Source organism: Microbacterium sp. EG9 (assembly GCF_059759475.1).
The window spans coordinates 2929274-2985041 of sequence record NZ_CM186217.1; the positions used below are offsets into that span (position 1 = coordinate 2929274).

53 protein-coding genes (2 of these 53 cut by a window edge) are annotated in these 55768 nt (G+C 72.2%); 23 read left to right on the forward strand and 30 right to left on the reverse strand.

Annotated features, from left to right (window positions below):
* Window positions 1-298, reverse strand: the 5' portion of a protein-coding gene (locus AC6CQV_RS13790; RefSeq protein WP_498259759.1) for an adenine phosphoribosyltransferase. It extends 221 nt beyond the left edge of the window; 298 of the gene's 519 nt are visible here — the first part of the coding sequence; the start codon lies at window positions 296-298; its stop codon lies off the left edge, out of view.
* Window positions 299-948: 650 nt separating this feature from the next.
* Between AC6CQV_RS13790 and AC6CQV_RS13795 the strand changes: the two genes are divergently transcribed.
* The 4 genes from AC6CQV_RS13795 (at window position 949) to AC6CQV_RS13810 (ending at window position 5946) form a co-directional block, all read left to right on the forward strand.
* Complete coding sequence (locus AC6CQV_RS13795) at window positions 949-2631, forward strand: glycoside hydrolase family 13 protein (protein WP_498259760.1); 1683 nt, start codon at window positions 949-951, stop codon at window positions 2629-2631.
* Window position 2632: 1 nt separating this feature from the next.
* The gene (locus AC6CQV_RS13800; RefSeq protein ID WP_498259761.1) at window positions 2633-3637 is read left to right on the forward strand and encodes a LacI family DNA-binding transcriptional regulator; all 1005 of its coding nucleotides are present in this window, start codon (window positions 2633-2635) and stop codon (window positions 3635-3637) included.
* Between the two features lie 168 nt (window positions 3638-3805).
* On the forward strand, window positions 3806-5029 hold the full coding sequence (locus tag AC6CQV_RS13805) for an amidohydrolase (protein WP_498259762.1): 1224 nt from the start codon (window positions 3806-3808) through the stop codon (window positions 5027-5029).
* Between the two features lie 233 nt (window positions 5030-5262).
* The gene (locus AC6CQV_RS13810; protein ID WP_498259763.1) at window positions 5263-5946 is read left to right on the forward strand and encodes a hypothetical protein; all 684 of its coding nucleotides are present in this window, start codon (window positions 5263-5265) and stop codon (window positions 5944-5946) included.
* A gap of 46 nt (window positions 5947-5992) precedes the next feature.
* Here AC6CQV_RS13810 and AC6CQV_RS13815 read toward each other — a convergent pair whose 3' ends face one another.
* The gene (locus tag AC6CQV_RS13815) at window positions 5993-7108 is read right to left on the reverse strand and encodes a VanZ family protein (protein WP_101305278.1); all 1116 of its coding nucleotides are present in this window, start codon (window positions 7106-7108) and stop codon (window positions 5993-5995) included.
* A 72-nt stretch (window positions 7109-7180) separates the two neighbouring features.
* Here AC6CQV_RS13815 and AC6CQV_RS13820 point away from each other — a divergent pair, with 72 nt between their 5' ends.
* From AC6CQV_RS13820 to sufU, 3 genes are read left to right on the forward strand one after another with little or no spacing between them, the layout of a single operon-like run.
* The gene (locus AC6CQV_RS13820; protein WP_060960512.1) at window positions 7181-9232 is read left to right on the forward strand and encodes an APC family permease; all 2052 of its coding nucleotides are present in this window, start codon (window positions 7181-7183) and stop codon (window positions 9230-9232) included.
* A 60-nt stretch (window positions 9233-9292) separates the two neighbouring features.
* The gene (locus AC6CQV_RS13825) at window positions 9293-10564 is read left to right on the forward strand and encodes a SufS family cysteine desulfurase (protein ID WP_498259764.1); all 1272 of its coding nucleotides are present in this window, start codon (window positions 9293-9295) and stop codon (window positions 10562-10564) included.
* A gap of 1 nt (window position 10565) precedes the next feature.
* A complete protein-coding gene (sufU, locus tag AC6CQV_RS13830; RefSeq protein WP_060960514.1) occupies window positions 10566-11027 on the forward strand; it encodes a Fe-S cluster assembly sulfur transfer protein SufU in 462 nt (153 codons plus the stop codon).
* A gap of 112 nt (window positions 11028-11139) precedes the next feature.
* On the opposite strand, the gene AC6CQV_RS13835 is transcribed toward sufU, so the two are convergent.
* Genes AC6CQV_RS13835 through AC6CQV_RS13845 form a run of 3 tightly spaced genes read right to left on the reverse strand, consistent with a single transcriptional unit; the run spans window position 11140 to window position 13802 of the window.
* Entirely contained in the window at window positions 11140-11946 is an 807-nt protein-coding gene (locus AC6CQV_RS13835; RefSeq protein ID WP_060960515.1) for an alpha/beta fold hydrolase, read from the reverse strand.
* Window positions 11947-11985: 39 nt separating this feature from the next.
* A complete protein-coding gene (locus tag AC6CQV_RS13840; protein ID WP_060960516.1) occupies window positions 11986-12288 on the reverse strand; it encodes a DUF427 domain-containing protein in 303 nt (100 codons plus the stop codon).
* Window positions 12285-13802, reverse strand: a complete 1518-nt coding sequence (locus AC6CQV_RS13845) for an MATE family efflux transporter (protein ID WP_060960517.1) — start codon at window positions 13800-13802, stop codon at window positions 12285-12287. Before AC6CQV_RS13845 ends, AC6CQV_RS13840 begins: the two co-directional genes overlap by 4 nt.
* A 142-nt stretch (window positions 13803-13944) precedes the next feature.
* On the opposite strand from AC6CQV_RS13845, the gene AC6CQV_RS13850 reads away from it, so the two are divergent.
* Window positions 13945-14865, forward strand: a complete 921-nt coding sequence (locus AC6CQV_RS13850) for a DUF808 domain-containing protein (protein WP_061782508.1) — start codon at window positions 13945-13947, stop codon at window positions 14863-14865.
* 144 nt (window positions 14866-15009) lie between these two features.
* Here AC6CQV_RS13850 and AC6CQV_RS13855 read toward each other — a convergent pair whose 3' ends face one another.
* Complete coding sequence (locus AC6CQV_RS13855; protein ID WP_498259765.1) at window positions 15010-17115, reverse strand: HAD-IA family hydrolase; 2106 nt, start codon at window positions 17113-17115, stop codon at window positions 15010-15012.
* 69 nt (window positions 17116-17184) lie between these two features.
* Here AC6CQV_RS13855 and AC6CQV_RS13860 point away from each other — a divergent pair, with 69 nt between their 5' ends.
* Window positions 17185-18141, forward strand: a complete 957-nt coding sequence (locus tag AC6CQV_RS13860) for a ribokinase (RefSeq protein ID WP_498259766.1) — start codon at window positions 17185-17187, stop codon at window positions 18139-18141.
* Between the two features lie 6 nt (window positions 18142-18147).
* Here the strand turns inward: AC6CQV_RS13860 and AC6CQV_RS13865 are convergent, their stop codons facing one another.
* A complete protein-coding gene (locus tag AC6CQV_RS13865) occupies window positions 18148-21045 on the reverse strand; it encodes an aminotransferase (RefSeq protein WP_498259767.1) in 2898 nt (965 codons plus the stop codon).
* Between the two features lie 167 nt (window positions 21046-21212).
* Window positions 21213-22088 carry a LysR family transcriptional regulator gene (locus AC6CQV_RS13870; protein WP_101305272.1) on the reverse strand — a complete coding sequence of 292 codons (876 nt, stop codon included), beginning with the start codon at window positions 22086-22088 and terminating at the stop codon, window positions 21213-21215.
* Window positions 22089-22170: 82 nt separating this feature from the next.
* On the opposite strand from AC6CQV_RS13870, the gene AC6CQV_RS13875 reads away from it, so the two are divergent.
* Entirely contained in the window at window positions 22171-23397 is a 1227-nt protein-coding gene (locus tag AC6CQV_RS13875) for an MFS transporter (RefSeq protein ID WP_498259768.1), read from the forward strand.
* A gap of 30 nt (window positions 23398-23427) precedes the next feature.
* On the opposite strand, the gene helR is transcribed toward AC6CQV_RS13875, so the two are convergent.
* Window positions 23428-25635, reverse strand: a complete 2208-nt coding sequence (helR, locus tag AC6CQV_RS13880; protein WP_498259769.1) for an RNA polymerase recycling motor ATPase HelR — start codon at window positions 25633-25635, stop codon at window positions 23428-23430.
* Window positions 25636-25791: 156 nt separating this feature from the next.
* On the opposite strand from helR, the gene AC6CQV_RS13885 reads away from it, so the two are divergent.
* Window positions 25792-26841, forward strand: a complete 1050-nt coding sequence (locus AC6CQV_RS13885) for a zinc-binding dehydrogenase (RefSeq protein ID WP_498259770.1) — start codon at window positions 25792-25794, stop codon at window positions 26839-26841.
* Here the strand turns inward: AC6CQV_RS13885 and AC6CQV_RS13890 are convergent.
* A complete protein-coding gene (locus AC6CQV_RS13890; protein ID WP_498259771.1) occupies window positions 26831-27505 on the reverse strand; it encodes a Type 1 glutamine amidotransferase-like domain-containing protein in 675 nt (224 codons plus the stop codon). The genes AC6CQV_RS13885 and AC6CQV_RS13890 overlap by 11 nt on opposite strands.
* A gap of 117 nt (window positions 27506-27622) precedes the next feature.
* Here AC6CQV_RS13890 and AC6CQV_RS13895 point away from each other — a divergent pair, with 117 nt between their 5' ends.
* The gene (locus AC6CQV_RS13895) at window positions 27623-28054 is read left to right on the forward strand and encodes an NUDIX hydrolase (protein WP_060960134.1); all 432 of its coding nucleotides are present in this window, start codon (window positions 27623-27625) and stop codon (window positions 28052-28054) included.
* A 24-nt stretch (window positions 28055-28078) separates the two neighbouring features.
* On the opposite strand, the gene AC6CQV_RS13900 is transcribed toward AC6CQV_RS13895, so the two are convergent.
* Together AC6CQV_RS13900 and AC6CQV_RS13905 are read right to left on the reverse strand one after the other, a co-directional pair.
* Window positions 28079-29599 (reverse strand): SDR family NAD(P)-dependent oxidoreductase, encoded by a 1521-nt coding sequence (locus AC6CQV_RS13900; protein WP_082734205.1) that lies wholly within the window; start codon window positions 29597-29599, stop codon window positions 28079-28081.
* 73 nt (window positions 29600-29672) lie between these two features.
* Window positions 29673-30347 (reverse strand): hypothetical protein, encoded by a 675-nt coding sequence (locus AC6CQV_RS13905; RefSeq protein ID WP_498259772.1) that lies wholly within the window; start codon window positions 30345-30347, stop codon window positions 29673-29675.
* Window positions 30348-30498: 151 nt separating this feature from the next.
* On the opposite strand from AC6CQV_RS13905, the gene AC6CQV_RS13910 reads away from it, so the two are divergent.
* Window positions 30499-30903, forward strand: coding sequence for a DUF6855 family protein (locus AC6CQV_RS13910; RefSeq protein ID WP_498259773.1), 405 nt, complete (start codon window positions 30499-30501; stop codon window positions 30901-30903).
* A gap of 140 nt (window positions 30904-31043) precedes the next feature.
* Here AC6CQV_RS13910 and AC6CQV_RS13915 read toward each other — a convergent pair whose 3' ends face one another.
* Genes AC6CQV_RS13915 through AC6CQV_RS13930 form a run of 4 tightly spaced genes read right to left on the reverse strand, consistent with a single transcriptional unit; the run spans window position 31044 to window position 35896 of the window.
* On the reverse strand, window positions 31044-32738 hold the full coding sequence (locus AC6CQV_RS13915) for a glycoside hydrolase family 13 protein (RefSeq protein ID WP_498259774.1): 1695 nt from the start codon (window positions 32736-32738) through the stop codon (window positions 31044-31046).
* Window positions 32739-32778: 40 nt separating this feature from the next.
* The gene (locus tag AC6CQV_RS13920) at window positions 32779-33687 is read right to left on the reverse strand and encodes a carbohydrate ABC transporter permease (RefSeq protein ID WP_498259775.1); all 909 of its coding nucleotides are present in this window, start codon (window positions 33685-33687) and stop codon (window positions 32779-32781) included.
* A complete protein-coding gene (locus AC6CQV_RS13925) occupies window positions 33687-34595 on the reverse strand; it encodes a carbohydrate ABC transporter permease (RefSeq protein WP_060960129.1) in 909 nt (302 codons plus the stop codon). Before AC6CQV_RS13925 ends, AC6CQV_RS13920 begins: the two co-directional genes overlap by 1 nt.
* Window positions 34592-35896 (reverse strand): ABC transporter substrate-binding protein, encoded by a 1305-nt coding sequence (locus tag AC6CQV_RS13930; protein WP_498259776.1) that lies wholly within the window; start codon window positions 35894-35896, stop codon window positions 34592-34594. The genes AC6CQV_RS13925 and AC6CQV_RS13930 overlap by 4 nt, the downstream gene beginning before the upstream one ends.
* Window positions 35897-36015: 119 nt before the next feature.
* Here AC6CQV_RS13930 and AC6CQV_RS13935 point away from each other — a divergent pair, with 119 nt between their 5' ends.
* Window positions 36016-37263: an ROK family protein gene (locus AC6CQV_RS13935; RefSeq protein WP_498259777.1), complete on the forward strand. Its 1248-nt coding sequence runs from the start codon at window positions 36016-36018 to the stop codon at window positions 37261-37263.
* Between the two features lie 193 nt (window positions 37264-37456).
* Here AC6CQV_RS13935 and AC6CQV_RS13940 read toward each other — a convergent pair whose 3' ends face one another.
* Window positions 37457-37792 (reverse strand): DUF6804 family protein, encoded by a 336-nt coding sequence (locus AC6CQV_RS13940; protein WP_205281956.1) that lies wholly within the window; start codon window positions 37790-37792, stop codon window positions 37457-37459.
* Window positions 37789-38850: a zinc-binding dehydrogenase gene (locus AC6CQV_RS13945; RefSeq protein ID WP_498259778.1), complete on the reverse strand. Its 1062-nt coding sequence runs from the start codon at window positions 38848-38850 to the stop codon at window positions 37789-37791. Before AC6CQV_RS13945 ends, AC6CQV_RS13940 begins: the two co-directional genes overlap by 4 nt.
* A gap of 180 nt (window positions 38851-39030) precedes the next feature.
* Here AC6CQV_RS13945 and AC6CQV_RS13950 point away from each other — a divergent pair, with 180 nt between their 5' ends.
* Complete coding sequence (locus AC6CQV_RS13950) at window positions 39031-40236, forward strand: ice-binding family protein (RefSeq protein ID WP_498259779.1); 1206 nt, start codon at window positions 39031-39033, stop codon at window positions 40234-40236.
* Window positions 40237-40270: 34 nt separating this feature from the next.
* Window positions 40271-40438 (forward strand): hypothetical protein, encoded by a 168-nt coding sequence (locus AC6CQV_RS13955; RefSeq protein WP_167626536.1) that lies wholly within the window; start codon window positions 40271-40273, stop codon window positions 40436-40438.
* A 60-nt stretch (window positions 40439-40498) separates the two neighbouring features.
* On the opposite strand, the gene AC6CQV_RS13960 is transcribed toward AC6CQV_RS13955, so the two are convergent.
* From AC6CQV_RS13960 to AC6CQV_RS13970, 3 genes are all read right to left on the reverse strand, one after another.
* A complete protein-coding gene (locus AC6CQV_RS13960) occupies window positions 40499-41650 on the reverse strand; it encodes a DUF998 domain-containing protein (RefSeq protein WP_498259780.1) in 1152 nt (383 codons plus the stop codon).
* A 391-nt stretch (window positions 41651-42041) separates the two neighbouring features.
* Window positions 42042-42617: a dihydrofolate reductase family protein gene (locus AC6CQV_RS13965; RefSeq protein ID WP_498259781.1), complete on the reverse strand. Its 576-nt coding sequence runs from the start codon at window positions 42615-42617 to the stop codon at window positions 42042-42044.
* A gap of 98 nt (window positions 42618-42715) precedes the next feature.
* Window positions 42716-43987: an alpha-hydroxy acid oxidase gene (locus AC6CQV_RS13970; RefSeq protein ID WP_101305258.1), complete on the reverse strand. Its 1272-nt coding sequence runs from the start codon at window positions 43985-43987 to the stop codon at window positions 42716-42718.
* Between the two features lie 112 nt (window positions 43988-44099).
* Here AC6CQV_RS13970 and AC6CQV_RS13975 point away from each other — a divergent pair, with 112 nt between their 5' ends.
* A complete protein-coding gene (locus tag AC6CQV_RS13975) occupies window positions 44100-44906 on the forward strand; it encodes a FadR/GntR family transcriptional regulator (RefSeq protein WP_498259782.1) in 807 nt (268 codons plus the stop codon).
* A 10-nt stretch (window positions 44907-44916) separates the two neighbouring features.
* Window positions 44917-45453 carry a GNAT family N-acetyltransferase gene (locus AC6CQV_RS13980; RefSeq protein ID WP_498259783.1) on the forward strand — a complete coding sequence of 179 codons (537 nt, stop codon included), beginning with the start codon at window positions 44917-44919 and terminating at the stop codon, window positions 45451-45453.
* A gap of 12 nt (window positions 45454-45465) precedes the next feature.
* Here the strand turns inward: AC6CQV_RS13980 and AC6CQV_RS13985 are convergent, their stop codons facing one another.
* The 6 genes from AC6CQV_RS13985 to AC6CQV_RS14010 form a co-directional block, all read right to left on the reverse strand.
* Window positions 45466-46341 (reverse strand): GNAT family N-acetyltransferase, encoded by an 876-nt coding sequence (locus AC6CQV_RS13985; protein ID WP_498259784.1) that lies wholly within the window; start codon window positions 46339-46341, stop codon window positions 45466-45468.
* Between the two features lie 240 nt (window positions 46342-46581).
* Window positions 46582-47475 carry a lipase family alpha/beta hydrolase gene (locus tag AC6CQV_RS13990; protein ID WP_498259785.1) on the reverse strand — a complete coding sequence of 298 codons (894 nt, stop codon included), beginning with the start codon at window positions 47473-47475 and terminating at the stop codon, window positions 46582-46584.
* 82 nt (window positions 47476-47557) lie between these two features.
* Window positions 47558-48550 (reverse strand): TerC/Alx family metal homeostasis membrane protein, encoded by a 993-nt coding sequence (locus AC6CQV_RS13995; protein ID WP_060961159.1) that lies wholly within the window; start codon window positions 48548-48550, stop codon window positions 47558-47560.
* Window positions 48551-48764: 214 nt separating this feature from the next.
* Window positions 48765-49058: a DUF2277 domain-containing protein gene (locus AC6CQV_RS14000; RefSeq protein WP_101305254.1), complete on the reverse strand. Its 294-nt coding sequence runs from the start codon at window positions 49056-49058 to the stop codon at window positions 48765-48767.
* Between the two features lie 44 nt (window positions 49059-49102).
* Window positions 49103-49972, reverse strand: coding sequence for an NAD-dependent epimerase/dehydratase family protein (locus AC6CQV_RS14005; protein ID WP_498259786.1), 870 nt, complete (start codon window positions 49970-49972; stop codon window positions 49103-49105).
* Window positions 49973-50031: 59 nt separating this feature from the next.
* Window positions 50032-51282, reverse strand: a complete 1251-nt coding sequence (locus tag AC6CQV_RS14010; RefSeq protein WP_498259787.1) for a multidrug effflux MFS transporter — start codon at window positions 51280-51282, stop codon at window positions 50032-50034.
* A gap of 47 nt (window positions 51283-51329) precedes the next feature.
* Between AC6CQV_RS14010 and AC6CQV_RS14015 the strand changes: the two genes are divergently transcribed.
* A complete protein-coding gene (locus AC6CQV_RS14015) occupies window positions 51330-51785 on the forward strand; it encodes a MarR family winged helix-turn-helix transcriptional regulator (RefSeq protein ID WP_231735224.1) in 456 nt (151 codons plus the stop codon).
* Between the two features lie 19 nt (window positions 51786-51804).
* Here AC6CQV_RS14015 and AC6CQV_RS14020 read toward each other — a convergent pair whose 3' ends face one another.
* Window positions 51805-52476, reverse strand: coding sequence for a TetR/AcrR family transcriptional regulator (locus tag AC6CQV_RS14020; RefSeq protein WP_498259788.1), 672 nt, complete (start codon window positions 52474-52476; stop codon window positions 51805-51807).
* Window positions 52477-52590: 114 nt separating this feature from the next.
* Here AC6CQV_RS14020 and AC6CQV_RS14025 point away from each other — a divergent pair, with 114 nt between their 5' ends.
* The 4 genes from AC6CQV_RS14025 (at window position 52591) to AC6CQV_RS14040 (ending at window position 54889) form a co-directional block, all read left to right on the forward strand.
* Complete coding sequence (locus AC6CQV_RS14025) at window positions 52591-53613, forward strand: NAD(P)-dependent alcohol dehydrogenase (RefSeq protein ID WP_498259789.1); 1023 nt, start codon at window positions 52591-52593, stop codon at window positions 53611-53613.
* Between the two features lie 43 nt (window positions 53614-53656).
* Window positions 53657-54121, forward strand: coding sequence for a DUF6326 family protein (locus tag AC6CQV_RS14030; protein ID WP_060961153.1), 465 nt, complete (start codon window positions 53657-53659; stop codon window positions 54119-54121).
* A gap of 159 nt (window positions 54122-54280) precedes the next feature.
* A complete protein-coding gene (locus tag AC6CQV_RS14035) occupies window positions 54281-54406 on the forward strand; it encodes a hypothetical protein (protein ID WP_258186352.1) in 126 nt (41 codons plus the stop codon).
* 81 nt (window positions 54407-54487) lie between these two features.
* A complete protein-coding gene (locus AC6CQV_RS14040; RefSeq protein WP_498259790.1) occupies window positions 54488-54889 on the forward strand; it encodes a DoxX family protein in 402 nt (133 codons plus the stop codon).
* Here the strand turns inward: AC6CQV_RS14040 and AC6CQV_RS14045 are convergent.
* Both AC6CQV_RS14045 and AC6CQV_RS14050 read right to left on the reverse strand, forming a co-directional pair.
* The gene (locus AC6CQV_RS14045) at window positions 54881-55036 is read right to left on the reverse strand and encodes a hypothetical protein (protein ID WP_498259791.1); all 156 of its coding nucleotides are present in this window, start codon (window positions 55034-55036) and stop codon (window positions 54881-54883) included. The two genes, AC6CQV_RS14040 and AC6CQV_RS14045, sit on opposite strands and share 9 nt — an antisense overlap.
* A gap of 137 nt (window positions 55037-55173) precedes the next feature.
* Window positions 55174-55768, reverse strand: partial view of an MFS transporter gene (locus AC6CQV_RS14050; protein WP_498259792.1) — the 3' end only. The gene runs 701 nt beyond the window's last position; the window shows 595 of its 1296 coding nt (coding positions 702-1296); its start codon lies off the right edge, out of view; it ends in the stop codon at window positions 55174-55176.

The following is a 55768-nucleotide window of genomic DNA, read 5'->3' on the forward strand; positions in this document are numbered from 1 at the left end:
CGAGCGCGTAGGCGACCGACGCCGCGGGACGCGGCAGCTTGCCCGCCTTCCGGATCGGCGCCATACCGACGCCGGCCGCGATCGCGACGGTTCCCGCGAGCATGAAACCGCGGGCCTCGATGCCCGCGACGACGTCGAAGCGCCCCGCGAACGGCTCCACGACGGCATCCACCACCGTGCGCAAGGCGACGGCGTCGGCCAGCAGAGGCGAGATGTCGCGGAACAGCACCCCGGGTTCGGGGAAGTCGGGGATGCCGGCGATGAGCGATTCGGCGTGGGCGAGAGCCTCGGAAGTCACCGGTCAAGGCTAGCCGCCGGTACGCGCGGCCCCGCGCGCGTAGCCGCGGCCCGGGTTTCTCGGGGGGCGCGGCGGGGGTTTGTCGGGGGCCGCGGGGCGGGGCGCGTGACGAACGTCGGAGTTCCGGTCGACCCCGGGCCGGGTGGCGCCGTGTCGGCGGCGGCCGGCGGCGTATCTCCGACGCTCGTCACGGGGCCGGGCGGCGCGGCCCGGGTTTGTCGGGGGCGCGGCGGGGCGCGCCGGGCGCGGCGGGCGCGGGGTTAGTCGGGGGCCGCGGCGCGGCGCGTGACGAACGTCGGAGTTTCGGTCGGGCCCGGGCCGGGTGGCGCCGTGTGGGCGGCGGCCGGCGGCGGATCTCCGACGCTCGTCACGGGGCCGGGCGGCGCGGCCCGGGTTTGTCGGGGGCGCGGCGGGGCGCCGGGTTAGTCGGGGGCCGCGGCGGGGCGCGTGACGAACGTCGGAGTTCCGGTCGGGCCCGGGCCGGGTGGCGCCGTGCCGACGGCGACCGGCGGCGGATCTCCGACGCTCGTCACGGTGGGGTGGCGCGGCCGCCGGGCAATCGACCCGGCAGTTGGCCGACCCGCGACCCGTGTCCCACGACGCGTGGACCCGTGACCCCGTGCGCAAGCGCTTGCGCTATCCTGGTGCGCATGACGTCGCAGCTGACCTCCTCCCTTCCCGACATCGGCGAGAGCCGCCCGGGCGCCGAATGGTGGCGCACCGCGGTGATCTACCAGATCTACCCGCGGTCGTTCGCCGACGCGTCCGGCGACGGCATCGGCGACCTTCCCGGCGTGACCGCGCACCTCGACGACCTGCGCGCGCTCGGCGTGGACGCCGTGTGGCTGAGCCCCTTCTACCGTTCGCCGCAGAAGGATGCCGGCTACGACGTCGCCGACTACTGCGACGTCGACCCGCTGTTCGGCACGCTCGCCGACTTCGACGCCATGCTGGCCGCCGCGCACGACCGCGGCATCCGCGTGATCGTCGACCTCGTGCCCAACCACAGCTCCGACCGGCACGTCTGGTTCCAGGAGGCGCTCGCCGCGGCCCCCGGCAGTGCCGCGCGCGCCCGCTATCTCTTCCGCGACGGCAAGGGCGAGAACGGGGAGCTGCCCCCGAACAACTGGGAGTCGGTCTTCGGCGGCCCGGCCTGGACCCGCGTCACCGAGGCCGACGGCACGCCGGGCCAGTGGTACCTGCACCTGTTCGACACGAGCCAGCCCGACTTCGACTGGTCCAACCCCGAGGTGCAGGAGGAGTTCCGCGGCATCCTGCGGTTCTGGCTCGACCGCGGCGTCGACGGCTTCCGCGTCGACGTGGCGCACGGTCTGGTCAAGTCCGACGGCCTGCCCGACCACCTGCCCGCCGTGGATGCCGACAGCATGGGCGGCTCCGACGAGGACGTGCCCTACTGGGGGCAGGACGGCGTGCACGAGATCTACCGCGACTGGCATCGCGTGCTCGCAGCCTACGACGGCGACCGCGCCCTCTGCGCCGAGGCATGGCTGCCGACCGTCGACCGCACGGCGGAGTGGGTGCGCTCCGACGAGATGCACCAGGCGTTCAACTTCCCCTACCTGATGACCGAGTGGGATGCCGCGGCCATCCGCGAGGTCATCTCCGAGTCGCTGCGCGCGTTCCCCGCGGTCGGCGCCCCGGCGACCTGGGTGCTCTCCAACCACGACGTCGTGCGCCACGCGTCGCGGCTCGCGCTGACCGCCGAGAACCCGCAGGGCCACGGCATCGGTCCCGACTCCCCCGGTCAGCCGATCCCCGAGGTGGGGCTGCGCCGTGCCCGCGCGGCGACGGCGGTCATGCTGGCGCTTCCGGGCTCCGCGTACCTCTACCAGGGCGAGGAGCTGGGTCTTCCCGAGGTCATCGCGCTGCCGCCGGAGTCGCGGCAGGACCCGACGTGGTTCCGCACCGACGGCGAGCGCTACGGCCGCGACGGATGCCGCGTGCCGATCCCGTGGACGGCGGATGCCCCGGCCTACGGCTTCAGCCCCGACGTACAGTCGTGGCTGCCGCAGCCCGCCGAGTGGGCCACGCTCGCCCGCGATGTCCAGGAGGGCGACCCCGATTCGACGCTGTGGCTGTACCGCACGCTGCTCGCGACGCGACGCGCGGAGGGCCTCGGCGGGGCGAGCCTCGAGTGGCTGGACGGCTACGGCGACGACGTGATCGCGTTCCGCTCGGGCGCGGTCACCGTCATCGCCAACGCCGGCACCTCCCCGGTCGCCCTGCCGTCGGGCACGGTGCTGGTCGCCAGCGAGCCGTTCGACGGCGCGGAGCTTCCCGCCGATGTCGCGGTGTGGATGCTCGCGGACTGACATGACCGGCATCGAGGAGGTCGCGCGCGCCGCCGGCGTCTCCACGGCGACGGTGTCGCGCGCCCTCAGCGGCCGGGGCCGGCTGTCCGAGGCGACCCGCGCACGCGTGCGGGCCGCGGCCGCCGATCTCGGGTATGTCGTGTCGGCCGCGGCATCCACGCTCGCCTCGGGGCGCGCCGAGAACATCGGCGTGATCGTGCCGTTGCTGGATCGCTGGTTCTTCGCGACGGTGCTCGACGGCATCGCCGCGCAGCTCGCGCCCCGCGGCTACGACATGACGCTCTACAACCTCACCGACGACCCCGCCCAGCGGCGCAACCTGTTCGAGACGTCGCTGCGGCGGCGGCGCGTCGACGGCCTGATCGTGCTGTCGGTGGAGCTGAGCGCCGACGAGCTGCGTCAGCTCGACGATCTGCCCGTGCCGGTCGTGGGGCTCGGCGTGCCGCACGCCGAGCTGAACGGGCTGCGGGTCGACGACACGGCGGTGGGCCGGCTCGCGACGGCGCACCTGCTCGCGCTCGGGCACCGCGACATCGTGCACCTCGGCTGGAGCCTGCCCGACGATGCGGGCGAGACGCTCGACATCCCCACCCGGCGGCGTCGCGGGTTCGCGCAGGCGATGACGGATGCCGGGGTCACGGCGCCCCGTTTCGTCGCGGCCGACTTCACCGTCGACGGCGCGCGGCGCGTCGCGCGCGATCTTCTCGCGGGCCCCGACGCGCCCACGGCGATCTTCGCCGCGTCCGACGAGATGGCGTACGGCGTCCTCTCCGCGGCCCGCGAGCTGGGCATCGAGGTGCCCGGCCGGCTCTCGGTCATCGGCGTCGACGGGCACGAGCTGGGGAGCCTGTTCGACCTGACCACGATCGCGCAGTTCCCGCATGCCCAGGGCGAGCGGGCCGGTCAGGCGGTTCTCGCGGCCCTCGGCGTCGACGGGGTGCCGATACCCTCGGCATCCCTGCCCTTCGAGCTCGTCGCCCGGGGTTCCACCGCGCCGCCGCGCTGACCGGCCCGGCCGGCGGGCGCGCCGTGCTCCCTGTTCCGTATTCCGTCTCCGCCGCGGCCGCTCGGCGCCCGTGCCGCGGAACGACGCGCGCCGTGCCGGATGCCGCGTCCGCCCAGACTGAATACGGCATGGGCATGCCGTAGCGCGACGCCGCGTACTCTCGATGGCATGAGCATCGACCTCGAAGCCCTCTACATCGACCTGCACCGCCACCCGGAACTGTCCTTCCAGGAGACCCGCACCGCGGGCGTCATCACGCGCGAGCTGACGGCGCTCGGGCTCGACTACGTCGAGGGCCTGGGCACGACCGGCGTCGCGACGAGCATCACCGGCACCGGCGCGGGCGAGGGACCGGTCGTGTGGCTGCGCGCCGACATGGACGGCCTGCCCGTCGCCGAGCAGACCGGACTCGCGTACGCGAGCACGGCCCGCGGCATCGACCCGGCGGGCACCGAGGTGCCGGTCATGCACGCGTGCGGACACGACATGCACGTGACCGCACTGCTGGGCGCGCTGGAGCGGCTCGCCGCGACGCGCGACGAGTGGTCGGGAACCGTCGTCGCTGTGTTCCAGCCCGCGGAGGAGTACGGCGCCGGGGCGCAGGCGATGATCGCCGACGGCGTGCTCGACCGCTTCCCGAAGCCCGACATCGTGCTCGGCCAACACCTCACGCCGCTGCCCGCGGGCACCATCGGCGTGCGCCCGGGAACGCAGATGGCCGCCTCCGACGGCCTGACGGTGCGCCTCCTCGGACGCGGCGGGCACGGATCGCGCCCCCACGCCACGATCGACCCGGTCGTGATGGCGGCGGCGACCGTCATGCGCCTGCAGACCATCGTGTCGCGCGAGATCGATCCGCGGGAGATGGCCGTCGTCACCGTCGGCTCGATCCACGCCGGCCTGAAGAACAACATCATCCCTGCCGAGGCGAAGCTCGAGCTGAGCCTGCGCTACCCCGACGATGAGGCGCGCGCCGACGTGCTGGCACGGGTGGAGCGCATCGTGCGGGCGGAGGCCGCGGCATCCGGAGCGGAGCAGGAGCCGGTCATCACGACCGACCACTCGCTCCCGCCGACGATCAACGACCACGAGGCCACCGCGCGCCTGACCGCCGCCTGGGACCGCGCCTTCGGCGAGGGCACGGTCGTTGACCCCGGCATGTTCACCGGCAGCGAGGACGTCTCGTGGTTCGCCCGCGAAGCGGACGTGCCGCTCGTGTACTGGTTCTGGGGCGGGCTCGACCCCCAGCAGTTCGCGGATGCCGTGGCCCGCGGCACCGTCAACGAAGACATCCCCACCAACCACTCGCCGTTCTTCGCGCCGCTGCTGCACCCCACCATCGAGCGCGGGGTGGACGCGCTCGTCGTCGCCGCCCGGGAGTTCCTCGGATGAGCCTCGAAGACCTCTTCGGCCCTCAGCCGGACGAGCCGGAACGACCGTCACCGGCGGGGCGCGAACCGAAACCCCCGCGCGAGCCGAAACCCCCGCGCGAGCCCCGCCCGCCGCGCGAGCCGAAACCGCCTCGCGAACCGCGCCCGCCGCGCGAGCCGAAACCGCCGCGCGAACCGCGCGATCCGAGTGACGGCCGATCGCGCGGCACGCTCGTCCTCGGCATCGTCGCGGGCGTGCTGGCCGTCGCCGTGGTGGCGGTGCTCGGCTTCGCCCTCACCCGCCCGTCCGAATCGGCGGAGCCCGCGGGTCCCGCGCCCGCCGATTCGTCCGCGGCGGCGTCGGTCCCGGCATCCACCCCGACGCCGACACCCAGCCCGACCGACGCGACCGCCCTGGGGCTCACGCTGTCGGCCACCGGCTTCACGCTGCAGACGAGCTCCGGGGCCCCGCTCACCTACCGGTGGGCGGACGATCCCACGGCCGCGATCGCCGCGCTGACGACGGCCTTCGGAGCCGCCCCCACCCAGCGGACGCAGGCCGGCGACGGCTCGACCCTGCCGGACTACACGGTGTACTCGTGGAGCGGCTTCTCGCTGTTCGAGATGGTGCCGACCGCGGCGCTCACGCGCGAGAGCTTCTCGCAGCCCGCCTACGCGCTGTTCACCGCGAACGAGGTCAACGGGGTCGCGATCACGGCGGAGTTCGGCCTGAAGATCGGCATGACCGCGGACCAGGTGCGGGCGCTGACGCCGCCGCCGGCGAGCGAGACGGCGCGCGCGTCCGGCAGCATCCGTTTCGGGTTCGACCCGCAGCGGTCCTCGTTCAAGAACGGCGTGCCGTCGTACAGCGTCTTCGCCGACACCGACGGCGCGGACGGCCCCGTCGGGACGATCCTGTACTTCTACGCGCCGCAGTAGCCGCCGCCGACGGGGCGGCCGCCGGTCCGGTCGTCCCGTCGCGCGTTCACGACTGCGGAGCGCCGTGCCCCGCCTCCGCGGAGGAGCCCTCCGGCGCGGTCGCCGCGACCGTCTCTCCGGCCCGACCGCTCTCGCGTGCGTCGACGAGCTGCTGGCCGGTCAGCAGCCCCGGCAGGCCGCGCCCGCCGCGCGTGGTGAACACGAGCACCACGGATGCCACGACGAACACGAACTGGGCGATCGACCAGGGCGCGGGCAGCAGCCCGAGCAGGAGGTACCCGCCGATCCCGGTCAGGAAGCGCAGCGGCCGTGACACCGGGGCCGGCAACGGCCCGCCCCGGTAGCGCAGCTCGACGGCGAGATCACCGGGTGTGCGACCCGTCGCGAGCACCACGACGGCCCAGACCGCGATCGGCGACGCCGTCATGACGAAGCGGCCCGCGGCGCCGTCGAGCACGGCGGCGTGATCGCGCACGACGTACTCCAGGAACACCTGGACCGCGATCGCCGACCCATAGGCGACGAGGCCGCTTCCCAGCAGGTCGCAGAACATCGCGAGCAGTCGCCGCCCGCGCGTGACCGGATGCGGACGCGACCCGGCATCCGCCACCCGGCTGCCCCACAGGCGTCGGGGCACGAGGAAGCCGACCAGCGAGCCGACGACGGCGCCGACCGTGTTGGTCAGCAGGTCGTCGACGTCGAACACGCGGTACGCGCACGGGTACAGCCCCCACACGCCGGTCAGCTGCGTGGTCTCGATCGTCAACGACACGAGGGCGCCCGTGACGAAGGCCACGAGGATGCCGCGGCCGCCGAGCACCCGGAGGAAGAAGCCGAGCGGCGCGAACAGCAGCACGTTCAGCGCGAGCTGGAGGACGGCGAAGTCGGTGAGGCTCCGCGCACCGCGCAGGTCGTCGACGAACGCCCAGACATCGAGGTTGACCCCGGCGCAGGCGTACACCTCGGCGTCGGGAAGGGGAAGGAGCGTATACGTCCAGATGGCCCAGAAGTAGACGAGGGCGGCCGCCCACAGCGCGAAGCGGCCGACGGTGAGACGCCCGCGACGGCGGTAGCTGAGCGCCACGAAGGGCACGAACAGCACGATCCCGACGACGAATCCGATGCCGATCGCGACCGCACCGGAGTAGACCTCATTCCCCATGCTCCGATCCTCTCAGCCGCGCGCGCGGATTCTCACGCACGCCGGGATTGCGCGGCGTCGCGCGACCGCGTAATGTCGCCCGCCGTGACAGACGACAGTCGCGGCCCCGGCGAAGAGACGCCGATCGCCAAGCGCATCCTGATCGGCGAGCCGCTGACGAGCGAAGAGCTCGAGGGACAGCTGCTCCCCAAGAAGATGGCGCTGCCCATCTTCGCCTCCGACGCCCTGTCCTCGGTGGCGTACGCCCCGCAGGAGCTGCTGATGATCCTCCTCATCGGCGGGACGGCCTTCCTCGCGCTCAGCCCGTGGGTGGCGACGGCCGTCGTGGCGCTGCTGATCGTCGTCGTCCTCAGCTACCGGCAGCTCATCAAGGCCTACCCCTCCGGCGGCGGCGACTACGAGGTCGCCCGCACCAACCTGGGCGAGAAGGCGGGCGTCGTGGTGGCGGCCGCGCTGCTGGTGGACTACATCCTCACGGTCGCCGTGTCGGTGGCCTCGGGCGTCGACAACATCATCTCGGCCCTGCCGAACCTCGATCCGTGGCGGGTGGAGCTGGCCGTCGGCTTCGTGATCCTGATCATCCTCGTCAACCTCCGCGGCGTCCGCGAGGCCTCGACGGCGTTCGCGATCCCCACCTACCTGTTCATCGGGTCGGTCATGCTCATGATCGGCACCGGCCTCGTGCGGTGGATGCTGGGGGATGCGCCCATCGCCGAGAGCGCCCAGTTCGCGGTGCAGGCGGAGGATCTGAGTCAGGCCGCCCTCATCCTCCTGGTGCTGCGCGCGTTCTCCAGCGGCTGCTCCGCCCTCACCGGCGTCGAGGCGGTGTCCAACGGCGTACCCGCCTTCCGCCAGCCGAAGATCCGCAACGCGCAGACGACGCTGGTGCTGATGGGCTCGATCGCGATCACCATGTTCGCGGGTCTCACGATCCTCGCGCTCGTCGCCGGGGTCCACTACTCCGAGGACCCCTGCCGTCTCATCGGCTTCAACTGCCAGGCGCTCGTGCAGCCCAGCCTCATGGCGCAGGTGGCCGCGGCCACCTTCGGCGGCGGCAGCATCCTGTTCTACGTCGTGCAGGCGGCCACGGCGGCCGTGCTGCTGCTCGCGGCGAACACGGCGTTCAACGGCTTCCCGCTGCTCGGCTCGGTGCTCGCCCGTGACGGCTACGCCCCCAAGGCGCTCAACACGCGCGGCGACCGGCTGGTCTACTCCAACGGGATGATCGTGCTCGGACTGGCCGCCGTGCTCGTGCTCGTGATCTTCCAGGCGAAGCTGACGACGCTGATCCAGCTGTACATCATCGGCGTGTTCGTGTCGTTCTCGCTGGGCCAGCTCGGCATGGTGAAGCACTGGCGCCGGGAGCTGCGTCTCCTTTCGCCCAAGGCGGTCAAGCCCCGCCGCGAGGCCGTGTCGGGCCTGCTGATCAACTCGCTGGGCGCGACGTTCACGATCGTCGTGCTGGTGATCGTCACGATCACCAAGTTCACGCACGGCGCCTACCTCGTCTTCATCGCGATCCCGCTGCTGTCCTTCCTGATGATCGGCGTGCACCGGTACTACCGCGACGTCGAGCACGAGATCGCGATGGACGACGACGTGCACTACGGCTCGACCGGTGACGTCGCGATCGTGCTCGTGGGCAAACTGCAGAAGCCCACGGCGAAGGCCGTCGACTACGCACTGTCGGCCAAGCACGAGAAGACGCTCGCGGTGCATGTCGCCGTCACCGCCGAGGAGGCGCGCGACGTGCAGGACGAGTGGCAGTTCCACCGGATGCCGATCCCGCTCCTGGTGATCGAGTCGCCCTACCGGCAGTACGCGGCGCCGCTCGCGCAGTTCATCGAGCAGTACCGCAAGAAGCACGGCCCGTCGGTGATCACCGTCTACCTGCCGCAGTACATCGTCGGCCATTGGTGGGAGACCTTCCTCCACAACCGGCGGGCGCGCCGCATCGCGCAGCAGCTCATGCTCGTGCACGGCGTGCAGATCACCCTCGTGCCCTGGCTGCTGGACTCGTCGGAGCTCATCTACGGGCGCCGTTCGCGGCCGCTGCCGGGCGACGACCGCGCCGGGCGCATCACCTCGTACGGACTCGTCGCCCACACGGACGACGACCACTGAGCGGCCGAGGCCCGGCCGCGCTCCGGAGCCGTGCGCTGTGCCGGGGCGTAGCCTAGAGGGGTGACTTCCGCGACCGCGTCCCCCGTTTCCGCCGCACCCGTGGCGGCCCTCGACGCCTCCGCGATCAAGAGGGACTTCCCGATCCTCGGCGAGCAGGTGAACGGGCATCCCCTCGCCTACCTCGACTCCGCCGCCACCAGCCAGAAGCCGCTGGCCGTGCTCGACGCGGAGCGCGACTTCCTCACCCACGCGAACGCCGCCGTGCACCGCGGTGCCCACACGCTGGCCGCCGAGGCGACCGAGCTCTTCGAGGACGCCCGGGCGACCGTGGCGGGCTTCGTCGGCGCGCAGCCGGAGCAGCTCGTGTGGACGAGCGGGGCGACCATGGGCCTCAACCTCGTCGCATACTCGATCGGGAATGCGGGACTGATCCGCCCCGGCGACGAGATCGTCACGACCGCCGTCGAGCACCACGCGAACCTCATCCCCTGGCAGGAGCTCGCCGCCCGCACCGGCGCCGTGCTCCGCCACATCCCGGCCCACGACGACGGCACCCTCGATCTGGAAGCCGCGGCATCCCTCATCGGCGAGCGCACCCGCGTCGTCGCGTTCACGCACGTGTCGAACGTGCTCGGCATCGTGAACCCCGTGGCCGAGCTGATCGCCCTCGCCCGCGCGGTGGACGCGATCACGGTGATGGATGCCTGCCAGTCGGCCCCGCACCTTCCCCTCGACCTGCCGGCGCTCGGCGTGGACCTCGCGGTCTTCAGCGGCCACAAGATGCTGGGGCCCTACGGCGTCGGCGGTCTGTACGGACGAACGCCGGTGCTCGAGGCGCTGCCGCCGTTCCTGACGGGCGGGTCGATGATCACGACGGTCACGCTCGACCGGGCCGAGTATCTGCCGCCGCCGCAGCGCTTCGAGGCGGGCACGCAGCCCGTCGGGCCGGCGATCGGGCTGGCCGCGGCCGTGCGCTACCTCGACGGAATCGGCCTGGAACGGATACATGCCCACGAGAGCATGCTCGCGGAGCGCATGCGCGCGGGGCTCGTGGAGATCCCCGGCATCCGCCTGCTCGGCGACGCCGCGGGGGTGGAGCGCGTGGGGTTATGGGCGTTCGACGTCGACGGCGTGCACGCGCACGACGCCGGGCAGTATCTCGACGCGCTCGGCATCGCCGTCCGGGTCGGCCATCACTGCGCCGCGCCCCTGCACAGCCGTTACGGCGTCACCGCGAGCGTGCGCGCGAGCACGGCGCTGTACAACACGACCGACGACGTCGACCGCCTGATCGAGGCCGTCGGCGGCATCCGCCCCTACTTCGGAGTCTGACATGAGCGATCTCGACGCCCTCTACCGCGAGCTGATCCTCGATCACTCCAAGCACCCGCAGCACTTCGGCCTGGCCGATGAGGGCGATGCGCCCGCCGTCGCCGGCACGATCGGCACCTCGTACCAGAAGAACCCCGTCTGCGGCGATGAGATCACCCTCCGCGCCCGCGTGGACGGCGAGACGATCGCCGACGTGCAGTGGGAAGGTCGCGGCTGCTCCATCTCGCAGGCGTCGGCCTCGATGCTGGCCGACCTCGTCGCGGAGGAGGGCCTGACCCGCGCCGAGGCGCTTCAGCTCGTCGAGGGGTTCCGCGAGGCGCTGCGCTCGCGCGGCACGATCGAGCTCGACGAGGAGGTCTACGGCGACGCCGCCGCCCTGTCGGGGGTGTCGAAGTTCTCCGCGCGCGTCAAGTGCGCGATGCTCGCCTGGGTCGCCCTCGAGGACGCGATCGCCAAGGCCTGACCCTCTCTTCTTGCCGAGCCGCTACGCCGCGGCCGAGCCGCTACGCGCCGGCCCGCCCGCGGCATGGCGGCTCGCACACGGCGTGGCGGCTCGGCGGCGGAGGGCGGCGGGGTTACTCGGCCAGGAAATCCAGGGCGGCGGCGCGGAAGACGCGCGAGCCGGGGGCGTTGAAGTGGTGGCGGTCGGGGATCTCGACGAAGCGGCCCTGCGGGCACGCCGCGGCGAGCGCCTTCGAGCCCTCGATGATGCCGTCGAGCGATCCGGTGGCGAACATCACCGGCTGCTGCGGCGCGTGCGCGGGGTCGGGGTCGACGGTCTTGGAGGACCGCATGCCCTCCGCGATCGCCAGCAGCGCGCGCAGGTCGTTGCCCGGCACCCGCTCGGTGAGCGCGATGTAGTTCTGCGTGACGCGATCGGTCACCGGGGTGCCGTCGGCGATGAGGGCGCGCACCTGAGCGAGGTCGAGGCGCGCGAGCGGGATGCCGTCGGGGACCCCGCCGAGGACGGCCCGCGGGATGCGCGGGGCGATGTCCTGCACGACCTCCCACCCCACCCGCGCCCCCAGCGAGTAGCCGACGTAGGACGCCTCGTCGACGAGGTAGGTGTCGAGCATCGTCTCGACGTCGCCGGCGAGCTGGCGGATGTCGTAGGCGCTCGGCTCATGCGGCTTGTCACTCGCGCCGTGACCGCGCTGGTCGAGCGCGAGCACCCGGTAGCCGGCGGCGGTCAGGTCGCGCACCCACCCGGTCGCGACCCAGTTGTCCTTCGTGCTCGAGGCGAACCCGTGCACGACCACGACGGTCGGCGCGTCCTCGTCACCCCACGAGTACGTCGCGATGCGGTAGCCGTCGCCGACCATGAGGTACTGCGGGTCGGGCATCTGCGTGAGGTTCTGAAGGGGAGCTGTCACGGTATCCATCCTGCCGCCTCTGCGGTCGCCGCGACGCTGCGGTGCGCGTCAGTCCTCGACGCGCACCTCCTTCCAGAACGCGACGTAGCCCGAGAAGTCCTTGCCGACCCGGGCGATGCCGCTCTCGTACGGGTGCGGATACGCCCAGGCGCGGTCGGCGAGCAGGCCGTCGGCGCCGCGCACCGAGTAGTACTGGCACTCGCCCTTCCAGGGGCACGTGTAGGGAGTGGGACTCTCCTCCAGGAGATCCCAGTTCACGCTCGACGGCGGGAAGTACCAGTTGCCCTCGATCGAGATGAGATCGTCGCGGTCGGCCTCGGCCACCGTCGCATCGCCCAGAACTGCCTTCATCGCGTCCTCCGCTTCGCTCGGGTCCCACCCTTCCACCGCCGGGGCCGGGCCGCAACGAGGTCGGCGGCCGGCTGCTGCGGCAGCGGGATGGGCTGGGTGACCACGGCATCCACCACCATCGACCCGTCGGTGGGACCGATGACGGCGATCGGGGTCGTGAGGGTCGGCTCGTCGGGATCGACCGGCATCCGCTCGAGGGCGCGGTGGGCGCGGACGTAGGCGGGGATCAGGATGACCGCGGCGCCGATCCAGGCGAGCGGATTGCTCCACACCACGCCGACGAAGCCGAAGAGGTGGCCGAGCACGACGGCGGCGCCGACGCGCATGACGAGCTCGACGAGGCCCGTGACGGTCGGGATGATCGTGCTGCCGAGGCCCTGCAGCGTGCCGCGCAGGATGAACAGCACGCCCAGCGCGGTGTAGCTGGCGCCGTTGATGAGCAGCATCAGCGCGGCGAGCTGCACGACGGTGTCGCTGCCGTCGCCGACGAACAGACGCACGAGCGGCGCACCGAAGGCGATCAGCAGCGCCCCGAGGACGACGGCGGCGATCAGCGCCATCCACACGGCCTGCACGACGCCGCGGCGGATGCGGTCGGGACGGCGCGCACCGAGATTCTGTGCGGCGTACATGGATGCCGCGAGCCCGAGCGACTGCAGGAGCGCGACGGCCAGGCCGTCCACGCGCGACGCTGTCGTGTAGGCGGCGACGGCATCGGCGCCGAGGGTGTTGAGCGCCACCTGCACCGTGAGGGTGCCGATCGCGATGATCGAGGCCTGGAAGCCCATCGGCAGGCCGAGGCGGAGGTGCTCGGTGAGATCGGCGCGCGTCACCCGCCAGTCGAGGCGACGCATGTGCAGCACCGGCAGCCGGCGCCGCACGTACTCGAGGCACAGCAGCACCGACAGCGCCTGGGAGACGACGGTCGCCAGCGCGGCGCCTCCGACGCCGAGCTCCAGCGGGCCGACCATGACGATCACGAGGGCGACGTTGAGGGCGCACGCGATCGTGAGGAACACGAGCGGGGTGCGCGAGTCGCCGATGGCCCGGATGATCGCCGACAGATAGTTGAAGCCCATGATGGCGCCGGCCCCGAGGAAGCTGATCTGGGCGAACACGGTCGCCTGCTCCATCAGCTCGGGCGGGGTCTGCAGCAGGTGCAGCGCGGGGCCGGCGAGCAAGGGCGCCGCCACGGTCAGCACGAGCGTCGTGAGGGCGGTGAGGACGGTCCCCGCCGCCACCGAGCGTCGCACCGCGCCGAGGTCGCGCGCGCCGAATGCCTGCGCCGTCGGAATGGCGAACCCGCTCGTGAGGCCCCATGCGAAGCCGAGCAGCAGGAACAGCAGGCTTCCCGTCGCGCCGACGGCGGCGAGGGCGTCGACGCCGAGGTGACGGCCGACGACGATGGCATCGGCGAACTGGTAGAGCTGCTGCACGACGTTGCCGATGAGCAGGGGAACCGCGAAGGCGAGGATGACGCGCCAGGGGCTACCGGTGGTGAGAGAACGTGACATACGACCGGGTTCGAGACGGGGGCGGAAACGGCGAAAGGCGCTCCGGAGGGGAGCGCCGGCTCTCAGGCTATCGAATCGATTCGGAGGACGCAAGCCCCGGCATCCGCGAGCCGGGTCGTGCGCGGCCGGTACTGTTGCTGGCATGTCCGTGGGTCTGCTCGCCGTCGTCGATGACATCCTCAGCGCGGCGCTCAAGGCGTCGGCGAAGTCGGCGGGGGTCGTGATCGACGACGCCGCCGTGACTCCGCAGTACGTGCAGGGGCTGTCGCCCGCGCGCGAGCTGCCGGTGGTGGGGCGGATCGCCCTGGGATCGCTCGCGAACAAGTTCCTCATCATCATCCCGATCGCGATGGTGCTCACCGCCTTCGCCCCGTGGGTGCTGCCGTGGCTGCTCATCGTCGGGGGTGCGTACCTCTGCTTCGAGGGCGCCGAGAAGGTGCTCGAGTGGTTCGGCTTCCACCACGGCGGTCACGACGACGAGGGCGGGCGCGACGAGAAGCGCCTGGTCAGAGGTGCGATCCGCACCGACCTCATCCTGTCGACCGAGATCATGCTCATCGGCCTGTCGAACGTCGACCCGGAGCTCGACTTCTGGCTGCGCCTCGCCGTGCTCGCCGTCATCGCGCTCGCCATGACCGCGCTGGTCTACGGGGCCGTCGCACTGCTGGTCAAGATCGACGACATCGGCCTGAAGATGGCCAAGAGCTCGTCGGCGCGCGTGCGCCACACCGGCATGCGGGTGGTGCGGTCGATGCCGGGCGTCTTCCGCGTCATCTCGATCGTCGGCACCGTCGCGATGCTCTGGGTCGGCGGCCACCTCGTGCTCGCGAACCTCGGCGAGGTCGGCTGGCACGCGCCGGTCGAGCTGCTGCACGCGGTCGAGCACGCGCTCGAACCCCTCGGGCCCGTGGTGGTCTGGGTCGGCGACACCTTCGTGTCGGCCGTCGCGGGCCTGGCCGTGGGTCTCGTGATCGTCGGCATCGCGCTGATCATCGGCAAGGCCTTCGGCAAGAACCTCAGCTTCAGTGAGGGCCACCGCGCCCCGCACGGCGAGACCGACTGACGGCGCCGCCCGCGGCCGAGCGGGGCGCCCCGCGGCCGAGAAACCACATCCATCCCGAGAAACCGTCGGCGCCGTGGTTTCTCGGGGCGGGTGTGGTTTCTCGCGTGAGGGGGAGGGGGCCCGGCGGGGGCGGGGGGCGCGGCGTCAGTCGAGGGTGATGAGAGGGTCCGCGCCGTCGGGGCGGGTGACGTGGATGCCGCGGGCGTCCGCGACCGTCCACGTGGGCGCCGCCTCGGCGGCGTGCGGACCGACGCCGATCACGCGCATGCCGGCGGCGAGTCCGGCGGCGATGCCGTTGGCGGAGTCCTCGACCACGATGCAGCGCGCGGCATCCACCCCGAGCGCGGCCGCGCCGGCGAGGAATCCCTCCGGGTCGGGCTTGCTGCGGCTCACGTCGGCGGCGGCGATGACGACGGGCGGCAGCGGCAGCCCGGCCGCCCGCATGCGCGCGGTCGCGAGCTCCGTGGTCGCCGAGGTGACGAGGGCGTAGGGCAGGTCGGCCGCGGCGAGCGCGGCCAGCAGGGCGGCCGCGCCGGGGATCGCGACGACCCCGTCGGTCTGGGCGGTCTCGAGGGCGAGCAGCTCGGCGTTCTCGGCGAGGTTGACCTCGTGCGGGCGATCCGGCAGCAGGATCGCCATCGAGTCCTGCCCCTGGCGGCCGTGGATGATCGACAGGGTCCGCGCCGGGTCGACGCCGTGATCGAGCGACCACTGCGTCCACAGCCGTTCGACGACGGCGTGCGAGTCGACGAGGGTACCGTCCATGTCGAGCAGCACGGCCGATGCCGAGGTGTCGATGCGGGGGACGGATGCCGGGACGCGCAGCACCTCCCAACCTCCCCCGAGGGGCGGCACGTGCCAGCCGGCGTCGACGGCGCCGGAGGCGGCACGGCGGATGATGGCGCGGTGGGGGGAGGTCGTGTCGACGACGTGCACGAGGACGCTGCCGTCGTCGCCGCGCTCCCCGCGGGTGGCCAGGCGCAGGTGGGTGGCGCCGGGGGCGCCGTCGGGGGCCGGGCCCTCGACCGCGACCTCCTGCCAGAAGGGGGCGACGGGAAGCGTGCCGACGTCGGGCAGCACCAGGCTCCACCCGTCCGCCGTGTCGTCGAGGACGAGCCCCGCGGAGGCGAACGGCTCGGCGCTGACCGCGAGCCGGTCACGCGCGGACCACGCATCGCGCGGCACGGCACCGGCGGTCACGGCCGGAGCGGTCCCCGCAGGCGCGCCTGCGCCCGCCCCGGCAGCGGGGGTCGCGGCATCCGCCCCGCCCGCCGCATCCGCGACCTCGACGGCCGCGACGAACGCCCAGAACGCGCGCAGCGTCGCCTGGGTGTCGAGCGTGGCGCCCTGGTAGGCGATGACGAGGTCGTGCTCGGGAAGGACGAGACCGAACTGCCCGGCGGCGCCGTCCAGCCGGAACCCGTGACGGCCGCGCCACACCTGGTAGCCGTAGCCGACCGCCCAGTCGTTGACCTCGCCGTCGGCGGCCACCGGACCGTCGAACGCGGCCGTCTCCGACCAGGGGCGCGACAGCTCCTCGACATACCAGGCGGGTGCGACCTGCACGCCGTCGAAGACGCCGCCCGCACCCAGCATGATCGCGGTCCGCGCGAGGTCGTCCACCGTGAGGTGGAAGCCGGAGGCGCCGTGCTCGATGCCTCCGTACGGCGACATCCAGCGCTCCCCGATGCCGAGCGGGTCGAGCAGCCGCGGGCGCAGGTAGGTCGTGAGCGGCTCGCCGGTGAGGGCCGTGACGATCGCGGAGAGCGTGTGCGTGGCCGGGGAGTTGTACGCGAAGTGCGTGCCGGGCGCGAACGCCGGAGCCTCCCGGAGCAGCACGAGCGGGTCCGCGCCGATCCGGTCGATCTGCTCCGCGGAGTGCCCGGTGTTCATCGTGAGCAGATGGCGCACCGTGATGCCGTGCGGGTTGTCCTCGCCCACGGCGATGCCGGCCGAGTCGTCCAGTCGCAGCCGGCCCTCGTCGGCGAGGAAGCCGATCGCGAGGGACGTGTAGGTCTTGGATGCCGAGTACACGAGAGCCGGCCGCTCCAACCGGTACGGAGCCCACGCGGTCTCGAACGCGACCTCTCCGTGGCGGGCGACGAGAAGCGCGTGCGGGTCGAGGCCCTCGGCCGCGAGCCTCTCCGCGAGCGCCAGCACCGCGGCCTCGGGGATGCCGAGCTCGACAGGGGTACGACGCGGAAGCGGCCGGGACGAGAGGGGGCGACGGGACTGCGGCGAGGAAGTCATCTCCCCCACTCTACGAGCCGCCCCGGACGGGCCGGCCGCCGCGCGGGGCGCTCCCCGTAGAGTCTGAGGATGAGCCGGATCGTCGTCCTCGGCAGCGCCAACATGGACCTCGTCGTGCGACAGCCGCGTCTCGCGCGGCCGGGCGAGACGCTCGCGGGCACGTCGTTCGCCACGGGGCCCGGCGGCAAGGGGCTCAACCAGGCGATCGCCGCGGCGCGGGCAGCCGGGTCCGCGGACACCGTCGCGTTCCTCGGGTGCGTCGGCGACGACGCGTTCGGCCACCGGCTCGTCGAGGCGTTGCGCGCGGCGGGCGTGGATGCCGACGGCATCCGCACCGCGACCGCGCCCGCGGCCGCCGGGTCCACCGGGGTCGCCGCCATCAGCGTGACCGACGACGGCGAGAACGCGATCGTGGTGGTCCCGGGGGCGAACGCCGACGACGCCCTCACCGACGCCGACCGGCGCGCCATCGCGGGAGCGGCGTTCCTCCTCGTGCAGCTGGAGCGCCCGCTGACGCTCGTGCGCGCGGCTCTGGAGCTCGCGCGCACCGCCGGTGTGCGGACGGTGCTCACCCCGGCGCCCGCCGTGCCCGCGGCCGCCGAGCTCGTTCCGCTCGCCGACATCGTCGTCCCGAACGACGGCGAGGCCGCCGTGCTGCTGCGGGCGCTGGACCCCGAGGGGGCGGTGGGCGACGACCCCGAGGCGGCGGCCCGCGGGCTCAGCGCCCGCGCCGCGGGCGGCGACGGCAGCGGCATCGCCGTCGTCACGCGGGGTGCGGCCGGGGCGATCGTCGCCCGGGGCGGCACCCTCCTCGCGCCCGTCGCCGCCCGCGCCGTGCACGCCGTCGACACCACCGGCGCCGGCGACACGTTCGCGGGAGTGCTGGTCGCCTGGCTCGCCGACGGCGCCGAGCTGACGGACGCCCTCGCGGCGGCGAGCGCCGCGGCATCCCTCGCCGTGACCCGCCCCGGCGCCGCGGCGGGCATGCCCACCCGCGACGAGATCGTCGCGGTCCTGCGGGGCTGAGCGCGCTCAGTCGCCGAGCGTGCTCAAGACGGTGTCGAGGGCGGCGAGGAAGCGACGCGCGTCGGGCTCGGTCAGCACGAGCGGCGGCTTGACCTTCAGCACGTTCTGCCGCTCCGACGCCGGCTGCACGATGAAACCGTGCTCGCGCAGCAGGTCGCACACGCGCGCGGCCTCCGCGCGGGCCGGCTCGAGGGTGTCGCGGTCGCGGACCAGCTCGATGCCGAGGTACAGGCCCGTGCCGTGCACCGCGCCGATGAGCGGATGCCGCTCCGCCAGCGCGCGGGCCCCGTCGGCGATCACGCGGCCGACCCGGCGCGCGTTGTCCTGCAGCCCCTCCGCGTCGATGATGTCGAGGATCGCCGATCCCGCGACGGCGCTGACGGGGGTGCCGCCGGCCGACGAGAAGAAGGTCCCCTCCCGCGCGAGCGCGTCGACGATCTCGCGGCGGGTGAGGACGGCTCCCAGCGGGTAGGCGTTGCCGGCGGCCTTGGCCACCGCGACGATGTCGGGGACGAGCCCCTGCAACGTGCTCCCCCAGAACGCGTCGCCGAGGCGCCCGTAGCCGACCTGCACCTCGTCGGCGACGACCAGGCCGCCGTGGGCCCGCACGGCGTCGGCGACGGCGGTGAGATACCCGCGCGGCGGGACGACGCCGCCGGCGTTGCCGAGCACCGGCTCGCAGATGAACGCACCCGCGGGGCGGCCCTCCGCGGCCAGGGAGCGCGCGAGATCGGCGACCTCGCGCGCGTAGGCGGCCCCGGCATCCGGCCCACGGTGGCGGCCCCGGTAGGCGTTCGGGGCGTCGACGAGGTGCACCCAGGCGGGTCGCGAGTCGGCGGCGTGCGGATTGTCGAACGCCGACGTGCTGACGGCGTCGGCGGCGCTCGTCCACCCGTGATAGCTCTCGCGCACCGCGATGACATCGCGCCGACCGGTCGCGACGCGGGCGAGGGTGAGGGCCAGATCGACGGCCTCCGAGCCGCTGTTGACGGGGATCACCGTGTCGAGCGACGGGTCGGGGGCATGGGCGACGAGCCGCGCGGCGAACTCCGCGAACGCGTCGTAGAGGAAGCGCGAGTTGGTGTTGAGCAGGTTCAGCTGGCGGGCGACACGGTCGGCGAACTCGGGGTGGGCGTGACCGATGGCCGAGACGTTGTTGACGAGGTCGACGTACGCGCGGCCCTGCGTGTCGACGAGCAGCGCGCCCCAGCCGCGCTCGATCTGCGGCGGCTCGGCGTAGAACCGTTCCGCGGCGGCGCCGATCGCCTCCTCCCGCACCCGTCGGGCGCGGCGGGTCGCAGCCACCGGGTCGGCCACCCGCGGCACGCCGAGGACCGGCGACGGATCCGCGGCTCCCGGCGTCTGGTCCTCCCCGTCGGCGTCGACGAACGGGGCGGCCGGTGCGGCGTCTCGCAGGCGCCGGGTGATGCGCAGGCGCCCGAGGCCCGGCTCGGCCTCGGCGACACGGCCGAGCACGGCCCCGGCATCCACCGCCTCGCCCGCCGCGACCTCGGCGGCGAGGTCGACCCCCTCGATCCGCAGGACGACGCCCGCGTCGTGGAGCTCCACCGCCCCGGCGCCCACGTCGACCTGCGTGAAGCCGCGGAAGGGCGCGGCGACCGCGGCGCCCGGGCGCGTCCACAGCTCGACGCAGCGCGCCCGCGTCGCCGCGGGCCGCGTGGTGTCCGTCGACACGCGGCTCAGCCGGCTCTCGCCGTAGCGGAGCACGGCGATCGGCGCATCGTTCAACGCCTCCCTCACGAGCTCCTGCTCGATGCCGGGCACGGTCCAGCGCCCCCGGTCGAGAAGCGGACTCCGGATGCCGAGATCCACGGTGGCCGCGGCATCCCCCCGCGCCAGCATGGGTCGGTAGGCGACGCCTCGGCGGTGCGGCCGCCCGGCCGCGAGACGCAGCTGCGCCGTCACCTCGGACGACGGCACGCGCGCCGTCCGCGCGAACACCTGCCACTCGTGCTCGACCCGCTCACGCGCGTAGTCGTTGCCCGGGTCGATGCGCAGCTGGCTCCACCCGCTGACGGCGAGCACGGCGCCGCGCAGCACGACGAGGGGCCAGAGTGCCTCGAGCTCGGCGTCGGCGAGGTGCGCGTGCGCATCGAAGCCGGCGACGGCCCGGCCGACGATCGCGAGGTCGTCGGTGCGGCCCATGAGGTCGGCGAGCAGCATCGCGAGCTCGGCGGCCCGCCACGACGTCGCGACGTCGCCGAGGTCGATCACCCAGTGCCGTCCCCGACGGTCGCGCATGACGTTGTCGGCCGTCAGGTCGCCGTGGATCACCTGACGCGGGAGGTCCGCCGCGACACGGTCCAGCTCGGCCGCCGCACGCCGGGCCGCGGTGAGGCACTGCGCGCGCCGATCCTCCGGCAGGTCGTCGATGAGCTGTTCGACGACGGCGAGCGCGTTGCCCAGCTCCCATTGCAGATTGCGGTCGGTGTCGTCGGCATCCAGCCCCGCGAACGCGGTGGTGACCTCCGCGACCAGCGCGCCGAGCTCCTCGGCCTGGGCCCCATCGGCGTCGGTGACGTCGGACAGCGGCCGGCCGTCGACGATCTGGAACCCGGCCACGCGAGCGACCTGCCCGTCGGCGCAGACGATCTGCGTCGTGCGGGCGGCGTCTGCCGTCGTGAGCACCTCGGGCGTGAGGAGCCCCTGGGCGCGCAGGCGGTCCGATGCGGCGATGTGCAGCGCGACCGCGGCCGCGTCGACGGTGGGGTGGAAGATCTTGACGAGCAGACCCGCGCCGTCGGCGCCGCGCACCAGGAAGTTGCGATCCTGCTGACTGCCCAGCTCGGTCAGCTCGCCGTCGACGCCGTACTCGCGACGAGCGAGCGCCCGCACCTCGTCGAGGTCGACGTCGGGTCGGGCCAGCAACCAGTTCTCGGTCATCGGGAGCACGTCCTTCGGGTGAGGGCGGGTCGAAACGGATGCCCGGCCATCGCGCGACGGCCGGGCACCACGATTCTGGCGGATGCCGCCGCGTCCGTGTGTCCGGATCGTCGCCCGTCGTCGGTCAGTCGGTCCGCCGCGCGGGGCTCGCGGATCGGGCCGGGTGGCTACGGAGCCGCGAGCGCCGCCACCAGCTCGGTCGCGTAGGGGGCGCCCTGCGCCGTCGGGCTCCACGCGATGCCCAGCGCCCGCACGCGCCGCGGCCGGAGGGGCAGGTAGACGACCCCCGGATCGTCGCGACCCGGGGTGCGCGGGAGGATCGAGACGCCCAGACCGCCGGCGACCAGGCTGCGCATCGTGTCGATCTCGCTGCTCTCGAAGGTCACGTTCACGGCGACGCCCGCCTCGTCGAGGATGCCGGTGACCACCGCGCGCAGCTCGGCGATGCGCGAGAAGCCGATGAAGTCGCGACCGGCGAGGTCGCCGACCTCGACCCCGTCGGCCGCCGCGAGCGGGTGCCCCGCCGGGACGGCGATGCACAACGGCTCCTCGGCGAGGGCGAGCCAGCCGATGTCGTCGGACGCCGCGGACGGCGCGATCGGCGCGGTGCTCAGCGCGACGTCGATCGCATCGAGCGCGAGCCAGCCGTAGAGATCGCGGGCGAAGCCCTGCCGCAGCGAGACGCGTACGTCGGGCCGGAGCGCGCGGAAGCGCTGCACGACGTCGGGCACCATCCACCGCGCGACCGAATGCAGGAACCCGACGCGCAGCAGCCGCCCCTCCTCCGCGATGAGCTCGGCGTGGCGGCGGGCCGCATCGAAGGCGTCGAGCACACCGGCCGCGTCGGCGCGGAAGGCGAGGCCGCCGGCGTTCAGCTCGAGTCGCTTGCCGTGCCGCGCGAACAGCGGCATCCCCACCTGCGCCTCCAGGCGGGCGAGGGCGCGCGAGACGTTCGACTGGTTCACGCGCAGCTCGGCCGCGGTGTCGCGGGTGTTCTGCGTCTCGGCGAGGGAGAGGAAGATCCGCAGTGCCTGCTCGTCCATGCGCCTCATTATGCGCCAGACGCATCACACGGGCGCGTCAGATCATTTCCGGACACGACACCGGCGGATCACGATGGAGCGCATGGCCGCCAGCGTGCTCGACCGCACCCCCACCGGCTCGATCGCGCGCCTGGCCGCCGGCACGCCCTCCTACCGCCGGGTCGTCGGCCTGCTGGCCGCCGGCGGCCTCGCGAACTTCGCGATCATCTACTTCCCGCAGCCGCTGCTGCCCGCGATCGCGGCGTCGTTCCGGGTGGATGCCGGAGCGTCCGGGCTCGCGATCTCCGCCACGACCGCGGCCATGCTGCTGGGACTGCTGCTGTCGGGCCCGCTTTCCGACCGCATCGGGCGCGTCACCGCGATGAGCGGCTCGCTCGTGCTCGCCGGAGTCCTGTCGGTCGCCTGCGCCGTCGCGCCCACGTGGGAGCTCTTCCTCGCCCTGCGCGCCGCCGGCGGCCTCGCCCTGGCCGTCCTGCCCGCCGTCGCACTCGCCTACCTCCGCGACGCCGTGCGCGAGGACGCGCACGGGCGCGCGAACGCGCTGTACATCTCCGGCACCGCGGTCGGCGGGGCCGTCGGGCGGCTCGCTCCGCTGCCGCTCGCGGCCCTCGGAGGCTGGCAGACGGTGAGCATCGTGCTCGGTGGCGTGAGCGTCGTCGTCGGCGCCCTGGTGTGGATCGCACTGCCCCGCGACGGCGCGGCGCCCCTCCCCCTCCGCCTCGGCGACCTGCTCGGCGGCGCGGTCGCCTCCCTGCGCGACCCCGTCATCCTGGCGGTGTGCGCCGCCGGTGCGCTCGCGATGGCGACGTTCGTCGGGCTGTACAACGCCGTGCCGTTCCGCCTCGACGGGCCGCCCTTCTCGCTCGGAGCGGCGGAGGTGTTCGTCTACCTCGCCTACCCCCTCGGCATCCTCGCGCCGGGGCTGTTCCACCGGATCTCGCGCCGCCGCGGTCGCGCGCTGACATCGCTGCTCGGCGCCGCCGCCACCCTCGGCGCGATCGGCCTGCTCGTCTGGCCGGACGTCGTCGCGGTGTTCGCGGGACTCGGGCTGCTGACCGCGGCGTTCCTGGGCACGCACTCGGTGCTCAGCGGCTGGGTCGTCGCCCGCGCCCAGGCGACCGGGCGCAGCACGTCGCGCGCCTCGAGCGCCTACCTGCTCACCTACTACCTGGGCAGCACCGTGGCGGGGACGGCCTCGACCCACCTGTTCGCCGGCGCCGGCTGGACCGCGGTGATCGTGCTCGCCGCGGCGCTGACCGCGGCATCCGCGGTGCTCTTCCTCGGGCTGCGTCTGCGCCGCGCCGGCTGAGCGTGCCGGCGCTCCCGCGCGCAGCCGGTGTCACGAGAGCACGACGAGGCGCTGGGTCGCGCGGGTCATCGCGACGTACCGGTCGACGGCGCCGGTGATCCCCCCGCCGAACCGGTCGGGATCGACGAGCACGACGAGGTCGAACTCGAGGCCCTTGACCCGCTGCGGATCGAGCGACGCCACCCGCGGTCGTGATGCGAACGCGGGCGCGCCGATCACCACCGCCGTCCCCTCCGCGCGGTCGCGCTCCCACGCGTCCAGCACCGCCTCCAGCTCATCCCGCGACCCGTAGGCGACCGGAATCCCGGTGCGGCGGATCGACTCCGGGACGTTCGCGTCGGGCAGCGCGGCGCGGATGACCGGGCCGGCGACGTCCATCACCTCCTGGGGCGTGCGGTAGTTGACGCTCAGCGACGTGACGTTCGCCCGATCCAGGCCGACCCGCGCGAGCCGCTCGTCCCAGGTCTCGGGGAAACCGTGGCGCGCCTGCGCGCGATCTCCGACGATCGTCACGCTCCGCGACGGACACCGGCGCAGCAGCATCCGCCACTGCGCGTCGGTGAGCTCCTGCGCCTCGTCGATGACCAGGTGCGCGAACGGCCCGGCGTACGGGTCGCGCTCGGATGCCGTGGGCTGCGCGAGCGTGCCGCGCAGATCCTGCCCGCGCAGCATCGACATGATCCGCAGGTCGCCGTCGTCGGCCGCGATCAGGTCGCTCACCACGTCGGACATCACCCGGCGCTCTTCGGCGGCCGCACGGCGCGCCCGCCGCTCGCGCACCTCGCTGCGCGGATCACCGACGCCGCGGCGGGCCGCGTCGAGCAGGGGCAGATCGACGTCGGTCCACGCGGGCGGCGCACCGCGCGCGACGAGCACGTCGACGTCCGCGGCCGCCAGCCAGGGTGCGCAGCGTCGCAGCAGCTCGGGCGTCGAGAGAAGCCCGCGCAGCAGCGCCTCGGGATCCAGCAGCGGCCAGGCCCGATCGAACAGCGCCCGCAGCTCCTCGTCGTTCTCCAGCGTCTCGCGGGTCGACTCGTCCTCCTCCCAGCCCGAGCCGTACGCGTCGAAGTCGTCGCGGGGACGGGATGCCTCGCCCCAGCCCTCCCCCCAGGCATCCGCCGACCCGCCACCGCCGTCGCGCAGGTCGTCGTCGATGCGGTCCTCGAGCAGGTCGAGCAGGCGATCCCAGGCCCGCGCGCGGTGCGCGTTGTGCGGCAGCTCGTCGGCGTCGGCGAAGATCTCGGACCACTCCGCGGGCCCCACCACGACGGTCCCCCACGCGGTCTCGATCGCGGTCGCACGCGTCGGCGGGCGCTGCCACCGGCGCACCGCGGCGTCGACGGCGTCGACCACGCGACCGTCGCCGAGCAGGCGCCGGATCTGCGGATCGGTCTCCTCCGCCGCCTCGGCGCCCCCGGCGACGAGATCGTCGACGGCGCAGACCAGCGCGCCGTCCTCCCCGAGGCTCGGCAGCACGTCGTCCACGTAGTCGACGTACGGGCGGTGCGGGCCCACGAACAGCAGCCCGCCGTGTCCGGCCCGCATCCGCGCATCGTCGTAGAGCAGGTACGCGGCGCGGTGCAGCGCGACGACCGTCTTGCCCGTCCCGGGGCCGCCGTCGACGACGAGCGCGCGCCGGGAGTCGGCGCGGATGATCGCGTCCTGGTCGGCCTGGATCGTCCCGAGCACGTCGCGCATCCGGGGCGAACGGCTGGCGCCGAGGCTCGCGATGAACGCCGACTGGTCGTCGAGCGCGCCGCTGTGGTCCACGCCGTCGTCGGCGAACACCTCGTCCCAGTAGTCGACGATGCGTCCCTCCCGCCAGCGATAGCGGCGCCGGCTCGTGAGACCGAGCGGACGCGCCGCGGTCGCGGCGAAGAACGGGGCGGATGCCGGGGCCCGCCAGTCCGTCAGCAGCCGCTCCTCCGCGGCATCCGCGAGACCGAAGCGCCCGATGTAGGTGACGGCTCCCGCCGCATCGACCATGCGGCCGATACAAGCATCGAGGCCGAACCGGCGGAGGATGCGCAGCCGCGCCGTCAGGCTCTGCACCTCGAGGTCGCGCTCGAGCGCCCGCTGGCCGCCGCCGACGGCCTCGCGCTGCAGCGCCGCCGAACGCTCCTCGGTGCGCCGCACGTCGGCGGCGAGGGCCCGGGCGATGGCGGCGAACTGCTGCTCGTCCCGGCCGATGAGCAGCGGATCGGCCTTGCGGTGCAGCCGTGACGGCAGATCGAACACGCTCTCCGAAGTGTTTCCCGTCGGCATCCGAATCCCCTTCTCGCGCCGCAAAAGACGGCGCGACCTGCGATTCTGCCCCACGGAGGGGCCCTTGCGGCAAGCCCCCCTCCGCGCGGGATAATGGAAAGGGCAGGCCGGATGGCGTGAAATGTACTCATGCGAGCAACCGTCATGTTCGGCGCCGGAGACGTCCGCGTCGAGAACGTCCCCGATCCCGTCGTCCAGCAGCCGACCGACGCCGTCGTGCGCATCGTCCGCGCGTGCGTCTGCGGCTCCGATCTGCACCCGTACCATTCGATGGCCGAGTCGTCGAAGGGCCGGCGGATGGGGCACGAACTCATCGCCGTCGTCGAGGAGACCGGCGCCGAGGTGACGGCAGTGCGCCCGGGCGACTTCGTGATCGTGCCGTTCGTCTACTCCGACAACACGTGCGTCTTCTGTCGGGAGGGCTTCCAGACCTCGTGCCTGCACGGCGGTTTCTACGGCAGCGGGCGCGTCGGCGGCCTCCAGGCCGAACGGGCCCTGATCCCCCAGGCCGACGGCACCTTGGTCGTCGTGCGCGACGTCGATCCGGATGCCGCATCCGACGCGCTGCTCGCCTCGCTGCTGACGCTCTCGGACGTGTACCTCACGGGTTATCACGCCGCGCATCTCGCCCGGGTCCGCGCCGGACAGACGGTCACCGTGATCGGCGACGGCGCCGTGGGCCTGTCGGCGGTGCTGGCCGCCCGAACCCTCGGGGCCGAGCGGATCATCCTGATGGGTCGGCACACCGACCGCACCGATCTCGGCGTGGAGTTCGGCGCGACCGACGTCGTCGCGGAGCGGGGAGCCGACGGGATCGCGCGTGTCCGCGACCTCACGAACGGCGAGGGCAGCCACGTCGTCATCGAGGCCGTCGGCCACATGCCCGCGTACGAGCAGGCGTACGGTGTCGTGCGCCCCGGCGGTGTCATCTCCCGCGTCGGCGTGCCGCAGTACGAGAGCGCACCGGTCGGATCGGCGTCGCTGTTCGGCAAGAACATCACGCTGACCGGAGGGGTGGCCCCGGTGCGCGCCTATCTCGACGACACGATCCCGCTGGTGCTCGACGGCACGATCGATCCCGGCCGCGTGTTCGACCGGATCATGACGCTCGACGAGGCGCCCGCCGCCTACGCCGCGATGGACGCGCGCGAGGCGCTGAAGGTGATGCTCACGCGTTGAGCAGCTCCCAGGTGCCCTCGGAGATCACCTCGACCGCGCCGTCGACGACCCGGATGGCCGTCTGGTCGTCGATGGCGTAGGCGCGCGCCCCGAGGGCGGCCGCCCATCGGTGCGCCGCCGCGGTCGTGTTCCCCGTCCAGCCCGGGTAGTCGAGGTGGGGGAAGATCGAGAAGTCGACGAGGCCGAGCGTCTCGTCGGTGCCGCCGGGGTCGCGGTCGACGAACTCCGGGCCCACGCGGGGTGTGAGCGCCATGCTCCCGGCACTGATGCCGACCCAGACGGTGTCCTCGAGCTCGGGCAGCAGATCGCCGAGCCCCGAGGTGCGGATCCACTCGGCGAGGTAAACGGCCTCACCCCCGTCGACGAGCAGGGCGTCGGCCTGGCGCACCCACGGCATCCACCGCTCGGGCGCGATCGTCGGCAGTGCGGTGAGCTCGAGCACCCCGACGGAGCGCCATCCGAGTTCGACGGGACTGGGGATGTCGTCCGGCCAGGTGCCCGCCGTGGATCGCCAGACCGTCTCGGGCGAGCACATCGGCTGCCCCCACTGGGCCGTCGGCACGAACAGCGCGGAGCTGTCGGCGATGGGTTTGCCGAGCATCTCCTCGAGGGTGCGGCGGATGCTGTCGTTGGTGACCCCGCCCGAGGTCAGCAGGAGCTTCATACGCCCAGTCAACCGTCTGCGGCGGCGCACGGCCAGGGGCCGCCCTCGCCGGGCGCGCGGGCTCAGCGCACTGCGACACCGCGGCGGCACGGGGTCGTCGACTGTTAGCGTTCGAGGGTGACCTCGACTCCGGATGCCTCCGCCGCCCCGACCGGATCCGCACGCTCGATCCGCGTCTCCGCCGCCGTGATCACCGACGCGGACGGCCGCCTGCTCCTCGTGCGCAAGGCGGGCACCCGCGCGTTCATGCAGCCGGGCGGCAAGCCCGAGGCCGGCGAGGATGCCGCGCAGACGCTCATCCGCGAGCTCGCCGAGGAGATCGGGCTGCGCCTGACCGGTGCCGACCTCACGCCGCTCGGCGAGTTCACCGCGCCCGCCGCGAACGAGCCGGGCTTCGCCGTCGTCGCCGACGTCTTCCGTGTCGACATCGGCGATCAGCAGCCCGTGACGGATGCCGAGATCGAGGAGCTGCGCTGGGTCGACCGGGCCGCGGCATCCGCTCTGGAGGTCGCGCCGCTCGCGGCGGCCTACTTCCTGCCGGAGCACTGAGCGCGCCGACCGGTCAGCGGCCGGTCACCACGGGCTCTTGCGGTAGTCCTTGAGGAAGATGCCGAACAGGTCTTCGCCCGCCTCGCCCCGCACGATCGGGTCGTAGACGCGGGCCGCGCCGTCGACCAGGTCGAGCGGTGCGTGGAAGCCCTCCTCGGCGAGGCGCACCTTCGTGTAGTGGGGGCGTTCGTCGGTGATCCAGCCGGTGTCGACGGCCGTCATGAGGATGCGGTCGGTCTCGAACATCTCGCGGGCGCTGGTGCGCGTGAGCATGTTCAGCGCCGCCTTGGCCATGTTCGTGTGCGGATGCCCCGGCCCCTTGTATCCGCGGCTGAACACCCCCTCCATGGCCGACACGTTCACGACGTACTTTCGCCGCGCCGGCGACGCCGCCATGGCGGGGCGCAGGCGGGAGACGAGCAGGAACGGCGCGGTCATGTTCGCCAGCTGCACCTCGAGCATCTCCAGCGGCTCGACCTGGTCCACCGACTGGGTCCAGCTGTTGATGTGGTTCTCGTCGGGCACGAGACCGCCCGCGTCGATGGCGGTGCCCGCCGCCAGGCGCTCCAGCGACGACGAGCCCGCCGCCATCGCCTCGGCGGTCAACTCGTCGGCCGTGCGGGCCGCGGCTGCGAGGATCGGATGGCTCGACACCGACTGCGCGAGCGCGAGGGGATGCGCGTCGTTGGTGTGGCCGAAGGTCAGCAGCTCCGGCAGGGGTCCCGTCGGCAGCGGCGCGAGCTCGGCATCCACGAGCGGTTTGTAGGCCCCGGCGGAGCGGCGCACGGTCTGCGCCGCGTTGTTGATGAGGATGTCGAGCGGTCCGTCGGCGGCCACGGCATCCGCGAGACCGATGACCTGGGCGGGATCGCGCAGGTCGATGCCGACGATCTTGAGCCGGTGGATCCAGTCGGCGCTGTCGGGGAGGGCCGAGAAGCGGCGGACGGCGTCGCGAGGGAAGCGGGTCGTGATCGTCGTGTGCGCGCCGTCGCGCAGCAGCCGCAGCGCGATGTACATGCCGATCTTCGCGCGGCCGCCGGTGAGGAGGGCTCGCCTGCCGGTCAGGTCGGTGCGGGCGTCGCGCTTGGCGTGACTCATCGCCGCGCAGTCGGGGCACAGCTGGTGGTAGAACGCGTCGACGGTCGTGTACAGCTCTTTGCAGATGTAGCAGGCGCGCGGCTTGATGAGCTCGCCGGCGATCGGCGCCGCCGTGCGCGCCGCGAGCGGGATGCCGCGGGTCTCGTCGTCGATGCGGTCGGGGGCGCCCGTGGCGGTGGCGGCGACCACCGCGCGGTCGGCGTCGGCGATGCGCTGGCGCTTCTCCTGACGGGACAGGCGCTTGACGTCCTTGTACATCTTGCCCGTCTGGCGGCGCAGGGCGATGTAGGCGGGGTCGTCGCGGTCGAGGTGGGATGCCGCGTCGATGACGCGCAGCGCGATCTCGAGCTCGGCCGGGTCGATCGTCGGCGCGCTCGGGTCGGTCGTCGGCGGTGCCGAGGCGGAGCTCTCGGGGGTGTTCGCGGGGTCGGCGGGACTTTCGGGCACGCCAGAGTTTACCCGGGCACGCCCGGGCCGGGGGCCGGCGTGCCCGGGTCGGAGGCGGCGCGGCGGTCGAGTGTCAGCCCGCGATGCCGAGGAGCTGCTTCGCGGCGGCGACCGCGGGACCGCCGGAGATGCGCGGATCCTGGTTGAGGGCACCGGAGGTGATCGAGACGGCGAGCCCCGGCACGTCGACGTTGGTCACGAAGATGCGCAGGTCGCCGGTGTTCTTCGTCAGCCAGGCGATGCCGCCGCGCGCCTCGAGCGCGGCATCCGCGACATACTCGGAGCCGATGGCGGCGATGTCGTCCTTGGCGGCGACGTCGACGGCGCCGTTGTTGGTCGTGACCGTGATGCTGACATTGTTGACGTCGTCGCCGATCGCCGAGATCCAGTCGCACTGCACGGTCTGGCCGTCGTTGTCCGCACCGTTCGGCTCGAGCCCGTCGAGCGCCGAGCCCAGCAGCGACCCCATCGCGGCGCAGTCGGGGTAGCGGCCGAGCACGTCCGCGAGCGCCATGGTCGGGACCGACGGTGCGCTGCCCCCGCCCGCGTCACCACCGCCGTCGCCTCCGTCGCCGTCGCCGGGATCGCCGGTGCTGCCGGTGGGCGACGCGGCTCCGACGGCGCCCGAGCCGGAGACCGACGGCGATGACGCGACGTCGGCCGCGGCGGCGCATGCCGCGAAGCCGAGAGCAGCGGCGCCGAGAAGGAGGACGAGAGCGGTACGGGGTACGAAGCGGGGGGCTGTCACCCCGGCATCCTAGCCAGCGTCACGAACCCGCCACGGAAGTTCTCCACAGCCCCCTCGCCCCGGCAACCTGGGCTCGACCGCTGCCGCGATCGTTGACTCGGCGCCGGTGCCGTGCGAGCCTGACGGTCAAGCACGCTCGCGGGAGGCAGCCATGGTCGAAGGCACGAAGCAATCCCCCTGGGATCTGACCACCGCCCCGGGCACATCCCGCTACAGCATCTACCGGGATGATTCCGCCGACCCCGCTGTGCTGTTCTGCCACGTGGGCACCACCTGGCTCACCTACCACGCCCGTGCCGTCGAAGATCTGACGCAGTGGCTCGCGGCCCAGGGGGATTGGGTTCCTCTCGGGGCCGCGGATGAGAACAAGCCGGCATCTCCCGGAACGATCGAAGCGTGGGCTCGGGAGCCCACGAACCCTGTCGGTGGGTGGTACGGCCTGCGCAAGGGGTATCGAGGACGGTTCGCCATGTACGTTCCTCCGCTCTTGGAGCGGCTGGGTCTGATCGAACTGACGCACGACCCCCGCAACAACAAGGCGCGCGCGATCGTCTGATCGTGCAGGTTCGCGCGGCCCCGCCCGCGGTGCCCGAACTGCAAGGGATGCCGGGCGACACGCCGCGGCATCCGCTCGCCCGGCGGCGCGCCGCCCGAGAGACCTTGCAGTTCGGGCGCCCCTGAGGTCACCCCGCCGGCTCAGGCCGCGGCGACCCACACGGTCGTCTCCCCCGGCACGACGCCCCCGTCGATCGGCGCGCTCGACAGCACCACACGCTGCCCCGAGGCGAGGGGCAGCGCGAACGGCTCCACGCCGAACACCGTCACGACCTCCCACCCGTTCGGGCGGCGGAAGCGCAGCACGTCGTCCCGGCCGGTCTCGACCCATTCCAGGTGCTCCGGCGCGAGCAGCTCGTGCCGCAGGGCGAGCGCGCGACGGTAGAGCGAGAGCGTGGATGCCGGGTCGCCCTCCTCCGCCTCGACCGACACGTCCGCGAACCACGACGGCTGCGGCAGGTGCGCGCCGCCCGAACCGAAACCGAACGAGGAGCCCTCGCGGGTCCAGGGCAGCGGCACGCGGCATCCGTCGCGCCCGTACTGCTCCTGGTGCGTGCGGAAGAAGGTCGGGTCCTGACGCTGGTCGGCGGGGATCTCGGCCACTTCGTGCAGGCCCAGCTCCTCGCCCTGGTACAGGTATGCCGATCCGGGCAGCCCGAGCAGGAACAGCGACGCCGCGCGCGCACGCCGCAGTCCCCCGACCCGATCGATGACCGCTTCATCGGCGCCGGCTTCGAGCCAGCCCCCGCCGTGTCGGTTCGGCACGGCGCCGTCGATCTCCTCGACCCGCGGCAGTGCGTAGCGCGTCGCGTGCCGGAACACGTCGTGATTCGACAGCACCCACGTGCTCGACGAGCCGGAACGGGCCGCGAGGGCGATGTTGTCGGTCACGATCCGGCGGAACTCGCCCGCGTCGAACCTGGCGCGCAGCAGGTCGAAGTTGAACGACTGGCCCAGGCTCTCCGGGCTCGCGTACTTCGGCACCCGGTCGGAGGCGACCCAGGCCTCGGCGACGGCGGTGCGCGGCGGGTCGTACGCGTCGAACACGCGGCGCCACTCGGCGTAGATCTCATGCACGTCATCGCGGTCGAGCAGCGGGTGCGAGCCGTCGACGGGCAGCGCAGCGAGCTCGGCCGCGGACGGCAGCGGCTCGCTCAGGTCCTTCGTGAGCATGTGCGCGACGTCGATGCGGAAGCCGTCGACCCCGCGATCCGACCAGAACCGCAGCGTCGTCAGGAAGTCGGCGCGCACCTCCGGGTTGCTCCAGTCGAGGTCGGGCTGCTCGATCGCGAAGCTGTGCAGGTACCACTGCCCGTCGGCGACGCGCTCCCACGCCGACCCGCCGAACGCCGCGGTCCAGTCCGTCGGCGGCTCGGATCCGTCGGGGCCGCTTCCCTCGCGGAAGATGTAGCGCCGCCGTGCGGCCGATCCTCGACCTGCGGCGAGGGCGTCCTGGAACCACGCGTGCCGGTCGGACGTGTGGTTCGGCACGATGTCGACGACGATCCGGATGCCGCGGGCATGCAGCGCCGCGACGAGCTCGTCGAAATCGTCGAGCGTGCCGAGCCGCGGATCGACGTCGCGGTAATCCGCCACGTCGTAGCCGCCGTCGGCGAGCTCGGAGGGGTAGAAGGGACTGAGCCAGACGGCATCCACACCCAGCTCGGCCAGGTAGTCGGCGCGCGACAGGATGCCGCGGAGGTCGCCGATGCCGTCGCCGTCGGCATCCGCGAAGCTGCGGGGGTAGACCTGGTAGACGACGGCCTGGCGCCACCAGTCCCGATCCTCCGGGCGGGACAGCGCGGGGCGGTCGGAGACGGAGAGCAGGGCGGACATGCGGGACCTTTCGATAGGAGAGGGGAGGTGAGAGACGGGATCAGCCCTTGACGGCGCCCTGGGTGACGCCCTCCATCACCCAGCGCTGGGTGAAGAGATAGGCGAGGATCGCGGGCGCCATAGCCATGAGGTACGACGCGAACGACACGTTGTAGTTGTTGCTGAACTGCGTCTGGAAGAGGTTCTGGCGCACGGGCAACGTCTGCAGCGCCGGGTCGGAGATGATGAGCGACGGCATCATGAAGTCGTTCCAGGCGTAGAGGAACGCGAAGATGCCGACGGTCGCGCTCATCGGTGCGAGCAGCGGGAAGATGAGCTTCCAGAAGGTCTGCCAGGTGGTGGCGCCGTCGATGCGCGCGCTCTCCTCGAGCTCGATCGGGATCGACCGCAGGAACGCCGTGAACAGCAGGACGCTGAAGCTCAGCTGGAACATCGTGGCGAGGATGATGACCCCGAACGGGTTGTCCAGTCCGACCCGGCCGGTGAGCTGGATCTGCGGCAGCGCCACGACGGGGAACGGGATGAACATCGCGGCCAGCAGGTAGAAGAACGAGTACCGGAACAGCCGCCGATCCCAGTTGCGCACGATCGCGTACGACGCGAACGCGGCCAGCAGGATCGTCGCGACGACGGTGCCCGCGGTGACGAACAGGGAGATGCCCGCCCCGACCGGGAACGTCGTGAGGTTCCACGCCTCGACGAAGCCGTCGAAGCTGAACGGCGCGGGCAGCGAGAACGCGTTGCCGTCGACGGCCTGACCGGTGGTCTTCAGCGACATCGAGATCGTGACGTACAGCGGCAGCAGCACGGTGACGGCGCAGAGGATCAGGATGACCGTGGTCGACCAGCTGACGCGCTCACCGCGGGAGGCGGGGCTCTTGCGACGGCGGTCGTCCGCGGGCGCGAAGGCGGCGGCATCCTCGGCGACGAGGGCGAGTTGCGTGGACATCAGAAGGCGTTCCTTCCGCGAGTCAGCGAGAGCTGGAGCAGGGAGATGAGGATGGCGACGACGAAGAAGATGGTCGCGTTGGCCATCTGGTAGGCGTAGTCGCCGCCGTTGAAGCCCGCGATGATCGTCATCGCGACGCTGCGGGTGGCGGTGCCGGGGCCGCCGTTGGTGAGTCCGACGATGATGTCGTACGCGTTCAGGAAGCCCTTGAATCCCAGGATGACGTTGATGACGACGTACCCGGCGACCAGCGGCAGGGTGATGCGCACGAGCTGCTGGCCTTTGGAGGCGCCGTCCAGCGCCGCGGCCTCATAGACGTCGCCGGGCACGGCGAGCAGGCCGGCGATGTAGATGAGCAGCGTTCCCGGGATCGCCTGCCACGCGGTCACGATCACGATCGCGACCCAGGCCAGGTCGGGATCGGCGAGCAGGCTCGTGGACAGCGCCGGGATGCCGAGGGCCTCCCCGACCGACGGAAGCGAGTTCGAGAACAGGAAGTTGAAGACGTAGGCGATGATGATGCCCGAGATCACCATGGGGATCACGAACACGGTCCGCAGGGCCGTCTTCAGCCGGATGCGGGCGGTGAGGCCCACCGCGAGCAGGAACGCCAGCACGTTCACGACGATCACGGTCGCGATCGAGAAGCCGATCGTGAACAGGTAGCTCTGCAGGATGGCGGGGTCGCTGAACAGGGCGATGTAGTTGGTCAGCCCCGTGAAGTGCCACTCGCCGATGCCGATCGAGTCGGTGAAGCTGAAGAAGATCCCCACGACGCCCGGCACCGTGATCGCCAGCGTGAACAGGACGAGACTCGGGAGCAGGAAGAAGTAGTAGATCGGCTCGACGCGCCGGTGGCTGCGCCGGGCGGTGCGGTCACCGGCGGTGACGATCGTGGACGTGGTCATTGCCCGGACTCCTCTGTCTCGGTCGTGGGGGCGGGTGCGCGGAAGGCGAGGCGCGCCCAGTCGGCATCCATCGTCCGCAGCGTCGCCTCGGGGCTCGCGCCCAGCACGACGGCCTGCACGTAGTTGAAGACGGGGATTGTCTTGGGCACCAGCACCGACGGCCCCTGGTAGACCTTGCCCGCCGTGTAGAAGGGGATCATTCCGGCGATGCGGGGATCGTCCGGTGCGGGCGCGTCGGTGGTGGGGGTGAAGCCGAGCTGCGCGGCGTTGTAGGCCTCGATCGTCTCGGGGCGGTACAGGTACTCGAGGAAGTCCCGCGCGGCATCCTTGTGGCGGGAGCCCTCCGGGATCATCGCCGCGAGGTCCATGTTGACGCGCACGCGGAGGTCGGCCGGATCGTCGGTCATCGGCAGCGGGAACGTGCCGAGGTTCAGGTCGGGCGCGGTCTTCGCGATCTCGCTGAACGCCCACGGTCCCTGCAGGTACATCGCCGCCTCGCCCTTCGCGAAGGCGAGGTTGCCATCGCCGTAGCCGCGACTGGCGGCATCCGCGTTGACGAACTGCGACGTGAGCTGCGTCATCTTCTCCAAGGGCGCGGTGAAGTCCTTCTGGAACGAGGTGGCCGCGTCGGGACCGACGGCGTCGCCTTCCGCGGCGAGACGGTTGAAGAAGTCGACGACGTCGACCGAGCCGCCGACCGAGTAGTCGTACCAACCCTGTCCGACCGTCCAGTCGTCCTTGAAGGTCGCGTAGAACGGGGTGATGCCGGCCGCCTTCAGCTTCGCGCAGGCGGCGAGCAGCTCGTCCCACGTCGTGGGGACGTCGATGCCGGCCTGCGCGAAGAGGTCCCTGTTGTAGATGACGGATGCCGCCATCACCGAGTACGGCAGCGCGCTGACGCGACCCGGGCACGAGCCGTACTGGTCCATGAGGGCCTGCAGGTCGTCGCGGGTCGTGGACGCCGCGGTCGTACCGCTCAGGTCACTGAGGGCGCAGCGCTGCACGAAGCGGGCCGTCTCGTAGTTGTAGTTCGCGAGCATGATGTCGGGCGGGTTGCCGCGGACGAAGCTGGCCGAGACGACGTCGACGCCGGAGGTGTCCATCTCGACGCGCACCCGGTCCTGCGACGCGTTGTACTGGTCGACCACGCCGTTCATGAAGGCGAGGGCCTCGCGCTTGCTGAAGGTGAAGCGGATGGTTTCGCGCCCGTCACTGCTGCACCCCGCGAGGAGGGTGCCCGCCAGGGCGAGAGCGACGCCGGCGGCGACCGCCCGCAGCACTCGAGAGGTTCTCACAGACACCGTCGTCCTTCCGTCCGGCGGCGCGTGCGCCGCCTCTCGAGATTCGATCCAGATTAGATTTAGTGGTCGAATCAATTGGATGGCAATACTCTGACAGAACACCCGCGGAGAGGTCAAGAGTGAATCAGACGGTCGTCGAGAGCGGCACGGGGCGCGCCAGCGTCGACAGCGTGCTCGACTTCGCGTGGGATGCCGGGGCCTTCACCGCGACCGACGCCATGCAGGCGGCGTCGCTGACGCGATCGACCGCGATCGAGGCGATCGACACTCTCATCGAGGCGCAGGTGCTGCGAGAGCTGCCCAACGCCCGCGATGCCGGCCAGTACCGCGCGGGGCGCCCGGCGCGCCGATTCGAGCTGCGCTCCGATGCCGGGGTCATCGTCGCCCTCGACGCCGGTGACACGCATCTGACCGCCGCGATCGCAGATCTGGCGGGCGAGACGATCGTCCGCTCGCAGATTCCGCTGTCACCGGCGCAGAGCGTGGACGACCGTCGTGCGGCCATCGTGGGGCACGTGCAGGCGACCCTCGCCGACGCCCGGATCACGGCCGACCGTGTGCTGGCGCTGTGCGCCGGGGTCGCCGCGCCCGTGACGCGTCGCGGCGCCTCGCCCCCGCATCCGGAAGGCTTCTGGGAGCGCACCAATCCGGGGCTGATCGACGCGCTGCACGACTGGGCAGACGTGGTGGAGGTCAAGAACGACGCGCAGCTGGCCGCTGCCGCCGAGGGCACCGACGGCGGCGCGGTCGGATGCCGCGACTACGTCGCCCTGCTCGCGGGAGAGCGCCTGGGCGCCGGCGTGGTCGTCGACGGACACCTCCTCCACGGCGCGCACGGCGGGGTCGGGGAGATGTTCGCGTTCGACTACATCCGCGACGTCGACTCGGCTTTCGGGCTCGGCCCGTCTCTCGAACGGCACGCGCGCGAGCTCATCTCCCGGGCGGTCGCCGGCGGGGCGGAGGCCGGCGAGGCGGAGGCCGGCGAGCGGCGTGCCGGGCTGGCCGCGCTCGACCCCGCCGCCGTGCACGGGCGGGAGGTGCTCGAGCTGGCCGCCGCCGGCGATCCGCTCGCCCGCGAAGCCGCGGATGCCGTCGGTCGCGTGCTCGCGCGCATCGTGGGCGTTCTCGGGAACATGTTCGACCCCGAGCGCGTCATCGTGTGCGGGGCGATCGCCGACGGCATCCAGCCCGTGCTCGATGCCGCGCAGCGCACGCTCGCCGCGCAGATCCACCTTCCCGCGCCGGCGCTGCTGAGCTCGACGCTCGGTGGCGACGTCGTCATCCGCGGCGCGCTGGCCCGGGCGCGCGAGTGCGCCCGCACCGTCGCCCTCCCCCGGCGCGTCGCCCGGGCCGCCCGCCCCGCCTGACCCCCGCCGCCGGCGGCAGGGCTCGGTGTCGCGCGGCCCGGCCTGGCTCGGCCTGAAGCGGAGCCCAACTGCAAGGGATGCCGGGCGACACGCCGCAGCATCCGCTCACCCCGCGGCGCGCCGAGCGACAGACCTTGCAGTTCGGGAGGCGGGAGGATCGACGGGCGCGGCGAGCCCTTGCAGACCGGGCGGGTCAGTCCCGCGGCGTCTTGATCAGCGCGCCGGCGACCAGGAAGACGATCGCGGCCGCCGGCTGCACGAGCGACCAGACCACGCCGTCGAACCCGAACGGAAAGACCGGGTTCCACACCACGGCGATCACGGCGAACACCGCCGCCCACACCCACTGACGCGCCTGCACGGCGAACCAGCCGACGATCAGCGCCAGGATCGCGACGACGAAGAGCACGACGATCCCCCAGCCCGCCGTCAACAGCACGGGCGCGAGGAACAGCACGGCGGCCGCGATCAACGCGGGGGCGAGGGCGTTGCGCTGGAACGTCGGCTCGCTCTGCTTCGCGCCACTCATGCGGTCGCCTCCGACACGGCATCCACCGCAGGATCGATCATCGTCATACCGGCAAGCGTGGCACGGTCGAAGGCGGGCAGCAGCGCAGCGGCCTCGGCGAGCGAGATAGTACGTTCGATGAGGTCCTGCGGGCGCAGTCGCCCGGCCGCGATGAGCTCGAGCATCGCCGGATAGTCGACGGCGGCCATGCCGTGGCTGCCGAGCAGATCGAGTTCCCAGGCGATGGCCCGCGCCATCGGCATCCCCGACAGCCCGGTCTCCGACGGGAGCAGCCCGACCTGCACGTGCCGACCGCGGCGACGCAGGCTCAGCACGGCATCCGTCGCGGTCTGTTCCGCGCCCACCGCGTCGATCGACACGTGTGCGCCTCCCCCGGTGATCCGGTGGACGGCGTCGGGCACATCCGTCCCATCGGCGAGCACCACGGCGTCGGCGCCCAGAGCGGATGCCGCGGCCAGCGCCGCCTCCGTCCGGTCGACGGCCACGACGTGCGCACCGAGCGCGCGGGCGATCATCACGACGCTCAACCCCACCCCACCGGCCCCGACGACCACGGCCCACTCACCGGGCTGTAGCCGGGCGCGGGCGGTCAGGGCGCGAAACGCCGTCGCGAAGCGGCATCCGAGTGAGGCGGCCGCGGCGAACGACACGTCGTCGGGGATGCGCACGAGGTTGGTGTCGGCGGCGTGAAGGGCGACGCGCTCGGCGAACGAGCCCCAGTGCGTGAACCCGGGCTGCTGCTGGTCGGGGCACACCTGTGCGTCGCCGGCGCGGCACCACTCGCACGCCCCGCAGCCGCAGACGAACGGCACGGTCACCCGGTCGCCGACCGCGAAACGCTCGACCCCCGCGCCCGTCTCCACGACGACCCCGGCCAGCTCATGGCCCGGAACGTGGGGCACCGCGATGTCGTCGTGGCCCACCCACGCGTGCCAGTCACTGCGGCACAGGCCTGTCGCCCGCACCTCCACGACGACGCCGCCTGCGGGTGCGATCGGGTCGTCGACCTCACGCACCTCCAACGGCTCGCCGACGGCATCCATCACCACTGCACGCATCCGGGCCCTTTCGTCCCCTTCACGCTAGCCGGTGACGCGGCCCGTCCATTCCTGACCGTTTGGCACCAATCGTTGCCGTTTCCCCAGATCCGCGCGGGAAAGGAGCATACTGCACAGACAGGAGATCATTCTCACGTCGTCGACGGCTACCCTGTCCTCCCCCTTCAGACAGGTGCCGCCATGGCCACGTCCCGCTCGTTCCCTCCCTTTCTCACGGTCCTCACCGGCCTCGCTCTCGCCGCGTCGCTGGCGATGATCGCCAGCTCGTCCGCGTCGGCGGCAACGGTGATCGACGGCCCGGTCGACCTCGGCACCGCCGCGCCCTACGGTGTCCTCGGCGCCAGCGCCGTCACGAACACCGGACCCACCGTCGTGAACGGAGATCTCGGCATCTCCCCGGGCACCTCGATCACGGGCTTCGGGGCCGCGCCGGACGGCGTCGTCAACGGCACGGTCCATCAGACCGACGCTGTGGCCGATCAGGCGCAGAGCGACGCCACGACCGCGTACGACGTCGCCGCCTCGCTGAGCCCCACCCAGACGGGCATGACGGAGCTCAACGGGCTGTCGCTCACGCCGGGTGTCTACTCCGGCGGCACCCTCGGCCTGGCCGATACGGGTGAGTTGACTCTCGCGGGCAGCGCGGACTCCGTGTGGGTCTTTCAGGCCGCCTCGACGTTGACGATCGGCTCGGGCACGCGCATCATCATCACCGGTGGCGCCAGCTCCTGCAACGTGTTCTGGCAGGTCGGCAGCTCGGCGACCATCGGCACCGGTGCGCAGTTCCAGGGCACCGTGCTCGCTGACCAATCGGTCACCGCCACCACGGGCGCGGTCGTCGTCGGACGACTCCTCGCCCGTAACGGCGCCGTGACGCTCGACACGAACACGATCACCGCGCCGAGCGGCTGCCCGACTCCCGGAACGCCGTCGGAGACCATCGCTCCGGTGATCACCTCCGCCGGGCCGACCGGCGCAATCGCCGGGACGCCCTACTCCTTCACGGTCACCGCCACCGGCAACCCCGCCCCCACGTTCACGGCAACCGGCCTGCCTGTCGGGCTGAGCCTGGACGGCGCGACGGGCGTCATCTCGGGCACCCCCACGACACCGGGCACATCGACGGTGACGATCACGGCATCCAACGGCACCTCGCCGGACGATACGACCGTCGTTCAGGTCACCGTCGCCCCGTCGGCGACCGCGCCTTCGGCGAGCCCCCTCTCCCCTCCGGCGGGTGGTGACGTCGGCGGCGACCACACCCCCGCGGAGCTGGCGGCGACGGGCGGCGACTCCACCGTGCCGCTCGCTGCGGCGGGCCTCCTTCTCGTGGGCGGCGTCGCCCTGACCACGATCGCTCGTCGACGTCGATCACGACGTATCTGAGTTCCCCCCGCCCGCTGAACATCGAAGGAACCCCATGAAGACCGTCATCGTCCTCCTCGCCATCTGGCTCATCCTCAGCATCGTCGGCTTCGCCATCGAGGGGCTGTTCTGGCTCGGGATCATCGGCATCGTGCTCTTCCTCGCCACCGCGGCCTTCGGCGCTGTCCGCCGCTCCGCCGGCAAGGCCAAACGACGCGCCTGATCCACGGGCGACATCCGTCCGCCCACCGGGTGTCACCGGCACGTCCGGCGGGGCGTTCTGTCAGGCCGTCGCGACGGTCCCGTCCGGCTGCGCGACCGGAGCCGGCGCGGCGGGTGCGGCCGGTGCGGCGGCATCCGCGTACGCCCTCGCCTGGCGCACGAACAGCATGAGCCACGCGAACAACAGGCCGGCGATGATGAACTCCGACCCGGTGAGGTTGTAGTAGTCGACGGGTACCCAGAGGGCGACGGCGACGAGGATGCCCGCGACCACCAGCACCGAGAAGACCGCGATGTCGCGGCCGATCCCGGGTACGAGGGTGAGCAGGCAACCCACGAGCACGCCGAAGACGACGACCATCCCGGATGCCGCGCCCACGTGAACCGGGAAAGCCACGGCATCCGGAACGAACCCGGCCACCATCAAACACAGGCCGATCACCGCGAGCAGCCAGGCGAACAGTCGTGCACGCCGCTGCGCGGTCTCGACATGCGCGCGCAGTCCGATCTCGAGATCGTGGGCGACGAAGTTCGCGAGCGCCGTGATCACCGCACCGGTCGTGATGAGGGAGAGGTTGAACTGGTAGCCGGCGTATCCCGACTCGTTGCCCAGTTCGGAGAAGTGGAACCTCCACCAATCGCCCTGTGAGGCGCTGACCATGCTCGCCAGCGTGCCGATGAACAAGACGAGAGTGGCCAGGGAGGCGACCCCGGTCGAGGTGACCCGCGCGCCCGAGGCCGACGCGACGTAGGTCATCGCTCCGACGGCAGCGGCGGCGAGGGCAGCGGCACCGAACGGGTCGATCGTGAGGCCGCGGAATCCCAGCTGGAAGAGCTCCGCGACGGCCACCACCACCAGCGCCGCGAGCATCATCATCGCGGCCGACAGCGCGATCAGGTCGGTGGCCCGCTTGGCGCGCGGCAGACTGTTGCGCCACGCGAGATATCCACGGCGCCGTTCAAGGGCGAACGAGACGGCGAAGGCGGGACCGGCCGCGATCGCCGCGAGCAGCGCCGCCAGGCTCCCGACGGATTCGCCGCCGCCGAGCGGCATCCGCACCCCACCCATGACGAGCACCGTCGCCGCCGCTGCGACAAGAGCGGCGCCCAGCGCCCACCGTGTCGCTCGGGCCTCGACCGTCGGGGAGAAGCGGGGCGTCTCGGATGACGCGTGGTGCGTCCATCGCGCGGGAGACGTCCGCCATCTGCTCACGCGTCGAGCTTACTTTCGGCCCCGCCCGCACCGTCCGCCGCCGGGCCAGGACTTCGCTGGCCTGCCTCCGGCGGCAGGCGGCCGGTTTGCTGCTTCCCACCCATGACCCGAACTGCAAGGCCACCGCGGGGACACGCCGCGCGGGCGCGCGTCCCACCGGCGTGTCGCCCGGCATCCCTTGCATTCCGGGTGACGGGGGTGTGAGTGCTGCCCGAGCGCTTGACGCCGGTTCGGGCCACCCCACCCAGCGCACCCCGACCCGAACTGCAAGGCCACCGCGGCGACACGCGGCCCGGGCGCGCGGCGCACCGGCGTGTCGCCCAGCATCCCTTGCATTTCGGATGCCGCCGCGCCACGCGCCCCGCCCCCACCCACCCCACCCCGCAGGCGCTCAGCGCGCGGGCCGCACCACGCGGTGGCGCAACGCCTGGATGCCGCGGGCCCACCGGTGGCTCGAGACGAGTTCGAGGCTCGTCGGACCGACGCCCCGCGGATAGAACGGGGTGCCCCCGCCGAGCAGGATCGGGTACACGACGCTCCGATACTCGTCGACGAGTCCGGCCGCGGCCACCGCGGCGGCCAGGGTCGCACCCCCGATCGCGACCTCCCCGACCTCGTCGTCGTCGCGCAGGCGCGCGACCTCCGCGATCAGGTCGCCGCGCAGCAGCGTCGTGTTGCGCCCGGGGGCGGCATCCAGCGTCGACGACACGACGATCTTCGGCAGCTCGTTCCAGACCTCGGCGAACTCGCGCTCGAGCGGATCGAGGGTGGGTGCGACCTCCGGATCCTCCCAGTACCGCATCGTCTCGTAGAGGCGGCGCCCCAGGAAGTGAGCGCTCAGCCCGCGGACCTCCTCGAGTGCCGCCCGGAAGATCTCCGCGTCGGGCACGCCCCAGTCGAAGCGGCCCTCGGCATCCGTGATGTAGCCGTCGAGCGAGTGCGACATGGAGAACACGATCAGTCCCATGTTCCGCTCCTTCGCGTCGGTCCCGTCGATGTGCGCCCGAGGCTACACCGAGCACCCGCGGCGCGACACGGGGTCGGCCGCCGCGGCCGGCCTCCGATTCACACGGATGCCGCGGTCAGCACGCTCCCGTTCGCCGCGCGCGGCACGAGGCGCTCGAGCTGGGTCACGTGGCGCGGCTCGAGCTCGGCGAGAGTCGAGACGCCGAGCAGCTTCATGGTGCGCTCGATCTCGCTGCGGAGGATCTCGATCGTGCGGTCGACGCCCTGGCGTCCACCGGCCATGAGCCCGTACAGGTAGGCGCGGCCGATGAGGGTGAACGTGGCGCCCATCGCGACCGCGGCGACGATGTCGGCGCCGTTCATGATGCCGGTGTCGATCATGACCGTGGCGTCCTTGCCGACCTCGCGCACGACCTCCGGCAGCAGGTGGAACGGGATCGGCGCCCGGTCGAGCTGGCGGCCGCCGTGGTTGGAGAGGATGATGCCGTCGACGCCGCGGTCGATGAGCCGCTTCGAGTCCTCGACGTTCTGCACGCCCTTGACGACGATCTTGCCGGGCCACAGGCCGCGGATGACGTCGAGGTCGTCGTAGCTGATCGTCGGGTCCATCGCCGCGTTCAGGAGCTCACCGACGGTTCCTCCGGTGGTGGACAGCGACGCGAACTCGAGCTTGGGCGTGGTGAGGAAGTCGATCCACCACCACGGGCGCGGGATCGCGTTGATGATCGTGCCGACGGTCAGCTGCGGCGGGATCGAGAAGCCGTTGCGCTTGTCGCGCAGGCGCGCGCCCGCGACGGGCGTGTCCACGGTGAACTGCAGGGTGTCGAAGCCCGCGGCCGCCGCGCGCGTGACGAGTCCGTACGAGATCTCGCGCTCGCGCATGACGTACAGCTGGAACCAGTTGCGCCCGTGCGGGTTCGCGGCCTTCACGTCCTCGATCGAGGTCGTGCCGAGCGTCGAGAGGGTGAACGGGATGCCGGCGGCGCCGGCGGCTCCCGCCCCGGCCGTCTCGCCCTCGGTCTGCATCAGCCGCGTGAAGCCGGTGGGGGCGATGCCGAAGGGCAGCGCCGAGGGGCCGCCGAGGATCTCGGTCGACATGTCGACCTCCGCCGCCGGCCGCAGGATGTCGGGGTGGAACTCGATGTCCTGGAACGCCTGACGTGCCCGGGCGAGCGACAGCTCCCCCTCCGCGGCGCCGTCGGTGTAGTCGAAGGCGGCCTTCGGCGTGCGGCGCTTGGCGATCGTGCGCAGATCGGCGATCGTGAGCGCGGCATCCAGTCGCCTCTTGCGCGCGTCGAGCTCGGGCTTCTTGAACTGCATGAGTTCGAGCAGCTCGGCGGGCTTGGGCAGCTGGCGCTTGATGGGTGACATGACGGCCTTTCGAATGCGACGACGCACGGTCATGGAGAGGTCTGACCTCTAGCGCACGGTATTCGACGCGCCCTAGGCTGTCAAGCGGGGACGAGAGGCGGCGCGATTCGCGATGACGGACGACAGGACGGCATCGCCGTGGCGACCGGTGAAGAAGGCCCGCGCCCACGAGCTGGTGATCGAGGCGATCGAGGACCGGATCCTCTCCGGCGCGCTCCAGGTCGGCGACGCCCTTCCGCCCGAGCGCGAGCTGTCGGCCAGCCTCGAGGTCAGCCGCGCCGGCGTGCGCGAAGCCGTGCGCGTGTTGGAGGCGCAGGGCGTCCTGCGATCGCAGCCCGGAGCGGGCGCCACCGCGGGGACGTTCGTCGCCGCCCTCCCCCGCGACGCGCTGACCCGCTTCCTCCGGCTGCACGTCGCGCTGTCGAACTTCACCATCCAGGACGTCACCGACGCGCGTGTCGTCCTCGAGCGCGCCAGTGCCGCCTCGGCCGCGCGACGACTCGACGACGCCGCGCGGACGCGGATGATCGACGCGCTCGATCGGATGGATCAGCCCCACTCGTCGCGGGATTCCTTCAACGACGCCGACACGCAGTTCCACCTGGCGATCGCCGAGGCCTCGGGAAGCGCCCTGTCGGCGGCGCTCACCGCCGCCATCCGCAGCGCGATGAAGGTGCCGATCCTCCGCGCCGCCGAGCGCACCGAGGAGTGGCCCGAGGAGTCCGACCGGCTGCGCGCCGAGCACCGGGCGATCTTCACCGCGATCGACGGGGGTGACGCCGATCGGGCCGCCGATCTCGCGGAGGCCCATATCCGCCGCGCGGCATCCGTGCTGTTCGGACTCCCGACGACCGCGGGAAGCGTGCCGGTCGGCCGCCGGTCGGAGGCCGACGGGCCGATCGTCGCACCCCGCCGGTAACGTGGAGGGAATGCCCCACGCCCCGCTCGTGACCCTGCGCGCCCGCACCGCCGCGGACGTCGACGCGCTCTACCGCCTCACCGCCGACCTGGAGACGTGGGAGGAGCGCACACCGTCGCGCCCCTCCCCGTTGACCCGGTCGGCGTTCGAGAAGCGGCTCACCGACACGGCGAGCGGACCGGGCGCGCGCAGCATCGAGTTCGTGATCGACGTCGGCGGCGCCGCGGTCGGCAGCGTGAGCCTGTTCGGATTCGACGACCTCGCCCGTCACGCCGAGATCGGCATCGCCGTGCTCGCCGAGCACCGGGGCCGCGGCATCGGCACCGCCGCCCTGGCGAAGATCGTCGCCTTCGCATTCGTGCGCTGCAATCTGCGACGCGTGCACCTGCAGGCCATCAGCTCCAACGTCGGTGCGATCCGCGTGTACGAGAAGGCCGGCTTCGAGGTCGAGGGCAGGCTGCGCGAACACGCGTGGGTGCGCGGCGCCTATGAAGACATGGTCGTGCTCGGCCTGCTGCGCACCGACTGGGAGCGCACCGACCGCTGAGGTCGCGGTCCGCTATCGCGCGGCGTCGTGCGCGGGCGGCACGAGCGTGCCCTGATGGAAGCGCAGCCGCGGCGTGGCGCCACCGACGTCCCAGAGCGACGAATGGCGACTGCGTCCCGACGGCGTCGTGAGCCGGTAGGTGATCAGCACGAGATCCGCGGACTGCTGCCGGAACTCCCATTGGTCGGTGGGAGGCTCGGCGCGTCCGCCCTCCTCGGCGAGCGCGGCCACCACCTGGTCCCGCGTCCACAGGATGCCGGAGCGCCCGATCTCGACGAACGTCGGATGCAGCAGAGCGCTCACCCGTGCGGGATCGCGGCGCACGTCCGCGCGCAGCAGCGCGATCTCGGCATCCTTCACCGCGGCCCACTGCGGCACGCCGTCGTGGCGCACCAGGCGGACGACGTGGATCGGATGCCCGGCCATGGTGCGATCGCGCTCGACACCGTCGCGGACGAAGCCGTTGCGGCGGTAGAAGGCCTCGGCCCGCGGGTTGTCGTCCAGCATCCAGAGGTGGGCGGGGTCGGTGCCGATCGCGGCATCCAACAGGCGCTGCCCGACGCCGGCGCCGGAGAGCTCGGCGAGAACGTAGATGCCCTCCAGCTCCCGCGGCGTGGGGCGGTCGTCGTCGCGCCCGCCGGAGGCCGTGGACCAGCCGACGACACGGCCGTCGACCTCGGCCACGAAGACGTCCGTGGTGTCGTCGGCGACGATCGCCGCCCAGCGCTCGACGCGCGGCTCCACGCGCAGTCCGGCGAGGAGGTGAGCCGGCAGTTGACGCGCGTAGGCCTCGCGCCAGGCCTGCACGTGCACCTCGGCGATGCCGCGGGCGTCGCCGACGGATGCCGGGCGCACGCGCAGATCGCGCCGGTCGAAGCTCGTGCTCATGCCGACATGGTCCCAGACCGGTGCGGCCGCGACTTTTCGACACTCGCGTCATGATTCACGCGGATGCCCATCTCATGAATGCGGCGGTGATGGTTTCCCGCCGTGTTCGGGCCTCGATGAGCTGGGGGGCTCGTCACCCGCAGACGCCGCCTTCCCCAGAGGCCCGTGCTGCGGGGCGGGGTGGCGTTCCGCGCCACCCCGCGGCCCGAACTCTCCGCGCCCCCGACCGGCGGCCACCCGTCACGTGGTCAGCGCGGCGTCGACGAGGTCGAACACCGCCGGATCCCAGGTGAGCGCGCGCTCCCACGGGAGATCGAAGCCGTTCGCGAAGAAGATGCTGTGCACGTCGTCGTCCACCGTGTGTCGGCGCACCTGCGGCAGCACCGCGGCGGGGACGTCGGTGGCGAGCGCGCTGCGCTGCGACACCAGGCCGTCGTGGGGCCACAGCCGATCGGGCTCGCGGTACGCGCGGAAGTGGCCGCCGCCGATGACCGTGACCGCGACATCGTCCAGCACACCCTGCTGGGCCGCGTTCCACTTCGCAAGGAAGTGAGCCGACACCTCGGCGGCCGCGCCCTGCGAATTCTGCGCCGCGTACCCGGGCGACGCCTCAAGGATGCTCAGCGTCGGCGGATCGTCGTGCGCATCGGCCGTGGTGATATCGCCGCTGAGGACGTCGCCGAGCAGGGATCCGTGCCAGGGCGTTCCCAGGGTCACCAGGTGTGACACGGCGGGCCCTCCGCGTCCGATCTCGCGCAGCGCCGCCCGGCAGAACAGTCCACCCATCGAGTGCGCCACGAGCCGGACCGACGAGACGCCGTGCTCCTCGCCCAGCCACCCGAGGAACGCGGCCAGCCTCACCCCGGCGGCGTCGATGTCGCCGACCGCGTTGATCGTCATCGCGGCGGGAAGGACGTCGGCGACGTCGGAGAACCCCTGCCAGCCGGTGTCTTCGCGCACCTCGCCGTCGCCGATGCGCGCCGGCGCCGTGAACACCGCGGCGTGCCGCTGCAGCAGATGGGTGCGCAGAGCCGTCGACGTGTTGCCGGCGGCGAGACCCTCGCCCGCGGCACGCTCCGCGCTGGTGTACGGGGTGACGGCTGCTCCGCCGGACACGAGCACCACAGCATCCACGTCGACGTCCTCTCCTCGGGCGACACCAGCCTAGATCCCGGCGCGCCCGAGGCGCGGAGGTCTCGTGCCCGACCCGCCGCGCTCAGGCGACGTCGTGCGGCTCGACCGCCAGGCGGTCCCGACGCGTCTTGGCGAGGCTGGCGATCGTCGCGACGGCGATCGTGGCGGCGATGACGACGAGCGAGAGCCAGATCGGGATCTCGGGGATGATCGTCACGTGCTCGCCGCCGTTGATGAACGGCAGCTCGTTCTTGTGGAGCGCGTGGATGAGCAGCTTCACACCGATGAACGCGAGGATCACCGCGAGGCCCTGCGCGAGGTAGACGAGGCGCTCGAGCAGTCCGCCGATGAGGAAGTACAGCTGACGCAGGCCCATGAGCGCGAAGGCGTTCGCCGTGAAGACGAGGTAGGCCTCCTGCGTGAGCCCGTAGATCGCCGGGATCGAGTCGACGGCGAAGACGAGGTCGATGAAGCCGATCGCGACGATGACGAGCAGCATCGGGGTGACGAAGCGGCGTCCGTCCTTCACGACCGTGAGCTTGTCGCCGTTGTACTCGTCGCTCACCGGCAGCACCCGGCGGACGAGGCGCATGAAGCGGCCGTCGGCGGGGTTGGACTCGCCGTGCGCGAACGCCTGGCGGTAGGCGAGGAACAGCAGCAGGGCACCGAACAGGTAGAACACCCACGAGAAGTTCTCGATCAGGGCCGCACCGACGGCGATGAACGCGCCGCGCATGATGAGGGCGATGACGATGCCGATCATCAGCACCTTCTGCTGATAGATCTTCGGCACCGCGAAGCCGGTCATGACGATGAGGAAGACGAACAGGTTGTCGATCGACAGGGCCTTCTCGGTGAGGTAGCCGGCGAAGTACTCGCCGCCGTAGGTCCACCCCGAGACCACACCGACGCCGACGCCGAACAGCAGCGCGAGGCCGATGTAGAACGCCGACCACCGGGCCGACTCGCCCACCGTCGGCTCGTGGGGCTTGCGCACGTGCGCGAAGAACTCCCACACGAAGAAGGCGATGGTGACGGCGATCGTGATGATCCACACGAGCGGCGTGATGTTCACAAGGGTCTCCCGAAGAATGGCGTGACGTGGTCGACGCCAGAGTCTCCTCCATCCCTGATCGGGACCAGGCGGCCCGGGCCGCATGCGACCGTAATGACGAACCGTCCGTCTCGGAGTACTCCCCCTGGACTGGAGTCAGAGTAGGGCAGCGGGGTGACGCGAACCTGGGAAGTCGCCGGATGGCGACGGATGCCGCGCCGGTGCGGCATCCGCGTCACGACGCCGTACGGATGCGCACCTCGCGCTCCATCCGCTTCTCGTGGCGGGCGCGTCCCTTCACCGCCTCGGCCTCGCGGTTCTTCGGGGGCGCGGCGGTCACGAGCGCGTCGAGGAGGCGCCGCGTGGCCACGGCGATCTCGTCGACCGCGGCGTCGAAGGCTTCCGCGTTCGCGCGCGACGGACGGGTCGACCCGCTCACCTTGCGGACGAACTGCAACGCGGCCTCGCGGACCTCGTCATCGGTGGTGGGAGGTTCGAAGTTGTGGAGCACCCGGATGTTTCGGCACATGCCGAGAGCGTAGACCGCAGCGGACGCGGCCGACAGAGCCTCGTTCAGTCGGCCGCGGGGGCGGCGTAGCCGGTGTGGATCTCCTCGATCAGAGTCGGGCGCGCGGGCGTCCAGCCGAGTGTGCGCGCCCGGCGGCCGTACCCCTGCTGGTCGAGCATGAGGGCGTCGGCGAAGGGGGCGCCGAGGCGCTTGCGCGATGCGGCGGCGCCTTCGGGCACGACCGGGCCGTCGGCGAAGGCCTCGCCGATTTCGGCCACCGTCGGGTTGTGTCCGCTCAACCCCAGCACGCGTCCGACGGGGGCCGGGCCCTCGATGACCCGAGCGTAGAGGTCGGCGAGGTCGTCGACGTGCACGGTCGCCCAGTGCTGCGTGCCGTCGCCGACGACGGTGAGGCGACCCTCGGCATCCCTCGGGGCGTCGGCCAACGACGCCGGGATGCCGCCGCCGTGCCCGTACACGATGCCGGGCTCCACGATCGTGAGCGCCAGGTCGGCGTCGGCGAGGCGGGACTCGACCGCCTCGCGCCAGGCGACGAGGGCGGGCGGGGCGAACGGCGTCTCCTCGGTGAGGTCGGTGGACGGGCCGTGGATCCAGAGCCCGCCGGTGTGGATGTACGGCTTGCCGGTGCCGCCGAAGGCGGAGATCACGGCGTCGGCGACGGCGCTGTCGAACTGCGGCGAGCTGCCGTCGCCGGGCGCGGCGGTGTGGATCGCGGCATCCGCGCCCTCGAGGAGCGGGGCGAACCAGGCGGGGTCGGTGATGTCGCCGACGACGGCGGTCGCACCGGCCGCGGTGGCCTTCTGCGCCGACGACGCGCTGCGCACGGGCGCGACGACCTCGTGGCCCCGCTCCCGGAGAGCGGCGAGAACGGAGGAGCCGATGTAGCCGGTGGCGCCGGTGAGCACGATCTTCATCCCGCCATCGTAGGCACGTCCGGGGGAGGCAGGGGCGGGCGGGGACGGCGGGCCCCCGCTCACGTCGTGCGGGGGCGGGCGGGGCGCGCGATCGCGAAGAAGGCGAGGGCGACGACCGCGGCGGCGAGCATGACCACGGCCAGCGGGACAGCGGTCGTCGACCCGCCGAGGCTCACCAGCGGCGAGACGAGGGCGGCCAGGCCGAACTGCAGCGCCCCGACCACGGCCGAGGCGGTGCCGGCCGCCTTCGGGACGGCCGCGAGGGCCAGCGCGGTGCCGTTGCCGAGCACGAAGCCGAGGCTCCCGGACAGCAGGAACAGCGGCACGGCGAGCAGGGCGACGGGGGCGGCGGTGACAGCGAGGACGGCGAACGCGACGGCGGCGACGAGCACGCCGCCGAGCCCGGTGCCGAGCACGGCCCGCACCGAGCGCGTCGCGACCAGCTTCGCGGAGACGACGCTGGTCACCATGAGCACGAGGGCGTTGATGCCGAACGCGATGCCGTAACCCGCACTGTCGAGCCCGATCATGTCCTGATAGACGAAGGGCGAGGCCGAGATGTAGGCCATCATGGCGGCGAACGCGAAGGCGAAACTCGCCGCGTAGCCGATGAAGGTGCGCGAGAGCATCTCACGCGCCCCGGACGACGATCCGCGGCGCTCGGCGCGGAGGGCGTCGCGCCGCTCCTTGAGGTGGGTCTCGCGCACCACGACCAGGACGGCGACGAGCATCACGACCGCCAGCCCCAGCACGATCGCGAGCAGTCCCCGCCATCCGACCGCCGCCGTGAGCACGCCGCCGACGAGCGGTGCGATCACGGGCGCCACGCCGCCGACGATCATCATCAGCGAGAAGGCGCGCGCAGCGGGCCGTCCGGTGGCGAGGTCCGAGATGATCGCACGACCGATGACCATGCCGGCGGCACCGCCGAGCCCCTGCACGAAACGTGCGGCGATGAGGACGCCGACCGTCGGGGCGAAGACGGCGATGACGCTCGCGGCGACGCACAGCACCGCGCCGGCGACGAGCGGGGCGACGCGTCCGAAGCGATCGGAGAGCGGGCCGAAGACGAGCTGGCCCGCGGTGACTCCCAGCAGGAACGACGTGAGGCTGAGCTGGACGGCGGTCGCGGAGGTCCGCAGATCGGCGGCCATCTCCGGGAACGCCGGCAGGTAGAGGTCCGTCGCGAAGGGCGCGATCGCGCTGAGCAGACCCAGCACCACCAGCAGAGCGGGCGTGATGGGGCGGGATGCGTCGGAGTTCGCGTCCGGGAGGGCGACGCGTTCGGCGGTGGATGAAGAAGAAGTCATAGTTATGAAACTATAACTAATTCTCACGGCGGAGGTAAGCTGTCCGAGTGACGTCGGTGCCGGATGCCATGTGGGGTGATTTCGCCGAGCTCGTGCTCCGCGTGGCCCGCGAGCTCGATCCGCACGGCGTCTCAGCCGGGCCGGACGTCGTCGCGCTCACCGGCACGGAGATCCTCGCGATGCGCTGGATCGACGGGCATCCGGGAACATCCCCCAGCGCCACCGCCGTCGCCACGGGGCTGCGGCGCAGCAACCTGAGCACCGCGCTGCGGGAGCTCGAGCGCAAGGGGATGATCGAACGGCGCGGCGCGCCGGACGACGGCCGGCAGGTGCAGCTGTTCCCGACCGACCTGGCCATCGAGAACATCGGACGACTGCGCGCGTGGTGGTCGCAGAGCCTGGCGCGCGCGCTGCCGGCGGATGTCGACGAACGCGAGCTCGACGCCGCGATGCGCCTCCTCACGCGCATCGACGACGGAATGCACCCGCCGACGCAGCCCTGAGGCCGACGCCTCCGCGCCGTCAGGGCTTCGGGCGGAGCGCCTCGAGGGCGGCGAGCACGAGATCGAGTCCGAAGAGGAACTCCTGGGACGGGTCGTACCCGATCGCCAGGAGGTGCGCACCGGACTCGTGCAGCGAGGGATACAGCTCCGCCGGCACCTGGGGGAGATACACCTCCTCGGTCATGTCGGCGAGCTCCTCGGCCGTGCCGAACGGCAGGCTCGCCTCCTGCAGCGCGTAGCCGTAGACATGACTGCTGAGCAGCCAGTTCGCGTGGGTCGCCATCTCGACCGAGAACCCGGCGCGGCGTAGGCACGCGGTCACGGCCTCGCGGTGACGGAGGTTCGCCGGCCCGGGCGACGTGCGCGACTCCATCAGACTGATCGCCCACGGATGCCGGGCGAGCACCTCGTGCGCAGAGACCGACTCGGCGCGCATCGCGACCGTCCAGTCGACATCGAGGGAGGGCAGCGCGATCTCGTCGAAGACGACATCGATCATCGCGTCGAGCAGCTCCTCCTTGTTCGCGACGTAGTGATACAGCGACATGGCGCCGGCGTCGAGCGCGGCGGCGAGTCCGCGCATGCTGAGTCGCTCCACCCCCTCGCGGTCGGCGATGCGCATCGCCTCGGCGACGACGCGCTCCTTGCTGAGACCGGCGCCGACAGGCGTGGGCGGGCGTCGTCGCGCCATCGATCGGGCTCCTCATCGCGTCGAAGGACTTGACAATCGTACAGCGTACGTCCGATAGTACGGTGTACGACGTACGGTGTACGAAACCGCCGCTCACGACCACCAGGAGATCTCATGACCACCCCCGCCTCACCGGATCCGTCGGCTGCCGTGACCTCTCCGGGGCGGATGCAGGCGCTCGTGCAGGAGCGATACGGGACGCCGGAGGTGCTGTCGCTCGAGGCCGTCGAGGTCCCGTCGCCCGGCCGGCGGGAGGTGCTCGTCGAGGTCGGCGCCGCATCCGTGCATCCGGGGGACTACTTCGTGATGACGGGCCGGCCGCGCCTGGTGCGGCTGGCGTTCGGGCTGCGGCGGCCTCGCCGGCGCACCCCGGGTATGGATCTGGCCGGCGTCGTCCGAGCGGTCGGTGCGGAGGTGACCTCGGTGCACGTCGGAGACCGGGTCTTCGGGTGGACGACGACGGGCGCGCTCGCGGAGTACGCCACCGTCCGCGAGGACCATCTCACGCCGGTTCCCGCGGGCGTCTCCGCGGCAGACGCAGCCGCGGTCCCGACATCGGGGATGACGGCGCTGCAGGCGCTGCGCGACGTGGCGCGGTTGACGGCCGGGCAGACGGTGCTGATCACCGGGGCCTCCGGCGGCGTGGGGTCGTTCGCGGTGCAGATCGCGAAAGCGCTCGGCGCCGAGGTCACGGCCGTCTGCAGTGGGCGCAACGCCGAGCTCGTCCGCCGCCTCGGCGCCGATCACGTCATCGACTACGAGACGACCGACGTGACCGGCGGGAGCGCGCGGTTCGACGTGATCCTCGACAGTGTGGAGGCGAAGCCGCTCGCGGCGATGCGGCGGATCCTCACCCCGACCGGAACGCTCATCCCGAACAGCGGTCGCGGCGGCGCCTGGATCGGGCCTCTCGGTCGCATCGCCCGCGCGCGTCTGCTGTCCGCGCTGACGCGCCAGCGACTGCGGCCGTTCACCTCCCTCGGCCGCCGTGACGATCTGGTCGCGCTCGCGGAGATGCTCGCGAGCGGCGAGATCACGCCGGTCGTCGATCGGAGCTACGCACTGACGGATGCCGCCGACGCCCTCCGCCGGGTCGCGACCGGGCACACGCGCGGCAAGCTCGTCGTCATCCCGTGACGCGGCATCCCTGGACCACACCCACCACAGCCAAGGAGAACCCATGTGCACCACGCTCAAGACCCGCGCCGCACTCGACGTCGCATCGATCCCCACACCGGTGAAGCTCGCCGCCGCCTGGACCAGCTTCATGTTCCTGTACGTCTACGTCGACGTCTTGAACTTCTACAAACCGCATGTCGTCGCCGGCATCCTCGACGGGATGGTCTGGCAGTTCGAGGTGAACCCGCCGCTGCTGACGGGGATGCTCGCCTCGGTGATGGTCCCGGCGGTGATGATCGTACTGTCGGTGACCCTCCCGCCGCGGGCGAACCGCATCGTGAACGTCGTAGTGGCGTCGCTGTACGTGCCGTACTCGGCGTTCAACATCGCCGGATCGACTGCCGAGTGGCTACCGTTCTACGTGCTGTCCATCGGGGCGGAGCTGGCGCTACTGGTGTTCATCGTGCAGCGCGCGTGGACCTCAGTTTCTCGCCGCGAAGCGCTCGTGCTCCGCACCGATCGGTGATTCCGGACGCCGCGGACATGACCCTCATCGCCAGGTGGCGGTGTCGGGATCGATGTCCGCGGCGCCCGGGCTCTCGTCGATCGCGCGGCTCAGACAGCGGGCTGGCCCCGGGCGCACCGCGGCTCGAATGCCGTGATCCTGCTCACCGATCATGCCTGCGTGATCGTCGTCGAGGTCGTGCAGCTGGGCGATGGGCTGCGCGAGTTGCGAACCCTGCACCCGCAGCTGGCGCAGTCGGCGGCCCAGGCGACGGCGAGGTGCCGGTCGGGCTCGCTCCAGGATTGAGGGGGAGAGCATCTGCCTACGCGGCCAACGGAGGTGTTCGCGCGGCGGCCCCGCGCGTCGGCGGGCGGGGAGAATGGCGTGATGACACCTCGCGCGAAGAAGCCCACGGCCACCATCCCCTGGATCGTGATGGTGCCGTTCGCGGTGTCGGGCGTCATCCATCTCGTGCGGCCGGGCGTGTTCACTCCGATCATCCCGCGCGTGCTGCGCCGGTGGGATCGGCCGCTGGTGATCGTCTCGGGCCTCGCCGAGCTGGCGTGCGCGGTGGGGCTGATCGTGCCGTCGACGCGCGTCGCCGCCGGGCGAGCGAGTGCGGTGGTGCTCGCCGCCGTCTGGCCCGCGAACATGCAGATGAGCGTGGACCTCGGCCGCCGGGCGGCGCGCCGACGCACGCCGAAGGCATGGGCCGCGTTCGCCGTGTCACTGGTGCGGCTGCCGCTTCAGGTCACGTTGATCCGGCGGGCGCTGCGGGCCTCACGCTGATTCACGGATGAGGGTGACCCACTCTTCGTCGCGGAGGTAGCCCAGCGCGTCATTGGCGCGGATGATCGCCTCGTTGTCCGCCGAGCCGCCGGTGCGGAACCGGGTGAATCCTTCGCCCGCGAGAGCAAGGAGGGAGGCAGCCTTCACCGCCGTGGCGATGCTGGTCCAGGGGCGGATACTGCGTCGCGACGCCGGCGGCCGCGGCCAACACGCCCAGCTTGGAACCCCCGGCATCCATCCCGCGGCGGGCATGCCCGCAGGGCTCGACGTGAAGTGGCGGGTTCCTACGAGGCTGAGCGTGTTGAGTCTTCGGTCGCGGCATCCTCCGCAGGTATGGCGCCGCCTTCCTGCGGCGCGCGGACGTCGGGGAGCGCCAGCGTCGGGATCACGGCCAGTACGGAGATTCCGACCCAGATCCACAGCGTCGAGACCGCTCCAATCGCCGTGCCCGTGAAGCCTCCGAGCAAGCTGGCGATGGGAACCACCCCCATCCCCGCGAACCCGAGAAAGCTCATCTGCCGAGCGATCAGCGATCGCGGCGTGAGACGTGACGTCAGCGAGTACGAGTTCACGTTGTAAACGACGACGAGGACCGCGTAGAGCATTCCCTGTGCGGCCACGGCCACGTAGGCGAAGCGCCCGAATCCTGCGATCAGGGGCAAGATCGCCACGACGGGCACCATCGCGATGGTGACGGTTCGAAACGCGACGCGTTCGCCGAGCGACTTGTTGATGATCGGACCGATGAGCGTCCCCGCGAGACCGCCGATACCGATGCACATCAGTACCACCCCGATCTCGGGTGCTGACATCTCCAGCGTGCGGACGTAGTAGATCGTCTCCACCGCCGACCCCATGGCAAGTCCGAAGTTGATCAGC

Excerpts from the sequence above, each read along its gene's own strand:
- AC6CQV_RS13795 (WP_498259760.1), top strand. The coding sequence starts at position 949 with ATGACGTCGCAGCTGACCTCCTCCCTTCCCGACATCGGCGAGAGCCGC.
- AC6CQV_RS13800 (WP_498259761.1), top strand. The coding sequence starts at position 2,633 with ATGACCGGCATCGAGGAGGTCGCGCGCGCCGCCGGCGTCTCCACGGCG.
- AC6CQV_RS13805 (WP_498259762.1), top strand. The coding sequence starts at position 3,806 with ATGAGCATCGACCTCGAAGCCCTCTACATCGACCTGCACCGCCACCCG.
- AC6CQV_RS13815 (WP_101305278.1), bottom strand. The coding sequence starts at position 7,108 with ATGGGGAATGAGGTCTACTCCGGTGCGGTCGCGATCGGCATCGGATTC.
- AC6CQV_RS13820 (WP_060960512.1), top strand. The coding sequence starts at position 7,181 with ATGTCGCCCGCCGTGACAGACGACAGTCGCGGCCCCGGCGAAGAGACG.
- sufU (WP_060960514.1), top strand. The coding sequence starts at position 10,566 with ATGAGCGATCTCGACGCCCTCTACCGCGAGCTGATCCTCGATCACTCC.
- AC6CQV_RS13835 (WP_060960515.1), bottom strand. The coding sequence starts at position 11,946 with ATGGATACCGTGACAGCTCCCCTTCAGAACCTCACGCAGATGCCCGAC.
- AC6CQV_RS13840 (WP_060960516.1), bottom strand. The coding sequence starts at position 12,288 with ATGAAGGCAGTTCTGGGCGATGCGACGGTGGCCGAGGCCGACCGCGAC.
- AC6CQV_RS13845 (WP_060960517.1), bottom strand. The coding sequence starts at position 13,802 with ATGTCACGTTCTCTCACCACCGGTAGCCCCTGGCGCGTCATCCTCGCC.
- AC6CQV_RS13850 (WP_061782508.1), top strand. The coding sequence starts at position 13,945 with ATGTCCGTGGGTCTGCTCGCCGTCGTCGATGACATCCTCAGCGCGGCG.
- AC6CQV_RS13855 (WP_498259765.1), bottom strand. The coding sequence starts at position 17,115 with ATGACTTCCTCGCCGCAGTCCCGTCGCCCCCTCTCGTCCCGGCCGCTT.
- AC6CQV_RS13860 (WP_498259766.1), top strand. The coding sequence starts at position 17,185 with ATGAGCCGGATCGTCGTCCTCGGCAGCGCCAACATGGACCTCGTCGTG.
- AC6CQV_RS13865 (WP_498259767.1), bottom strand. The coding sequence starts at position 21,045 with ATGACCGAGAACTGGTTGCTGGCCCGACCCGACGTCGACCTCGACGAG.
- AC6CQV_RS13870 (WP_101305272.1), bottom strand. The coding sequence starts at position 22,088 with ATGGACGAGCAGGCACTGCGGATCTTCCTCTCCCTCGCCGAGACGCAG.
- AC6CQV_RS13875 (WP_498259768.1), top strand. The coding sequence starts at position 22,171 with ATGGCCGCCAGCGTGCTCGACCGCACCCCCACCGGCTCGATCGCGCGC.
- AC6CQV_RS13885 (WP_498259770.1), top strand. The coding sequence starts at position 25,792 with ATGCGAGCAACCGTCATGTTCGGCGCCGGAGACGTCCGCGTCGAGAAC.
- AC6CQV_RS13890 (WP_498259771.1), bottom strand. The coding sequence starts at position 27,505 with ATGAAGCTCCTGCTGACCTCGGGCGGGGTCACCAACGACAGCATCCGC.
- AC6CQV_RS13910 (WP_498259773.1), top strand. The coding sequence starts at position 30,499 with ATGGTCGAAGGCACGAAGCAATCCCCCTGGGATCTGACCACCGCCCCG.
- AC6CQV_RS13915 (WP_498259774.1), bottom strand. The coding sequence starts at position 32,738 with ATGTCCGCCCTGCTCTCCGTCTCCGACCGCCCCGCGCTGTCCCGCCCG.
- AC6CQV_RS13920 (WP_498259775.1), bottom strand. The coding sequence starts at position 33,687 with ATGTCCACGCAACTCGCCCTCGTCGCCGAGGATGCCGCCGCCTTCGCG.
- AC6CQV_RS13925 (WP_060960129.1), bottom strand. The coding sequence starts at position 34,595 with ATGACCACGTCCACGATCGTCACCGCCGGTGACCGCACCGCCCGGCGC.
- AC6CQV_RS13940 (WP_205281956.1), bottom strand. The coding sequence starts at position 37,792 with ATGAGTGGCGCGAAGCAGAGCGAGCCGACGTTCCAGCGCAACGCCCTC.
- AC6CQV_RS13945 (WP_498259778.1), bottom strand. The coding sequence starts at position 38,850 with ATGCGTGCAGTGGTGATGGATGCCGTCGGCGAGCCGTTGGAGGTGCGT.
- AC6CQV_RS13950 (WP_498259779.1), top strand. The coding sequence starts at position 39,031 with ATGGCCACGTCCCGCTCGTTCCCTCCCTTTCTCACGGTCCTCACCGGC.
- AC6CQV_RS13955 (WP_167626536.1), top strand. The coding sequence starts at position 40,271 with ATGAAGACCGTCATCGTCCTCCTCGCCATCTGGCTCATCCTCAGCATC.
- AC6CQV_RS13965 (WP_498259781.1), bottom strand. The coding sequence starts at position 42,617 with ATGGGACTGATCGTGTTCTCCATGTCGCACTCGCTCGACGGCTACATC.
- AC6CQV_RS13970 (WP_101305258.1), bottom strand. The coding sequence starts at position 43,987 with ATGTCACCCATCAAGCGCCAGCTGCCCAAGCCCGCCGAGCTGCTCGAA.
- AC6CQV_RS13975 (WP_498259782.1), top strand. The coding sequence starts at position 44,100 with ATGACGGACGACAGGACGGCATCGCCGTGGCGACCGGTGAAGAAGGCC.
- AC6CQV_RS13980 (WP_498259783.1), top strand. The coding sequence starts at position 44,917 with ATGCCCCACGCCCCGCTCGTGACCCTGCGCGCCCGCACCGCCGCGGAC.
- AC6CQV_RS13985 (WP_498259784.1), bottom strand. The coding sequence starts at position 46,341 with ATGAGCACGAGCTTCGACCGGCGCGATCTGCGCGTGCGCCCGGCATCC.
- AC6CQV_RS14000 (WP_101305254.1), bottom strand. The coding sequence starts at position 49,058 with ATGTGCCGAAACATCCGGGTGCTCCACAACTTCGAACCTCCCACCACC.
- AC6CQV_RS14005 (WP_498259786.1), bottom strand. The coding sequence starts at position 49,972 with ATGAAGATCGTGCTCACCGGCGCCACCGGCTACATCGGCTCCTCCGTT.
- AC6CQV_RS14010 (WP_498259787.1), bottom strand. The coding sequence starts at position 51,282 with ATGACTTCTTCTTCATCCACCGCCGAACGCGTCGCCCTCCCGGACGCG.
- AC6CQV_RS14020 (WP_498259788.1), bottom strand. The coding sequence starts at position 52,476 with ATGGCGCGACGACGCCCGCCCACGCCTGTCGGCGCCGGTCTCAGCAAG.
- AC6CQV_RS14025 (WP_498259789.1), top strand. The coding sequence starts at position 52,591 with ATGACCACCCCCGCCTCACCGGATCCGTCGGCTGCCGTGACCTCTCCG.
- AC6CQV_RS14030 (WP_060961153.1), top strand. The coding sequence starts at position 53,657 with ATGTGCACCACGCTCAAGACCCGCGCCGCACTCGACGTCGCATCGATC.
- AC6CQV_RS14040 (WP_498259790.1), top strand. The coding sequence starts at position 54,488 with ATGACACCTCGCGCGAAGAAGCCCACGGCCACCATCCCCTGGATCGTG.